The organism is Variovorax endophyticus (assembly GCF_025376855.1).
Lineage (GTDB): Bacteria > Pseudomonadota > Gammaproteobacteria > Burkholderiales > Burkholderiaceae_C > Variovorax.
The window spans coordinates 1-55,255 of the sequence record NZ_JAHUTH010000011.1 but is presented as its reverse complement, the minus strand read 5'-3'; the positions used below and the strand labels follow the sequence as shown (position 1 = coordinate 55,255).

The window sequence follows — 55,255 nt, the reverse complement described above, 5'->3', positions numbered from 1 at the left end:
CCACCGCGCGGCGATGCTGAGCCAGCTGCCGATGCTGGTGCTGATGGTGGCCTATACGAGCCTGAGCCTCTGGATCATGGCGCAGCCGATCGTGGGGTGAGCGGCATCAAGGCAAGCCTGCCTGGCGCTTCAGAAACCCCTCGACCACGCCCGCGAAGTACGACGGATGCTGCTGCATCGGGTAGTGCCCGCAATCGGGCACCACCTGCAGCTCCGCGTTCGGATGCCACGCGAGGAAGGTTCGCTTCATCGCCTCCGCATCGAGCCCCGGATCCCTGTCGCCGACGACGACCAGGAACGGGGTTTCTAGCCCTCGCACCTCGTCGGCGAAATCGGCCGTGACCAGCTTGTCGAGGTAGCGCCTGCGGCATGCGGGCGCCACCGCCTCGCGGTGGTGCCGCAGCTTCTCCTCGACCCATTCATCGGGCAAGCCCCCGCCGACGAACTTGAACAGCCGCCGAAGCGCGTCGTCGTCGTCGGCCGTGCTCGCGAAGAAGGCCAAGGCCTCCGGACTCAGTTTGTTGCCGGCGGCTGAAACGGGGCACACGGCGATCGCGCTCGCGATGCGCGAGGGCGCGTCCGCCGCGAGGCGTTGCGTGACCATCCCGGTCATCGAATGGCCGAGGACGTGGAAGCGCCGCCAGCCGAGGCGGTCGGCGAGCGCGAGACAGTCCGCGGCGATCTCCTTCACCGTGAACTCGCCCGGCAGCGCCATCGACAGCCCATAGCCGCGCAGGTCGGCGAAGACATGGGTGAACGCCTGGCCGTCGAGCCAGGGCAGGAGCGCGTCGTAGTTCGCGTGGTCGCCGAGCCAGTCGTGCAGGACCAGCACGGGGATCGGCCCGTGACCATGCCGGACGTATCCGAGGCCAGCGTGCGATGCGGGGCGAATCTCGAGGGGTGCTTTCATCTCTGGGTTCCATGGAAGTTGCGGAACAAAAAGAAAACGCCCTCCCGGCAAACCGGGAGGGCGTTTTGAAAGTGCCGCGATGTTATCGACCGCGCGAGCGAAGGTCAACAAGCATGCACGGTCCTTCGCATCTTCAGCTCTTGAGGTTCGCCACCGTCAGCTTCCCGCCGCTCTGCAGGTAGCCATTGGTCGTGAACGAGCAGCCCTCGGTGCAGCTCAGCGAGAAGAAGCCCTTGTTGCCGCCGTTGTCGGTCACCTGCAGGCGGAACTTCGCGGGCTGGCCGTCGAAGCTGCCGTCGGCGTCGATCTGCACCGAGTTGCTGGTCGCCGTGACCTGCGCGCCATCGGCGTCGATGGCCGAGCCCAGGCGCGTCACCGCGCCCAGCTGCACCTTGTTGCCCAGGCCTTCGATGCTCAGGCTGACACTCGGGCCCTTGCTGTCGCGGCCGGCCTTCAGCGCCACCGTGAGGTCGCCCTGCGCCGTCGCCACCTTGCCGCTGACGTTCGCGCTGCGGCTCATGCACGGGTTGTATTGCGGGTTGGTCAGCTCGAGCGATACCAGGCCGCCCTGGTTCCAGCCCGTGTAGTAGAGGCAGTTCTCGGCGTCGTAGCGCGGGTCGGGACGGGTGAAGTCCATCTTGCTGGGCGTGTTGCGCCGCGCGACGTAGTAGCCGATCTCCTTCGGGCTGGTGGGATCGGTCCAGTCGGCGAAGCGGATGCCGCCCGATGCGGCCGCGTAGACGGCCACGCGCATGTGGTTGCGGTCGTCGAAGTTCAGGTAGTGCACCATCGGGACGTTGCCGCCCTCGGCCACCAGCGTCGGGCAGACGCTGGCCTTGTTGGCATCCTGCTCGTAGGTGCCGACGATCTTCGGATGCTTCTCGTCCGAGATGTCGATCATGCGGCCGAAGCTCTGCTGCTTGCACTGGTTCGGCAGTCCGTTGGTGTCGCTGGTCGTCAGGGCGTACGACTCGTCGGTCGAGACGATGTACTCCTTGCCGTTGACGTGCCGCACCCATTCGGTCGCGTGCGTCGCGGCGGTCGAGGTCATGCGCGCATAGCCGCCCTGCTCGAACTCGGGGTTCGGCTGCTGGTCGCACCACGAGAGGAAGCTCACGTACTTGAGCTTCGGATCGGCCACGCGCTTGACGATGTCGCTCGAGTCCATGATCAACAGGCCGTTGGCGCAGGTCTGGTCGCGCCAGAAGGTGGTGGTGGGCGTCGGCAGGTTGCCGGCCACCTGGCCGCCGCCGCCGTACACCGCGAGATAGAGCCGCGTGCCGTCGGGGTTGGTGCTGACGTCATGGATGTTGGTCGCCGCCATGATGCGCCAGTTCTTGTTGTTCTTCACCTCGTCTGGCAGCTGCGAGCGGTTCCAGCTCAGCAGCAGCTTCGGGTTCTTCGGATCGTCGAGGTTGGTGATGTGCAGGTCGACGCGCTTGTTGTCGATGGTGTAGTTGGCGAAGTTGTCGTCCGTGGGCGAGGTGCCGCCGGTGATGAGCGTGGTGCCGCCGTCCTTGGCCGTGGTGCCGAAGGGCACGCCGTACCAGGTCTTGCCGTCGGGCGAGAGCCAGCCGTCGTGGTGGCCGCCCGAGGACTGGTAGCTCGCGTTCAGCGGCACCGGGTGCAGGCAGTCGCTGACGTCGTAGACGTCCACCATCTTGTTGTCCTTGTAGCCGGCCACCAGCAGGTCGCCCGAGAGCTCGAGGCCCGAGTACGCCTCGATCGCCGCCGGCGTGCGCAGGATCTTCCCGTTCGGGTTGACCGGCGTGGCGGCGGTGGTCTCCTCGCCCCACTTGTTGGTGCTCGTGGCCTTGACGGTGGCCGAGGGCGCGGTGCCGACGACCGTGGTGTCGCCGCTCGCGGGCACGACCTGCATCTTCGTCGGCGTCTTCATGTCGAACACGATGATGCCGGTGGTCAGCGCGGCATCGCCGCCGGCCGCGCCATCGCGGTTGGAGGCGTACGCGCAACGCGTCGAGCCCTTGGCCTTGATCTGCAGATCGCCGAAGGCGCCGCGGCCGAACAGCGTGTTCTGCGCGACCTTGCGCGCACCGCACCAGTAGCCCTGGAAGCCATCGGGATTGGCGGTGGCGTCGTACATCGCCGACTTGGGGATGTGGCCGTTGACGCCCGGCTCTGCCTGGTCCCCGGGGCCGGCTTCGCACAGCCGCGGCGGCGTCACGTACGGCTGGGCCACCGGGCCCGTGTCGGCCGGCGGCTGGTCGGTGGACCCCGCGGGGGGCGGCGCCGATCCGACGATGAGCGGCGCGCTGTCGTTGCTGCCGCCGCAGGCGGCGAGCAGCAAGGCGCTGGTCAGGGCGCCAACCAACAGCAGGTTGGCTCTGGGGGCTTGTCTTCTCTTCATGGTTCTTCTTTCTCTGTCAAAAAACACGGGGCCAGGGGAAAGTCTTCGCGTCAATGTCCGAAGGGGGCGGGGTCGCCCGCGAATGCCGGTTCCACGTCCGGCTCCGGCGGATGGGCCGGGCGGGAAGGCAGCGGCGATGCGACGGTGCGGTCGGTCTCGATCACGACCGACTGCCCCGCGCCCGCGAGCACGACGCTGTCGGGCTGGATCGCGCTGACGGTGAGCCCCTCGAGGTGGCCACCGACACGCAGTTGCAACAGCTGCGAGTCGTCGGTGCGGCGCATCAGCGCGAAGCTGTCCACGCCATCGGCCGCCACGACCGTGCCGACGAGCTTGAAGGCCGCGACCGACAGCGCGGCGTCGACCGGCTTCGCGGCCACCGGCACGGGCTTCGGCGCCGGCGCCACCACCGGCGCGGGAGCCACAGCGACCGGCGGCATCGGCACGACGGCCTCATCGGACGACGGCCACCACCACGTGGCCGACAGCGCAATGACGCACACCGCCGCAAGCCACCAGGGCCAGCGGATGCGATGCGTCACGGAAGCCTGCATAAGGTGTCGATGTGGTCGTGGAGTGGGCGCAGAGATTAGTTGTGAAAGCCCTGCGTCAGAAGACGACCAACGGTTAAAACGTTCGTCGCAGGTGAGCGCGTGAATCGCATCGCGGGCCCTGTCCGAGACCCTCGCCGACACTGGCGTCACGGCACGCAAGCCGCGTGTTTTCATCGCATGCGGACGTCGATCGCGATGCATCGTTATCCCTTGCGCGCGCGCGCCGCGTCGATAACATCGCCGGCTTCTTTCAATGGAGGCAAGGGACAGCGATGTTGCTGACGACATGGATCCTCGCCGGCGCGCGGGCCTCGGCCATGGCCGCGGCCCTGCTGCTCGCGCAGCACGCGGTGGCCGGCCACGACGCGGTCGATCCCGCGGTGCGGCGCTTCACGGCCAAGGTGACCGGCCTGGGCCAGGCCGGCAAGGCGGGCCGCATCGCCACCTTGCGCTTCGAACCGATCGGCCCGGGCATGGTGGCCCCCAAGCGCAACGAGATGCGCGGCTGGCGGCTCACCTTCATCCGCGGCAAGATGTTCGGCCGCACCCTGTGGCTCCAGAGCAATACGCCCGACGAACTCACGGTGCGCGCCACCGATCCCTCGATGGAAGGCGTGAACGCCGGCGACATCGTCGTCATCGAATTGATCGACCCCAAGCTGGTCGACCCCCATGCGTAGGCTGCTGCTCGCCGCAACGTTCTCTGTCCTGGCCACCGCGGCGGCAGCGCAGACCGTGAAGCTGCCGGCCGACGCGGTCGACGGCTTCCACGCCGCGCTCAAGCGCAAGGACACGGGCGGTGCGCTTTCCTACCTCGACCGTTCGCTGGTGGTGTTCGAGTTCGGCGTCACCGACCCGACGATCGAGGCCTATGCGCTGAGCCACCTGCCGGGCGACATCGACATGGCGGCCGTCTCCACCTGGACCCTGCAGGCGCGCCGCCTCGGCGGCAGCGGCAACGAGCGCTGGGTGCTCAGCACCTACCACGTGACCGGCAAGCTGCCCGACGGCAAGCCCATCGACCAGGTGATGCAGGAGACCGCGATCGTGCGCCGCGCGGGCGACAGCTTCCGCATCGTCCACCTGCACTGGTCGAGCGACAAGCTCTGGGCGCAACCGCCTCGGCCCGCCGCGCCCTGACTCAGAGGTCGAAGCGCAGTTCAGCCGTGTAGGTGCGTTGCGGGTACGGGTGGAAGTTCCAGTAGCGGTCGTTGTTCGCGTTGTCGATGCCGAAGGCGGCCGACCACTGCCTGTCGATCTGGTAGCGGACGCGCAGGTCCACCGTGAAGTAGCGACTCGCCCCGAAATAGGCGAAGGCGTTGACGTCGCTGTTGTCGAGGTTCGAGTACTGCCGGCCGCTGTAGCGCGCGGCCACCGTGAAGGCCCAGCGCGCATCGGGCTTGTAGGTGGCGTAGGCCGTGGCGCGCCAGCGCGGCACGCGCGGCTGCCACTTGCCCACCGCCGCCGGAAAGGCCGCGTCGGCCACCGTCTTCGAATCGGCATAGGTCAGGCTGCCGCCGAGATCGAGGCCCTGGATGCCGACGTCCTGCCCGGTGTAGGCGAGCTCCACGCCGGTGGTGCGCATCCGGTCGACGTTCTGCACGCGCGAGACGGTCGAGTTCGGAATCAGCTGGCTGTAGAGCGCATTCTTCGTGGTCTCGTGGAACAGCGTGGCACGCAGCAAGCCGTTGCCCAGGTCCTGCTCGGCCGTGAGTTCGCCGGTCCACGACTTCTCGGGCTTGAGGTTCGGGTCGTTGACGAACGAGAGCGCGCCGCCCGAGGTCGCGCCGTAGAGCTCGCCCACCGTCGGATAGCGCACCGCGCGGCCCACCGAGGCCTTGATCACCGTCGAAGGCGCGAGCTGGTAGGCCAGGGCGGCCTTGGGCGAGAGGTCGGACTCGCTGCGCGAGGCATAGGGCTGTGCGCTCGTGGCCGTGGCGGTGAAGCCGTCCGTGGCCTTCCACTTCTCGTAGCGCAGCCCGAGCACGGTCTTCCATCGCGGTGCGAAGGACCATGCGTCCTGCGCCCAGGCACTGAGCGTCCGGCTGCGCCCGCCGACCTGGCTCACGGGGGTGAACGCGGGGCCGTCCCGCCAGTCGCCGAGCACATTGGTCTTGGCGATGACGAGCTTGTAGGCATCGCGGCCGACACCGAAGTCGACCACGTGCGCGCCGCCCACGCCCTGCGGGCGCCAGGTGCCCTTGGCCGCGAGCGTGTTCCAGCCGGTGCCGCCCTGGTCCTGCAAGGTGCCGGCACCGCCGAGGGCCGCCAGCGGCAACGCGACCGTGGGCGAGCGCTGCGTGTCCTTGGCGTAGTCGTAGAGGCTGGCGGCCACCTCCCAGTCGAAGGCACCCTGGGTGTTGCTCTTGACGGACAGCCCGTGCATGAAGTGCGTGGCGCGGTCCTCGGTCCACGGAAAGGCCGTGGGCGCGAGCGTGAAGCTGCGCCCGCCGATGTTGACCGGCCCGCTGTAGACCGGCTGGCCGCGTGCATCGACGAGGTAGCTCTCGCTCTGCCCGCTGCCCGCGTTCTGCCACCAGCCGAGCGTGTAGCTCGCGCGCAGCGTGGGCGAGATGTCGTAGGCCAGCTTGAGCTTGGCGTGGTCCTGCACGGTGCGGTACTGCGTGCCCGCGCCGAGGATCAGCCACGGGGCGTTGGTGGTGCTGAGGCCCGGCACCGCGCCGAACACCGGCGTTCCCGCGCCGCCGGCCACGGTGGACGCCAGCGTCGCGGTGGTGAAGGTCAGCGGCTGCCCCTGACTGTCGGTGCGGTTGACGTCGATCCACCAGGACCAGTCGCCGCTGCGGGTGCCCAGCGAGGCGCTGGTCTGCCAGCCGTTGAAGCTCTTCTTCGTGCGGTAGAGCTCGTTGGGCTGCGAGGAGAAGCCCGCCTTCACATGGGCCTCGAGCTTGTCGGGCATGCGCGTCACGTAGTCGACCACCGCGCCCGCCGAGTTGCCCGGGTACGCGGCCGAGAACGGACCGTACATCACGTCGACCCGCTCGATCTCCTCGGCCGTGACCAGGCCCCAGCGCGGCGCGAAGTTGGTGCCGTTGGCGATGCCGTTGCCCAGGTAGTTCGACAGCAGGATGCCGTCGGCATAGACGGCCGAGCGCGCGCTGTTGCCGGTGCCCGAGGCGCGCGTGGAAAGGATCGCGTGGTTGTAGTCGCCGATGTAGCGCTTGCGCACCAGCAGGCTCGGCAGGTACTTGAGCGCGTCCTCGCTGTCGGTGGCGTTCACGCGCGTCTCGATCTCGGCGCGCGTCACGCCCTCGATGGTGGTGGGAATCTGCGTGGGCAGCGAACTCGGCCGGGCGCCGGTGACCGTGACGATGCCGAGCGACCTGGCGCGCTCGGGCGCGTCCTGGGCCATGGCATCGGTTGCAACGCAGGGAAAGGCCGCGACCAGCGCGAGCGACAGGAGGGACCTGTTCATGAAGGCCGGGCGCGATCTGTAGCGGGAAGTCGCATGTCTCTGTTCTTGTTCGGATGCGCCGGCGCCGCGGCGCGAAAGCGGCAGAGGTTAGTCGCGGCCCGTGGCGCCCCGGAAGGACATCGGCGGTTAACTCGTTCACCAAAGGTGGGCGCATGCGAGCGGCTTTCGGCGCACCGCGAACGCCGCAAACCCGCATGGATGCTGGTATTTCGCTCGTTGCAGCGCATGCCGCACACGTCCGCGGCGGCGCTGCACCCCGGCGGACGCTTGCCGGATAATTCGCGACCACAACGACAACGAGACACGAGACAAAGTGCGCGAGGCCCACCTCCGAGATCTGATAGCCGTCATCGAAACCGGCAGCGTGCGGTCCGCCGCGCGCAAGCTCGGCCTGGCGCAGGCGGCCGTCAGCAAGAACCTCACCGCGCTCGAGAAATCGCTGGGCGTGCCGCTGCTGGTGCGCTCCGCGCGCGGCGTCGAGCCCACCGAGTTCGGCCGCATCGTGCTGCGCCGCGCGCGCGTGATCGATGCCGAGCTGCGCCATCTGCAGGAGGAGCTCGAGAGCGCCGGCGGCGAGGGCCGCAAGCTGATCACGGTGGGCCTGTCGGCCACGGCCGAGGCCATGCTCCTGCCCACCGCCGTGGCGCGCTTTCGCGAGCACACGCCGAACGCGCTGATCAGCGTGCTCGGCGGCCGCTCGTCGTCGACCATCGCGGCGCTGCGCGAAGCCAGGATCGACTTCGCGGTCGGCCCGCTGCCCACCGACCAGAGCCTGTCCGACCTGCACACCGAGCAGCTGTGCAGTTCCGACATGGGCATCGTCGTGCGCGCGGGCCACCCGGCCGCCGATGCGCGCGACCTGGCCGCGCTGGTGCCCTATGGCTGGCTCTACAGCGTGCAGCAGTCGGGCGGGCCGATGATCGTCACGCTGATGACCCGGCAGGGCCTGCCGGCGCCGACGCTGGTGGCGCATTGCGATTCCTCGAGCGCGCTGGTGTCGATGCTGCTGCAGAGCGACCTCGTCACGCTCAACAGCCTGGGCGGGCTGGAGCCCTTGCGCGAACGCGGGCTGCTCAAGGTCCTGCCCATCAAGCTCGATCTGCCGCCGGCCGTGCAGCACCTCGTGACGCCGACGAAGCGGCCGCTGACCCCCTCGGCCGCGGCGCTGGCCGACGAGTTCCGGCGCGCCTCGCGCAGGCTGCGGCGGTGAACGGCGGCACGCTGGCGACGCGGCGCGCTCTGCTCGCCGCCATCGCGTGCGCCGGCCTGTCCGGCCGCTACGCGCGGGCCGCCAATGACACGGGCCGGCCCCTGCGCATGATCGTGCCGCAAGCCCCGGGCGGCGCCGCCGACTTCATGGCACGGCTGATCGCCAGGGAGCTGTCGAGCGTGCTCGATCGGCCGGTGGTGGTCGACAACCGCGCGGGCGGCGGCATGATCGTCGGCACGCAGGCCGTGGCCATGGCCGCGCCCGACGGCAACACCATCGGCATGGTGTTCTCGCCGCATGCCGCCAACGAGGCGATGCGCCAGCAGATGCCCTACGACGCGCTCGACGATTTCGAGCCCCTGTGCCTCGGCGGCCATTCGATCGTCGTGCTGGTCACGCAGCCGGGCTTCGCCGCGCGCGACGTGGCCCAGTTGATCGCGCTGGCAAGGCGCACCGATCCGCCGCTGCAGTACGCGTCGCTGGGCATCGGGTCGGTGTCGCACCTGGCCGGCGAACTGCTCGCCATCGAGGCCGACGTGACGCTCGAGCACGTGCCCTACAACGGCAGCGCGCAGATCTACCGCGCGCTGCTCAATGGCGATCTGCCGCTGGCCTTCGTCACCCTGGAGAGCGCGCTGCCGCACCTGCAGTCGCGGCGCCTGCGCGCGCTGGGCATCACCAGCGCCCGGCGGGCCGCGTCCTATCCGCAGCTGCCGGCGATCGCGGAGTCGCTGCCCGGCTTCGAGTTGATCGGCTTCTATGGTTTCGTGGCACCGGCGCACACGCCGCCGGTGCAGGTCGAGGCGCTGAGCAGCGCACTCGCACGGACCCTGCACACCCCGCAGGTGCATGACCGGCTGGCGGCCGGCGGGGTCGAGGTTTCGGTCGCGCCGCCGGCGGCCTTCGCCGCCTTCCTGCGTCAGCAGATCGACAAGTACGCGGCGCTGTCCAGGCGCACGGGGATCACGCTGGACTGAAGCGGCCCCCGGTCCGGCCCGCTTCCGCTTCGCTCAGCTGCCTTCGATGATCCGCAGATCGCGCTCGGCGCCATCGCCCAGCGCGACCAGTGCGGCCTGGTAGTCGGGGCTGTCGTGGGTGGCCGTGGCCTGCGCCACGCTGTCGAACTCGATCAGCACGGTGCGTTCGGCCAGGCCGTATTCATAGGTTTTCGCTGGCAGGCCGCGTGCCAGGAAACGCCCGCCGCCGGCGGCGATGGCCGGTCCGGCCAGCTTCGCGTAGGCCGCGAGTTTGTCGGCGTCCTTGACGGCGCGGTATGCACTGACCCAATAGGCTTTTGCCATGTCGATTTCTCTGTAGTTGCCAAAGGCTTTCAATATAGCGGGGCAAGGCGCCTCGCGCCTCGGTCCGGCCGCAAGCCACCTACACTGCACCGGCCAATCTCCTGGCTCGCATCGCACTCCGTCCACTCCACGTCGCGAGGTTCCATGGCTGGTGCAATTTTTCGATGGCGGCGCTGGCGATGGCTGCTGGTGCCTCTGCTGCTGTTCGGCCTCCTGCTGTCGATGAGCGACCCGCTCTATCGGTACGCGGCGGCCCGGACGCCGGCCTTTGCCTTTCCCGCATGCCAGAAGGCCTGGGCCCATCGCGGGTATGCGGCAGCCGGCGGCGAGAACAGCCTCGCGGGCATCGCGGAGGCCTTCAGGCGCGGCGCGGCCGGCGTGGAGATCGACGTTCTGTTCGACCCCGAGCTCGACGACTTCGTGGTCTCCCACGACCGGCCCTACACCCTGTTCGACGGCCAGCCGCTGCGCCTGGAATCGGTGCTGTCGCGTTTCCCGCGCAGCGGCCTCTTCTGGCTCGATGCGAAGGACCTGCGCAAGCTCTCGCCCTGGACCGCCCACCAGGCGACGCACCGGCTCAGCGCGCTGCTCGAGCGCTACGGCCTCACCGAGCGCGCGTTCGTGGAATCGAGCCAGCCGCTGTACCTGTCCTGGCTGGCCGACCAGGGCGTGCACACCAGCTACGCCATCAGCCCCAACGACCGCAAGTACGGCGCGCCGCTGTACCGGCTGCACGCGGCCTTCATGAAGCTGGCCTATGCCTTCGTGGGCGCCGACGCCATCTCGATGACCGCCGCGCGCTACACGCCGGTCACCGCGGCCACCTTCGACGAGGCCGCGATCCTGCTGTCGACCGTCAACGACGCCGGCATGCTGCGATACCTGTCGGCACGACCCGAAGTCAAGGTCGTTCTGACGGACGAAGACCACTACGCCGTCACGGCCTGCGCCGATCGCCCGCGCCGATGATCGTGGCCACGCGCTACGGGCTAGTGATCTCCCCGCGCTCGACCAGCAGTTGCCGGATGTCCTTCTTCGCGATCTTCCCGTAGCCCGACTTCGGCAAGGCCTCCCAGAAGAACACGTGGTGCGGCCAGCGGTAGCGCGCGCAGCGGCCGTCGAGGTGCGCGATCAGCGCATCGCCATCGACCTGCGCGCCCTCGCGCCGCACCACCACCGCCACGCCGACCTCGCCCCACTTGGGGTCGGGCACGCCGAGCACCGCCACCTCGGCCACCGCGGGATGCGTGAGCAGCACCTCCTCGACCTCGCGCGGATAGACGTTGGAGCCGCCCGAGATGTACATGTCGGACTCGCGACCGGTGATGTAGAGCAGGCCGCGCGCATCGAGCCGGCCGAGGTCGCCGGTGTGGAACCAGCCGCCGCGCAGCGCCTTGCGCGTGGCCTCCTCGTTGCCGTGGTAGCCCGCGAACACGGCGGGGCCGCGCACGCAGATCTCGCCGACCTCGCCCGTGGGCAGGCGCTGCAGCTCGGCATCGAGGATCGCCACCTCCATGCCGGTGCGCGCACGGCCGCACGAGCCGATGTTGGCGTTCGGGTCCGCGTCGTCGGCCGAATGCATGGAGGCCGGCAGCACCGTGATGTTGCCGGTGACCTCGCCAAGGCCGAAGTACTGCACCAGCACCTTGCCGAGCTTCTGCAGCGCGAGTTTCTGGTCGGCGCGGTACATCGGCGCGCCCGCGTAGATCACATGGCGCAGCGAGCTGTGGTCGTAGCGGTCGACCGCGGGGTGCTCGACCAGCATCTTCACGATGGTCGGCACGGTGAAGAGGTTGCTGACGCGGTGCGCCTGCACCGAGGCCCAGAAGGCCTCGGGGTCGAGCTTCTCGCTGGCCGGCAGCACGGTGGCCGCGCCGCGCGCCACGTTGAGCAGCGCATGGATGCCCGCGCCGTGCGACAGCGGCGCCACCGCGATCGAGCAGTCGTGCTCGGTCGTGCCCGGGATCAGGTCGGCCAGGTGGTTGGCGACCACGAAGGCCATCTGCCCGTGCGTGAGCACGCCGGCCTTGGGCCGGCCGGTGGTGCCCGAGGTGTAGAAGAACCACAGCGGGTCGTCGCGGTCGACGGTCTCGTGTTCGGACTGCGATGCGTCGTGCTGCTGGTGCGCGCGCAGCAGTTCCTCGTACGAGTGCTCGCCCTCGCGCGCGCGGCCGATCGCGAGCACATGCGCGAGCGCCGGCGAGGCCGCGCGCACCGCGTCGGTGTGGCCGGGGAAGATGTCCTCCACGATCATCGCGACCGCGCCGCTCGACGCGCCGAGGTAGGCCACCTCGGGGGGAGTGAGCCGGAAATTCGTCGGCACCCAGACGCAGCCGAGGCGGAACGCGACCCAGCAGCTCTCGAACATCTGCAGGTTGTTGCGCGACTGCACCAGGATGCGGTCGCCTTTCTTCAGCCCGAGCGCGCGCAGCGCCGCGGTCATCGCGGCCACGCGCGCCTCGATCTCGCCCCAGGTCCAGCTGCGGCCGCCCTCCTGGATGAGGCCCGGCCGCTCGGCAAAGAGCGCGGCCGTCTGCGTGAGCAGCCGGCCCAGGTTCATCGCCTGCGCCGCACTCACGAGGCCGGCTCCAGGATGCTGAGGTAGCTGGCCACCGCCGAGCCGCCCATGTTGAACACCGCGCCCATGCGCGCGCGCTCGACCTGCATGCCGCCGGCCGTGCCCGAGAGCTGCATCGCGGCCATCACGTGCTGCGACACGCCGGTGGCGCCGATCGGATGGCCCTTGGACTTGAGCCCGCCCGAGGGATTGACCGGCAGCCGGCCGTCCTTGCGCGTCACGCCGTCGAGGATCACGCGCGCGCCCTCGCCGTGCGGCGCCAGCCCCATGGCCTCGTACTCGAGCAGCTCGGCGATGGTGAAGCAGTCGTGCGTCTCGACGAAGCCCAGGTCGTCGAGCGAGGCGCCGGCCGAGGCCAGGCCCTTCTTCCACGCCATGGCCGCGCCCTCGAACTGCGTCGGGTCGCGCCGCGACATCGGCAGGAAGTCGTTGACGTGCGTGCGCGAGCGCCAGCGCACCGCGGGCACCTTCGCGCCCGCGAGCGGTTCGGTCGACAGCACCAGCGCGGCCGCGCCGTCGGACACCAGCGAGCAGTCGGAGCGCTTGAGCGGCCCCGACACGAAGGGGTTCTTGTCCGAGGGCGTGCGGCAGAAGTCGAAGCCAAAGTCGCGCCGCATGTGGGCATAGGGGTTGTGCACGCCGTTGGCGTGGTTCTTGGCCGCGATGGCCGCGAGCGCGTCCGACTGGTCGCCGAAGCGCTCGAAGTAGTTGCTCGCGATGCCGCCGAAGATGCCCGCGAAGCCGGCCGGGTCGGCGCCCTCCTCCTTCACGTACGAGCACTTGATCAGCGTGGCCGCCACCTCGGGCGTGCGCAGGCCGTTCATGCGCTCCATGCCGATCACCAGCGTGCGCTTCATGCGGCCCGCGGCCATGGCGTCGAGCGCGGCCCAGATCGCGGCCGAGCCGGTGGCGCAGGCGTTCTCGCAACGCATGGCCGGCGTGTGGCGGAACTCGGGCATGGCCACCGCGGGCAGCGAGGCCGTGAAGTCCTGGCCGACGAAGCCGGCGTTGAAGTGGCCCACGAAGATGCCGTCGATGTCCTCGGCCGCCACGCCCGCGCTGTCGAGCGCGGGTTGCACGGCGTCGCGGATGAGCTGCTCGAGCTCGGCGTTGTCGAGCTTGCCGAAGGGCGTGTGGCCCCAGCCGACGATGTAGGCGTTGTCGTTGCGCATGATGTCTCCTGGAAGGAATGGAAAGCGGGATTCAGGGCACGGCGGGCCGCGCGGGCACGGGCCGGCCATGACGTTGTACCAAGGTCAGCGCGATCGTGCCGGCCGCGGCCGCGAGCACGCCCGTGGTCAGCGACAGCACGGCGGCGCTGCCGCTGCGGTACATCAGGCCCATCCAGCCGCCGCAGAGGAAGGCCGCGCCCGCGAAGATGAAGCCGCCGAGCGCAGAGGCCGCGCCGGCCTGCAGCGGGAACGGCGTGGCCATGCCGACGTGGCCGCAGGGCTGGTGGATGCCGTAGGCCAGCAGCATCAGCCACAGGCCCGCCGTGAGCGTGCCGGCCGTGTGCGCGCCGGCGAGCTGCGGCACCACCAGCACCAGCGCGGCCAGCAGCGACAGAAAGCCCGCGCGCCGCACCGAGGTCACGATGCCGTGCGCCGCGATCCAGCGCCGGCACAGCATGGTGCCCGCGAGGTAGGTGACCGAGGCGCCGCCGATCACCAGCCCGAAGCCCACGCGCGAGACGCCGAAGGTTTCGATGAAGAGATAGGCCGAGCTCGAGAAGAAACCGAAGTTGGCCGCGTAGCCGAAGGCGTTGAGCAGGGTCCACGACTGGAAGGCCGGATCGCGCGCGATGCGCGCATAGCCCGCGAGCAACGGGCCGAGGCGCAGCGCATCGGGCTTGAGCGAGCGCGCGGTCTCGGGCACGCGCGCGAGCACCAGCAGCGCGCCGGCCAGGCCGCACAACGCCATCGACCACAGCGTGGCGCGCCAGCCCAGGGTCTGGGCCAGCAGCGCACCGGTCACGGGGATCAGCATCGTCAGGCAAGCCAGCACCGACATCGCCACCGTCATCACATGCGTGCCGTGCTGCTGCTCGAACAGGTCGCGCACGATCGCGCGGCCGCAGACCATGCAGGCCGCGATGCCCAGCCCCTGCGCCGCGCGCGCGGCAATCAGCACCTCGATGTTCGGCGCCATCGCGCCCACCGCGGCGCCCGCCGCGTACAGCAGGAAGCCCGCCACCAGCACCGGCCGGCGGCCGAAGCGGTCGGAGGCCGGGCCCCACAGCAGCTGGCTCAATCCGAAGCTGAACACCAGCACCGCCAGCGTGAGTTGCACCACGCCCACGCGCGCCGCGTACTCGTTGCGGATCGCGGGCAGCGCCGCGAGGTAGAGGTCGGTGCCCAGCGGTTGGACCGCGGTCGAGAGCGTGACCACGCCGACGACCAGCGCCGGCCCCATCGCCGCGACGGCGGCCGTGCCGGTCTTCACGGACTCAGCGCTCGAGCAGGTCGCGCTCCTGCAGCCAGCCGCGGATCAGCGCCGTGGCTTCCTGCAGCAGCTCGGGCTGGCCGGCGTAGTAGTGGGTCGCGCCCTTCACCACGCGAAAGAGCTTGTCGGGCGAGGCCGCGGCCTCGAACAGCATCTTGGGATGCGTGGTCGGCACCGCGTCGTCGGCGCTGTTCTCGATCACCAGCAGCGGCACCCGAATGCGGCGCGCGCCTTCGAGCCCGTTGCCGCAGGAGTCGTCGAGCGACCATTGCGACAGCCAGCTGCGCAAGGTGGTGAAGCGCGCGAGCCCGACCGGCCCGGAGTTCACCGTTTCGGGATTGCCCATATAGCACCAGCGCGGCCGGCGGTCGTTGGGATCGAGCGTGGAATCGAGGAAGCGCGGATCGGCCAGCGTGCGGTGCACGAGGAAGGGCCGCTCCATCTCGCCGGTGTTGCGCGCCTGGAGCTCGGCCAGCTTCGCCCGGGCCCAGGCCGTGATGCGGCGCATGCGGTCGAGCTGCGCCACGCGATAGCGCTGGATGTAGGCCGGCGAGTACGGCGGCTGGTTCGGGTTGCGCGGGTCGTAGATGTCGAGCTCGACGTCGCGGTCGTCGGGGTTCAGTTCGTCCTTCACCGAGGGATCGATCACTTCGGCCAGCAGGTGCGCGCGCGAGAGGTGCGCGGCCTGGTAGATCACCGCGTCGGCCGGGATCAGCCCCTTGCCCTTGAGATCGACCGCGTCGCCGGCCGGCGTGTGCGTGATGCGCGGATCCTCGGCCTCGGCCTGGTAGCTCACCGCCAGCGCCCCGCCGCCCGACCAGCCCACCAGCACCACGTGGCGATAGCCCCAGACCTGCTTCGCATGACGGATGTAGGCGCTCAGGTCGAGGAACACTTTTTCCATGATCAGCGCCGTGTCGTTGCGCTGGTAGCGGCTGCCCGCGCACAGCACGTGCGCGCCGGTGGCCGCCATCGCGCGCGGCACCGGCAGCAGCTGCAGCGTCGACGCGGGATGCATGAAGACCATCAGCGTGTCGGACGCCTGGCCCTCGGGCCGGAAGCGGATCGCCTCGAGGTTCACCGCGCCCTGGTTGCCGGAGAAGCCGTAGGTCTCGGTGAAGGCGGCGTGCTCGTCGTACTGGAGGTGCACCCACTCGGTCTGGACGGTGAAGGACTCGGTCATGAGGGGAATGTAGGACGGGGCGGGGGGGATGGCAGTCCCCCGGTGGAGGTACAGGGGGCCGGCCCCCCCTCGCCACCGGCAATCAGCCGATCCTCACTTCGTGCCCGCTCCTGTCCTGAGAAGCGCGGCCGCGCGTCGCCTGGAGAAGTGCACCTCGACATCGTTATGCGCGACCGCCGGACGTGGATCATCCAATGCCTCCTGCACCTTCGCGCGAAACCACGGGTCGTACGCCGCGTCGATGGTCGTTCCCACGGGCAATGCGCCGTCGTTGATGCCTGCATCGATGCAGGTTTTCACCCCTGCGTTTGCGGCCATGGCGATCTCCTCTCAGTGCGAAGCGAAAGCTCGACCGTACTTCATATGCACGACATTGGCGATATCCGCCGCGGTGTGCCTGCCGAACCGTTCGACCCTTCAGGCTCGCCAACCGCGGATTGGAGCATCTCGCGATCTTCGTCCCCTCCCTGCAGCCCTACCCGCGCGCCGCCCCGGTCGCGGCAATCACGATCCCCACCAGCACCGCCAGCAGCCCCGCGACGAGGTTCCACCGCAGCGGCTCCGCCAGCAGCCAGGCGCCCACCAGTCCGGCCGCCACCGGATTGACCGTCACCGAGATCGCCACGCGCGTGGGCGTGGTGCGGCCCAGCGCGAAAGCCCAGAGGAAAAAGACGATCGCACCGCCGAACACGCCGAGGTAGGCGATGGCCAGCCACTGGGCCGTGCCGAAGGAAGCCACGGGCGCGAAGCTTCCGCCCTGCCAGGCGATACCAGTGAGGCACAGCGCGCCGACCGCCATCGCCAAGGCGGTGAAGGTCAGCGGCCCCGAACGACGGATCAGCGGGCGCGAGCCCACGCTGTAGAACGCCATGCACAGCGCGGCCGCGAGCATCAGCAGGTCGCCGCGCCAGGCATCGGGCGGTGTGGTGCGCAATCCCGACAGCAGCGCCAGCCCCACGCCCGCCATCGCGACCAGCACGCCGACCGTCTTGCGCCGCGTGAAGGGCTCGACGCGCAGCAGGCCCGCCACGGCCATGGTGAGCAACGGCAGCGCTGACAGCGCCAGCGCGCCGCGCGCGGCGGTCGTGTGGTGCAGCGAGGCATTGAAGAGCAGCGGGAACAGACCGAAGAACAGCAGCCCCAGCCCGGCGGCCGCAGGCCAGTCGCGCGGCGCGGGCCACGACTCGCCGGAACGCAGCAGCGCCATCGGCAGCAAGAGGCAGAAGCCGATGCCGAAGCGGAAGGCGCCGAGCGCCACTGGATCGATGGCGCCCGCGACATAGCGCGTTGCGCCCACCGCGGCGCCGCCCAGCGCGCTGGACAGCATCGCGGCCGCGATGCCCAAGAGTTCTCCCACGCTCGTGCTCCCTTGTCGATGAAGTGACAGCAGCGTAGGCAGCCCTCTATCATCAATCAATGGAATTTATTTGGTCGCCCTGATCAACAAATCGAATGAGCATCCCGACGCTCGACCCCGAGCTGCTGAAGGCCTTCGTGGCCGTGGCCGACCATCGCTCCTTCACGCGCGCGGCAACCGCGCTGAACCGCACGCAGTCGGCCGTGAGCATGCAGATCAAGCGGCTCGAGGAGCGGCTGGGCACCGCGCTCTTTCACCGCACCAAGGTCAACGTCGAGCTGAGCCTCGCGGGCGAGGGCCTGCTCGGCTATGCGCGCCGCATCCTGCTGCTCAACGACGAGGCGGTGGGCCATCTGCAGCAGCACAAGGTCGAGGGCCGCGTGCGGCTCGGCGTCATGGACGACTACGGCAGCTTCGTCGTGCCGCCCGTGCTCGCCAGCTTCGTGGCCGCGTACCCGCGCATCCACATCGAGATGGAGACCGGCCTGACCGCGCGCATGCCCGAGCGGCTGGGCGAAGACTTCGACCTCGTGATCGCGATGCATCCCGAAGGCCAGGGCGGCGGCGAGTTGCTGCGACGCGAACAGGCGGTCTGGGCCACGGCCGTTTCTCAATCGGTGGAATCGCAGGACCCGCTGCCGGTTGCGCTCTATCCGCAGGGCTGCCTGTTCCGCCAATGGGCGACCGAGGCGCTCGATGCGTCGGGGCGACCATGGCGACTGGCCTTCGTGAGCCACAGCCTCGCAGCCGTGGAATCCATCGCGGCGCAGGGACTGGCGGTGACGGTGGTGAAGTCGGGCACCTTTCCGCCGAGGCTGCGGGCGCTGTCGGAACGCGATGGGATGCCGCGGTTGCCTGGGGCGGATATACGGCTGCATCGGGCGGCGGGTCTGTCGCGGGCGGCCGGGTTGTTGGGGGATCACATCGCTCAGGCCATTGCGCTCTGACTGCAACCGGAAACGTTCAACCAACGACCTGTCCCCCAAGCGGGCCGCGAAACCACAGCCCGCAGACCGGCCCTTAACCGCCAGTCTCAGGCGCTCCACATCGCGCCGTCTCGCTCAACTGAAACAGCTCCCCGGCCTTGCGAGCGAGGTCCGACGCGAGCCAGAGCAGGTTGTCCAGTTGGCGAGGCCCGTCATCGCTGCACCAATCGATGTCTCTTCCGTGGGAGGCCCACAGCAGCGCTTCGAGTTGGGAGAGTGTGTTTTCGAGGAGATCCGCCGGGCCCTGTGCGTTTTCTCCGGGAGATACCGGCGTGCGACGCCGGGCTATAGTCTTGGTAGCCATTTTTGTGCGTTCCTTTCTAGGGTGTTGCACGAACTTGGTTAGACGGCTGGGGTGCTCGCAACACCCTGGCCGTCGCCTTTTGATACCTCGCATCTGCATCGCTGCTTTTGCAACGACGACCTGCCGCGAGGCAAGCAGCCTTTCGAACATCTCGGTGTGGTTGGGTGTGTTGCGCCTTTCTTCTCCCCAAGGTGGGGTGGTGAGTGAGAGGGGCATTCACTCTAGGGAAGAAGTGGGCGGGTTGCCTTGCCGCTCGGCACGAAGTCGCGGCAACCGCCAACAAATGCAGCTTTCGAAGCGCACTGATCACGGGCCTCGAAGAGGCCGTGGCGGGCCGGTCCCGATCGGCGTGAGCGCCGGAAGAAAAGCTGGCCCCAGAAGCCGGGCCGATTCAGTTCACCCTGTGCTGTTAGCCTTGGATGGTCGGCAGGACCTCTGCCACGCCAACTCCGGCCATCGCGCCCAATTTCAGAACTGAACTCACTATGACCAGCCCGCTCTACAACGCTTCCATTCCCGTCATGCAGCAGATGCTGCGCGCCATGTCCGACGTGCTCAAGAAGGCCGAAGACCACGCGACGCAGAAAAATATCGATCCCAATGCGCTGCTGCAGGCGCGGCTGTTCCCTGACATGTTTCCGCTGGTACGTCAGGTACAGATCGCCGCGGACTTCTCCAAGGGCATTGCCTCCCGCCTGGCTGGTGCCGAGGTGCCGTCCTGGCCCGACACCGAAGTCAGCTTCGCCGACCTGCAAGCGTTGATCGCCAAGGCTTTGACCCATATCGGCTCCTTCAAGCCTGAACAATTCGATTCAAGCGAAAGCCGCGAGATCGTATTGCGCCCCGGTACCCCCAAGGAAAAGAAGCTGACCGCAAGTGCATATCTTCTGCATTACGGACTGCCGCAGTTCTTCTTCCACGTGACCACCACCTATGCCATCTTGCGCCACAACGGTGTTGAGGTCGGTAAGCGTGACTACATGGGTGCCTACTGACCCAAAACAGACAGGAGTTCAGCGACTCGGGCCACTGCGGCTCGAGAGCAACTAGAGCCTCCGTTGCTGCGCGATTTCGGGTGACAGTGGATGGAGGCTATATCTGCCTTGATTTGTTTGGCGCGTGGTCAAAGCTGACCGAATGTCTGCTGCATTCGGCAGTGAACTACGCAGCCGACCCGTTGCGAGCGTTTGACGTTGGTTTGATGATGGCGGCTATGCAGCGATTGCGGCCTTCCAGTTGTTCAGGCGGCCGGCGGGTGACGCTGCAAAGCGGACGCCAGCCGTCGAGGTCAAGCAATATCTCTGCTCGCGAAATCAACGGGCCGACATGCTCAAGCCGCCCTATGGCGTAGGCGTCTTGATGGTCTCTTGCGCCGGTACTACCGTCCGTTTTTGCATCTCCGTAGGCCTACCAAGCCATGTCCGCAGCCTGCTCGAACCGACGAGTCAGGCCGTCGACGAAACTGAGCATGTCCTCCTCGGACTGCATAGCGCGTGCGTAGGTACCATCAGTCGCGTGCGACAGAATGCTAGGAAGGACACTGAAGAGATAGTGCCTCGCGGGCGCCAGTGCTCCCGCCCATAGGTGGTCAAGAAACGAACCGATCTCCATCATCGCCGATGCCTCATCGAAGGCGACGCGACCTGTGAAGCTAACTTGATGGTCTCGGTCGTTGGTCAGCAGAACGGGGACGGAGCCCGCCCCCGAGTGGAAACGAAACGCTTGGCCCTCTTTGCCGAACGCCCCGTGAGCCACGAAGTTTCTTACCTGTGCACGAAGATCCAAGAGCTTGTCGTAGTGCGCTTTGGTGTCCTTATCCGAGATGTCGAGTGCGGCCTTGAATTTCGCGTTCCAGTTGTCCTCGGCAAGCTCCGCAACTTGCGTACCCACAGTTAGCTTTCCCTGAAGTATCGCGAGATGGATAAACGCGTGCTCAGTCCAACTGAAGAAAGCTTCGATGGCAGCCAGCGCATACCAGTTCACTTGCTTGTTAACTGACAACCACGATGAGATGAGCTCGAAGTTGAACGTCACAAAGGATTCGCTTCCTTTGTCCTTCGCCTTACTTTCCAGCTCTTTGCTTTCAACGACCTGTGCGTTGAACTGGTCGCGAAAATACTCGTAGCGTTCGAACAGATCCGAGTTTTTGTTGACGACGTTCAGATCAGATGTCGCAATTGCTTGCTGTGCACGCCACTGGAAGTATGGGGCCGCAACTGAGACGGCCTTCTTGATCGCTTCGACAATAGCGGTCGCGTCCTTCTCGCCTTGCTGACTTGGCCGACCGCTCATTCTCGCGTTGGGGTCGAGATTGGGTTCGAAGACGCCGAGCCCCATCTTTCGATGCTCTATGCCGTACAGGCGACCGCGAAACCTGACGGGTACCGTCCACGCGCTCTTTTCCCATTGACCAAGACTCGGGAACTTGAGTAGATCAACGAGAAGAAAATAGACAAGGTAGTAGGGCGGAAGGCCTCGACCGGCCTCTGTTCGCGCCGACAACATCAGCCCGTGTCCTTCCTCAGGCAAACGCGGAGGCCCGGCGGGCTCCAGCTCTTGGAGTGCCGCTCGTGCCATGTCGCTCATATTTGCAGGCAGTTCCGGTACAGCGATCGACTTTCTGACTTTCACACCTATTCCCTATTCTTGAGCCACGGTTCAGACCTGCGCGTCTACGAAGTCGCGGGACTGCGTCAAGAACGAGCGCAGGTTGCGCGAGATCACGCGCTGCAGGCTACCAGATATGCCGGGTATCGGAGACTCGAGAAGGTCAATCAGCCTCCCTCCGGTAGCGCTGAGTCAGAGGTGGGGGAAGCGGCTCCTGTTGCCGGTGCTGCCGCAGGTCCTTTGAAGCGGATATGGTTTGCCTGTCCGTTCGCCTCGGCCCAATCCTTGATCTTGATGCCCAACCAGGTCAGGTAGTCGCCGGTACCCAGCGCGCCGTCAGCGAATGGCTCGTGCTGGTCTGAGTCCTGCAAGTCCGCCATTAGGGTCTGGACTCGCAGCGCCATGGCATCGTCCTTGGCCACCGTCAGATAGGTGTTCAGCGGCTTGTCCTTGGACTCCTCCTCACCGCCGAGGAAGCGCTCGAAGTCGGGCACGCTGATCCTGTGCCGGGCGGCCAAGCCAGCCTTTCGGGCCTTGAGTACTGCCTCGCGGATTTTGCCGTTCTCGGTCCACATGCCGTTGCGATGCCCGTTCGATTTGTATGGCGGGTCTACATCGTGCACGATGCCGAAGTCAATCTTGAAGTGGGTCATGACCTTTATAAGCGGCACCAGGATGGCTTTGCCCCTAGCGCGGATGACTGTCACCTCGTCCATGAGTCCGTGCCCACGCTCAATGATGGACGACATGAAGGCGGCATGCTCCGTGTCACCCTCGACGAGCACGGGGTAGGAGCCGAAGAACACTTCGGAGAAGCTCGGGTCGATGTGCTGGAGGGCCTGCAGGCGCTGCTTGTCGTCGTCTTGGAACTCGAATTCAATCTCGTCCGAACGATAGGTCTTAGGCGCCATCGGCGCGTCGTCATCTTCACTCTCGCGTTCGAGGCGAACGATGGTCGTGTGATCCTCGAACGGGTTGACGAAGTGGGGCGAATGGGTGGTCATGATGACTTGCCAGTCGGGATGCTTCGCCAGTTCGTACAGGTGTCGTTGCGCAGCCCGTGCGGCCATTGGGTGCAACGCGTTCTCCGGCTCATCGATCAGCAGTAAGTAGCCCGGAAACGCCGGGTCGTCCTCGCTGTCGGGAATGTTGCCCTCTTCGTCGTGAGCTTTCAGGCGTGAGGTAGATTCCGCGATGATCTTGTCGTAGGCCTGCAGATCAGCTTCCTTGGCTTTCCCCGGTCCCTTGTCCGCCTCCTTCTTGCGCTTCACCCGGGCTGCTTCCAGTTCCTTCTCCAGCCGCTTCCTGTACTCCTGCCGGACCTCGTTGTCGCGTGACAACTCGTTGTGGACCTGGAGCATGGACCAGAAGAGCGCGCGCCGTGCGCCGGTTCCCTGCTGGTGGAGCGACGTCTGCGTCTTTCCATCCTGGACGATGAGACTTGAGCCCGTTTTGAGGAGGTCGGCGAGCCTGGGCACGATCGGACTCGCCGCGACGTTCAGCTTCACGTCCAGGCGCGGGAACACCCGCTTGAACCCTTGTGCCACTCGGCCTGATATGCCGTTGAAGTGCTTCTCGTGCATGCCACTGAGTGATTTGACTCGCGTCGTGACGCTTGCGAGAGCAAGGGAAAGCGCGGACGCCGGATCGATCCGCTCCTTCTCGAGGCCGGCCAAAAGCGGACCCAGCGCTAGGGTGAGCAGCATCTCCTCGGTCTTCGCTGCGTCATCCAGCGAACCGATGCGAAGCGGACGGGGCAACCTGGAATTGAAGACTGGATCCGCGCCTCCGGCCTTGCCGTCCTCAGCCCACGCCCCCTTTCCGTCGGCACCTCCAGACGGATCCCACGTTGTGCGGATCTTCTGAAACTTGTCTGGTGCCCATTGCCAGCGGCTCTTGACGATTAGCAACCCGTCCTTCGCCTCCTTCCACCCCGAGTCGACGTTACCAATGCCGTCTGGGATGTGAACCTCCAGAAGCACTTCGGAGGGCTTGTCCGACGGCGCATGCAGACAGCGGTCCTTGTTCTCATCAAACTGGACTGAACCTTTGGCCAGTTCGTAGGCGCGCAGAATGGTGGACTTGCCTGCGTTGTTCTTGCCGACCAGGCAAACAACATTGTCTAGTTCGATCTCTACGCCGTCGTCGCCGATGCATCCGATGTTGCGCACGGTGATGCGTACAAGCCTGGATCGATTTGCTCCTGCCATGTTTACCCCTTATTGCACAAATATGTTGTTGTTAAACAAGCGTAACAGCAGTGGCGGCAGGACGATAAATGCCGGACTTCCACCGGGCGCCTGTCCGCAAAGTCGCGGTACTAGATGACCGGTGTTGCCGAGAGCCGTCGGTCAGGCTCAGAACTGTGCATGACTTAGATCAGCAGCGGATTCAATCGGTCGACGTTGCAACCCGCGGCCTCACTAAGGTCAGTTCTATGGCATCGAGATCGGGCAGGCGCGGCATTGACAATGACAGCTTTCCCTTCACGCGAACAAGGTCTCCCTTGTGAAGAGAGAAGGCTTTGGTGCGCAAAGATTCTGGGAGCGACACATACACCGTTCTTTCCGGGCTAGTACCCTCCACAGTGAGAAGCAGAGAGAGGTAAGCGTTCTGCTGAGAGACACCATCAACAAGGCCCTCCCATTCGACTGCTTTTCCCGAGGTTCTCTCAATGAACTCCTGTTTCTCCAGAAATCTGTCGGCAAGACTATCGAGCGTTATGAAGTATTCCCGCGCGGTTGCTGCCTCTCCGACTGGGGCTGATAACGACGGTAAAGAAGCCGCTGATACCGGTACGGGCGCTGACGCCGGGCGCTCAACTGCAGATAGAGCGGCAGACCCAGACGCTTGAGGTGGGTGAGGCGCCGGCCTCAAGACGAGGAGCCCTCCCGCGAGCACAGCGCTGACGATAAGCCAGAGCACTACAACCGACCGGTACCAAGCAGGGTACTGGTGCAGAAAATCGATCAACTTTGCAAGATCCAAGCTACGCTCCTTTGCAAGCTAACGTAATGTATCCGGCAAAAACCTGCGGGAGAAACTGGATTGTGCAGGATTCTGGTGATCTTGCCCCCGCATACCCGGACACGGTCTATGCGCTAGGTGACGCGCACCTGGTTCGGGCGACGTGCTGTTGATGTGCGTCCGGCGGCGACCTTGATCAGCCCATATTCCCGTGCGGTCGATAGCAGGCTTACTCGCTGCTCGTATTACTCAAGTGTCGACGACCGCTCCAACCATTGGCTCGTTGTCGTATCTCTCACGCCGATCACATGATGGATGTACATCTTGGCATTCTGCAGGCCACCACGTCCGTCCAGTCGGTGCAGAAGGTAGCTAACGGTGATCACTCCACCGCTAGACCAAAGCCGGCGCAACTCGTTTAGATCGGCGTCAGCGATTTAGTCATAGCCAGATAAGTTGCCACGTTGCGTCGCGATTGAGTGGCCAAGAACCCGCTCAATCGAATTTCGAGTGACCTCGTCTATCTCGAATGCCATTTGCACCTCTGTGTGTGTCGCCGTCTTGGTTTTGTTCGGCCTAAGGAACGTCTGCTATCAGTCGATGTTCAGCAGACCGGGAACGACTGGTTCTGGCCGTACTCTGCCACAGAGTTAACTCTATCAAATCAATTAAATTCATACGACTTCCTATAAAGGACGTATCGGATTGGTTCAGTCCTCGTAGACCCGTCACGTGCTGATAGCGGTAGAGGACCGAGCTCTGGATGCGTGTGATGTCCATTTTGGAAGGCAGGTGTGAATGACAGGTTTTGGCCGACAGTACCCATTCGATCCGCCCGATCGGAGGACAGCAACCAGTCTAAAGCGGACATCGGTCACAGCAGCTTGAAAGCTGTCTGCGGCTGGTCAGGCCATCAAAGCAGGCGATTCCTTCGCATTGAAGTCCGCGTTATCGAAACGGAACCCGCACTTCGACCGGCCCTATGTGCAACGCGCTCGCTCCTCTAACGAGTTCCTGCCCTGGTCAGCAAGCACTTTGGCTACAGCACCTTCTTCATGTACGCCACGTAGAACCCCTGGATGTAGTCATCGATGCGCCCAAACTCTTCATAGCCCTGCTTGAGATAGAACTCACGCGCCTGCCATTCGAAGGTGTTCAACGTCGCATTGCGTGCACCCAGCTCGCGGGCTTTCTGTTCCGCCGTCGCGAGCAGCCTTCGACCCAGGCCTTGGTGCCGAGCCGCATCGTCCACGAACAGCAGCTCCACGTTCAGCCATTGCAGTAACACGAATCCGCGCAACCCACCCACGAGCCCGCCCGTGTCGTCCTTTGCGCTGACCCAGACCGGCTGTACCTGCCCGTACTGGCCGACAAACTGATAGTTGAACTGCCGCATGCGGCGACCCAACTCGCCCGAGTGCACTTCTTCAGCGGTTGGGGTGTAGATCTCGAAGTTGCTCATCATCCAAAAGCCGGCTTCCAGCCGGCAGCGGTAGTCAAAGCCAGCGAGACGCGGCGTCACCTGCATCCATCTCGACCGGCGCACGCGACGCGATGAGCGTCGCAGCAAGATAGGCCCCGGCAACAGCGACCAAGGGCCGGGCCACTTCCTCGCCTCCTGCCACCAGATGCCAGGGAAGATTGAACAGCGCGACAGTCCCCAGACCGGTGAGCAATCCGAGCTGCGAGCCCTGCCGATACAGCGTCAAGGTTCTGCCAAGGCAGGGCATCGCGAATCGGGGCTCTCCGCGCAAGCGTCGCAGCAAGGACATGGCCGTCTCCTCGTCTTCGGGTTTCTTTGCGCGCATCGTGCCATAGAGCCGAGTGCCCGTTCCGGACCGCCCCGCCGTCAGCACCGGGCCAGGGCCCGATCTCAGCGCGTCGACGCGCGACGCCGGTCCGAAGGGAACGCGCTGGCCCGAAAGCGCCACGCCACCCATGCTCCCGCGCATGCCAACATCGCCATGAGCCAGGGAAACACCGCGCTGCCCACGGTGCCGAGCAGCACGCCTCCCAACAGTCCGCTGGCCGCGAAAGACAGGTTGAAGACCGTGACCAGCATCGACTGCGCGATGTCGGACGCGTCTCCCGCCGCATCGGCCAGCGCGGTCTGCAGCAACGTGGGCGCGCCGCTGAAGCTCAATCCCCACAAGCACACGCCGATGAACACGAGCGCGAAGGATGAACCGGCCTCTCCCAGCGCCACGCCGACCGCCGCGAAGGTGCCGAGCGATCCCAGGAGCAACGCGCGCAGATGACGGTCGACGAGCCAACCCACGCCCCAGAGGCCGATGGCCGTGGCCAGCCCGAAGCTCAGCAACAGGGTATCGAGCCGGTCGAGCAGGCCGCGCTGCGCGAGGAATGGCGCGATGTACGTGTAGAGCAGGTAGTGCGCGAAGATCCAGAGCATGACGATCAGCAGCACCGGCCCGACACCGGGCGTGGCCAGCACCCGGCGATAGTCCGCCCGCTCGCCGCCGTCACGGCCCGGCAGGTCCGGAACGCTCGCGCGCACCCAGGCCACCAGCACCAGCCCGATCGCGGACATGCCGCCGAACATCCAGCGCCAGCCGATCTGACGACCGAGCCACGCGGCCAGCGGCACGCCGAACGACAAGGCCAGCGGGATGCCGACCATGACGATCGCCAACGCGCGACCTTGCAGATGGCTCGGCACCAGGCGCCGGGCACAGGTCGCCAGTTCGCTCCAGGCCAGGCCGGTCGCGAGGCCGACGACGAGGCGCGCAGCCAGCGAGAGCGCGAGGTGGGTGGAGAGCGCGGTCACGGCATTGCAGGCACAGAACCCGGCCAGCGCGAGCAACAGCACCTTGCGGCGCGACCACGCACGGGTGGCCGCCGTGAGCGGAATGGCGGCCAATCCGGCGCCGAGCGCGCACAGCGTGACGAACTGTCCGGCCCAGGCCTCGGACACCCCCAGGCCCCGCGCGATCTGCGGCAGCAGGCCCGCGGGCACCGCCTCGTTCGCCGTGGCCATGAAGCTGGTCAGGGTCAGCGCGAGCAGCGCGGCCCAGGGCAGCCGCGTGGCCGCATCCGGCTCGGAAGAAAGGTCGCTGGGGCGCACTGCGGCGCCGATGGCTCGTGTCATGTCGGATGCTTCCTGTGTGTGCGGGGTCCTGGCCAGCCAGGACGGAAGCCGGCAGTGTGTGACTGCGCTCCAACTTTGAGAATTGGGCGGAAAATTGAATGAACTTCAAATCCAAGTGAAAGATGGCAACCGATCGATGGGGCGACATGCGCCTGTTCGCGGAGACGGCCTCGACGGGCAGCCTCTCCGCCGCCGGGCGCAAGCTGGGCTTGTCGCCCGCGGCGGCGAGCGCCCGGCTGAAGAAGCTGGAGACGGCCTTGCGCGCCAAGCTGCTCGACCGCACGACCCGGCACCTGCGGCTGACCGAGGAAGGCCGGCTCTATCTGGCGCACTGCGAGGTCGCGCTGCAGAGCATCCATGAGGTGGAAGCCCTGCTGCGCGAGGGGCAGGGCATGGTGCAGGGCAAGGTCAGGATCTCGGCCTCCACCGACTTCGGGCGGCAGGTGCTCGATCGGTGGCTGGACATGTTCGCGAGCCTTCACCCCGGCGTACGGGTGGCATTGACCTTGACCGACTCGGTGTCGAACCTCCACCAGGACAACGTCGACCTCGCGATCCGTTTTGGGCAGCCCGAGAGCAGCGCCCTGGTCGCACGGCGGCTGGCACCCAATTGCCGGGTGCTCTGCGCCTCGCCCGACTACCTGGAACGCCACGGCACGCCACGCACGCCCGAGGCGCTCGCGGGCCATCGCTTCATCGTGCTGGTGACCGCGGCCGGACCGCTCAACGAATTCCACTTCGCGCGAGGCGGCGAGACCTGGCAGCACACGGTGCCGATGGCCGATGCATGGGAAACGAACGATGGGGGACTCGTGCGCGCCTGGACGCTGGCGGGACGAGGCATCGCGCGCAAGACGATCTGGGATGCGGCCGAGGATGTTCGGTGCGGCCGGCTTCGGATCCTGCTACCGGACTACGTGGCGAAGGAACCGGGTGTGTACGCGATACGGCATGCCACGCAGTACATGGTTCCGCGCGTGCGGGCGCTGCTGGACTTCCTGGCGGAGCAATTCGCGCAGGAAGCCGAGCGGATGCGGGATATCTGGCCCGGCGAACGCTAGGCCTGCAGCGGCTGCGGCCACTGCAAGGCGCCCGCTCGCGCGGGCACCTTCATGGGCTTTCTCAGCCCTTCATGGCCTTGATGTCGGCCTTGGCCTTGTCGTGATCGGCCTTGGCCTGGTTCACGCAAGCGCTCTTGGCATCGCCCGACTGATCGTCGCACTTTTCCTTGGCGACTTCGTAGGCGGCCGTGGCCTTCTCTTCCGCGACCTTCTTGGCGTGGCCGGCGGTCGGCTTGTATTGCTGTTCGAGTTCGGCCTTGGCCACGTTCTCCGTGCCCTTGGCCTGCTTCTCGCAGACGTCCTTGGCGTTGTCCTTCATCGTGTCGCACTGGGCCTTGGCGACCTTGTAGTCGGCCTCGATCTTTTCCTTGGCGACCTTGTACTGGTCCTTGGTCATGCCGTCGGCCGCGTTGGCTGCGCCCATGGCGAAGCAGCTCGATGCGATGGCGAGAACGAGAAGATGTTTTTTCATGAGAAGGCCCCTGTTTGGTTGAGTGTCTTTGTCACCGAGCCGCCCTGTGCGGCTGCAGTGAATGCACTCTAGGAAAACAGGGGGGACGAGCAGGTAGGACGACGGCGCTCGGGGGGCTAGGCAGAGGCCACGGCTGCGCGCAAGCGCAGAGAGGGCGCGCTCAGTTCTGCACCGTGACCCACACGGCCCGCGGGTCGCATTGCCGCGCGCATGCGAACACGTAGACCTCGTTGCCCAGAAACAGCACATAGCCTCGGGCCGAAGAACCGTCGGGCTGTTCGGGTGCGTCGGGGAGCTTGAGAAACTGGAAGCTGTCGCTGACCTGGCACACGAATTCCATCGGCGAGCCGCAGGAACAGGTGAAGCGTTCTTCGTCCTGCACCCACTCGGGCTCGCCGCCCACCGCTATGCGGTAGTACTCGTCGTCGGGCGCATCGGCCACCACGAGTTCGGCGGTCTGCAGAACGGGGGGACTGGGCACGCGATGCATGGCCCGCGGCTTCTCGAGCGATGCGAACCAGTGGCCTTCGCCCTGGTCCCAATAGGCCGGCGGCAACGCCTCGAAGGACTCGAAGCTCGGGATCTCGTTGTGCTCGGGGCACATCAGCACCGACAGCCGGCTTCCCTCGACAAATGGCAACTCGGCCGCGCGAGGGAGCGTGAACTGGAGGAAGGGAATCATCTGCCGATCGCACTGGGTGCAACACGGCAGCCCCTGGCCCTCGGGCGCCAGATAGGCACCGCCCACGGAGTCTTGAGGAGATTCGCTGTCGAAGCGCAGATTGAAGAATTTCTTCGGCACGTTTTCTTTCCTTGGGTGGGACCGTCAGGGCTGCTGCACGATCTGGATCTCGTTGCCCGCCGGGTCGCGCAGCGTCGCGAGAATCCCGCCCCACTGCTGCCGCTCGGGAAGCCCGCTGAACGCGACGCCAAGCGACGAGAGTTCCTTGTACTTCGCGTCGATGTCCGTCACGTTGAAGGACAGCCCCGTGAAGCGCCCCACGAGCACTTGGTCTTCCGTCGGCGCGTCCGCGTCGACACGCTCGACCACCAGGCTCAGCGGCCCCGAGCCGAACACGCAATAGCCATGCTCGCGTCCGTCGGCCTTCAGCGGCAGGCCCAGCGTCTGTTCGTAGAAACGGGCGGCATCGCCGAGGTCCTGGACGAAGATTCGCGCGGTGTGAAGTTCCATGGTGCCTCCCCGGGGCTGTGTGGTTGCGGACGAACGGCATGCTAGACGCGGGCCTCGACTGCGGCAAGCTATCATCGCCCGCATGACCTCGCCCTTCCACGCTCCCGTCGCGTATTACGCCGCCTATCGATAGGCGGCACGCTTGGTCATGAGCTGACGATGCCGCCGCAAGGCGGCATTCGTTTTTTCGGCGGTCCTCCTTGCGGCATTCAACCCAGGAGAGCCCCGATGACAACACTTTCGACTTCATCCGCTGCACAGGCGCAGCCTCGTTCACCCGCATTGGCGGCGCTCATGCAGCGCGGCTTCGTTCATCAGTGCACGGCCCTGACGCGCCTGGACGATCTGCTGGCCGGCGCCGCGGTGCCCATCTACGCGGGCTTCGATGCCACGGCCGACAGCCTCCATGTCGGCCACCTGCTGCCGATCATGGCGTTGCGCCGCCTGCAGCAGTGCGGCCACAAGCCGATCGTGCTCATGGGCGGCGGCACCACGCGCATCGGCGATCCGAGCTTCCGGTCGGCGGCGCGGCCCATGCTGTCCGACGAACAGATCGCCTCGAACATCGCCGGCATCCGCGCCGTGTTCGAGCGCTTCCTGCGTTTCGGCGACGGCCCTTCGGACGCCGTCATGGTCAACAACGCGGACTGGCTCGACGGCCTCGGCTACATCGACGTGCTGCGAGAAGTGGGCAGCCATTTCTCGGTGAACCGAATGCTCGCCTTCGACAGCGTGAAGTCGCGCCTGGAGAAGCAGGAGAACCTGAGCTTCCTCGAGTTCAACTACATGATTCTGCAGGCCTACGACTTCCTCGAGCTGTCGCGCCGCTTCGGCTGCAGGGTCCAGCTCGGCGGCTCGGACCAATGGGGCAACATCGTGAGCGGCGTCGACCTCGTGCGGCGCGCGATCGGGCAGGAGGTCTTCGGGCTCACGGCCCCGCTGCTGACCACCGCCTCCGGCGCCAAGATGGGCAAGACCGCGGCCGGCGCGGTATGGCTCAACGCGGCGCGGCTGCGGCCCTTCGACTACTGGCAGTTCTGGCGCAACACCGAGGACGGCGACGTCGTGCGCTTTCTTCGGTTGTTCACCGATCTGCCGATGAACGAGATCGCGCGGTGGGAAACGCTCGCCGGCGCGCCACTCAACGAGGCGAAGCATGTGCTGGCCACGCTGGCGACGGCGCTGGCCCATGGACCCGCGGCAGCAAGTCTGGCGGCGGAAGAAGCGCGCGGTTCCATCGGCTCGGGCGGGATGCCCAATGATGTGCCGACGCTCTTGCTCACCGCGGCGCAACTGCGCGAGGGCGTGGCCGTGGTCGAGCTGCTCGTGAGCGCGGGCATGGCCCGTTCCAAGGGAGACGCGAGACGATTGATCCAGGGCCGCGGCGTGAAGCTCGACGGCGTGGCGGTCGAGGACGTGGAGGCGACGGTGAGCGCGAAGGATTTCGAGACGGTTGCGGGCAGGCGGCTCTCGGTGGGGAAGAAGCGTCAGATGTTCATCGGCCCGCAGCCATAGCGCTCGCTCTCGCCTTTGCAACGGTCACGGCAGTGGAACTTCGTATTCCTCCACGCGCGATGGCCCCATGAAACTGAAGCTGCTGCGAATCCGCAACCAGACACGATCGGCCTTGGCCTCGACCTTGATGAGACACCCGGAGTGGTTCTCCCGCAAGGTGAGTTGCTCTCCGATTCGGATACGGATGCCGGGTTCAAGGGGCATTTCGTCGTACGTCCCGTCATCACGCTCGACATATCTGAGCACGCCATGGAGCCCGATGATTCCTGATCCTCCCTGCGAGTCCTGGAAATACCAGAACATGTTTCGCGAGAAACGAAACTCCACGGCGCCCGATGCCTCGCGGGCGTCGACGATCGAGCATGCGGACAAGGCCTGCGACAACCTGGCGTCCTCCGTCGCGCCCTGCGCATTCAGCGCCGCGAGCAACGAACAGGCGACCCACGCGCCAAATCGCCGGAGACTGCCCGTCCGGTTCGGTACGCGGATGACGAAACGGCTTTTCGTGCTCATGGGTTGTTTGCTCAATGGAGGGAGGGTGCGTCATGGGTCGAATGCGCCCCATGGACAAAGTCCGCTCCGTGCCTGCGGAAGCTCGTCGCGAAGAGGCGATGCAGCACCGGATGTACCTCGGCAATGTGACAGTTCCCTTCCTCGCGATGGAACTGCGACGGACCTTTGCGGCCCGCACGACGATGCACGCCGCCGCGATCAGTACCTGATCCGCACCGAGGCCGCGCTCCTTTCGGCCTCCCCATGAAACACCGCCTCGATGTTGTTGCCATCGGGATCGAGCACGAACGCCGCGTAGTAGCCCGGGTGGTAGGAGCGCTCGCCCGGCGCGCCGTTGTCGCGTCCACCCTGCGCCAATGCAGAGCGATAGAAGGCATTGACCATGGCGCGGTCCCGCGCCTGGAACGCGATGTGCTGGCGCCCGGTCAGTTCGCCGCGCACCTCCTCGCTGTCGGAGGTCGAGACGAACAGTTCATCGGCCAGAAGTTGCGCTCGTCGGAGCCGCCCATGGGGATCTCCAGGGCCTCGAAGACGGCAGCGTAGAAGGCCTTGCTGGCCGCAAGATCCCGGACGACCAGGCCGATGTGGTCGATGAGGCGGCCGCGATGCAACTCTGGTGTCATGGAAGCGTTCCTGGCGATGGCGGCTGGAACGCCGGAATCTACTTGCAATCGCGTCGCCGATCGACTGTCACGGTATCAACAACACCGACCCCACCGTCCTCCCCTGCTCCACGTCCGCATGCGCCAGCGCCGCATCGGCCAGCGCATAGGTCCGGCTCACCTCGACCTTCAGCGCGCCGCTGCGCACCAGGTCGAACAGCTCGCCGCAGGCCTGGGCCCGGGTTTCGGGCGTGATGGCGTGGAAGCCGAAGCCCGGCCGGTGCAGCGCGAGGCAGCCCTTCTGCGCGAGCAGCATCAGGTCGAAGGGCGGCACGGGGCCCGAGGCGTTGCCGTAGTTCACGACGGCGCCGAAAGGCCGCATGCAGTCGAAGGAAGGAATGAAGGTGTCCTTGCCGACGCCATCGAACACGGCCGCCAGTCCTTGCGGCGCGAGCTGCTTCGTGGCGGCCACGAAGTCCTCCTGGCGGTAGAGGATGGTGTGGTCGCAGCCGTGCGCGCGCGCGAACTCGGCCTTGGCCTGCGAACCGACGGTGCCGATCACGGTGGCGCCCAGGTGATGGCTCCATTGCGCGAGCAGGCTGCCCACGCCACTCGCGGCGGCATGCACGAGGATGGTGTCGCCGGGCTGCGGCCGGTGGCAGCGGTGGATGACCACCGAGGCGGTCAGTCCCTTGAGCAGCATGGCGGCGGCCTGGCGGTCGTCGATGTCGTCGGGCAGGCGCACCAGGCAGTCGGCCGGCAGGTTGCGCGCCTCGGCGTAGGCGCCGGTGTCCTGGAAGAACAGGCCGCCGGTGCCGGCATAGGCCACGCGGTCGCCCGCGCGCCATTCGCTGACCTCGGCGCCCACCGCCTCCACCACGCCGGCGGCCTCGTTGCCGAGGATGACGGGGAAGCGCGGACCGCGGCCGAGGTAGAAGCCGCCGTTGCGAACGTTGATGTCGGAGAAGTTGAGGCCGATGGCGGTGTGGCGCACGCGCACCTGGCGCGGCGCGGGCGACGGAAGTTCGAGGTCAAGGGCTTCGAGGACCTCGGGCCCGCCGTGGCGATGGATGGCGATGGATTGCATGCCGCCGAGTGTGCGCACGCGGCGCCCGTCGCGCCCGTCCCCTCCGAGGGGACTGACACCAGGGCGAGCGCGCCCGACAGTGGCGCCATGACCAAGGCCACCTTCATCTGCGCCGACGGCGCCCGCCGCGACGTCGACGTTCCCGTCGGCACCAACCTCATGCGCGCCGCCTGCGACCACGGCATCGACGAGATCGTCGGCGACTGCGGCGGCTCGCTCAGTTGCGCCACCTGCCATGTCTTCGTGGAAGACGGCCCCGCGGACGCACTGCCCGCCATGGCCTCGACCGAGGACCAGATGCTCGACTACACGGCCGCGCCGCGCCAGGCCACGAGCCGGCTCTCGTGCCAGCTCGTGATGAGCGCGGCGCTCGACGGCCTGGTGCTGCGCATCGCCAACCCGCAGGTCTGACGCCATGACCGCGAACTGGCTGCAACTGGAAGACAAGGTCTGCGTGGTCACCGGCGCGGCCGGCGGCATCGGCATCGAGATCGCGCGCGAGCTCGCGTCGGTGGGCGCCAGGGTGGCGCTGCTCGACCGCGACGAGGCGGGTGCGGCGCGCGCCGCGGCCGACATCGCGGAAAGCGGCGCGCGCGCGATCGCGCTGGGCTGCGACATCACCGACAAGGCCGACGTGGAACGCGCCGCTGCCGCGGTCGAGCGCGAGCTCGGGCGCTGCGACGTGCTGGTGAACAACGCGGCCACGATCTACGCCGCGGCGCTGATGGACATCGACATCGAGCGCTGGCACCGGCTGATGGCGGTGAACCTCGACGGCTTCCTGCTGTGCGCGCAGGCCTTCGGCCGCCAGATGATCGCCGCGGGCGGCGGCAGCATGGTGCACGTGGCCTCGATCTCGGGGCGCGTGCCGCAGCCCTACAGCGGCCCCTACAGCATCAGCAAGGCGGGCGTGAAGATGCTGTCGCAACTGCTGGCGGTGGAGCTCGGCGAGCATCGCATCCGCAGCAACGTGGTGAGCCCGGCGATGGTGCGCACGCCGCTCACCGAGGGCATCTACACCCAGCCCGAGGTGCTCGCGAAGCGCGAGGCCATCGTGCCGGCCGGACGCATCAGCGGACCGAAGGACATCGCCGAGGTGGTGGCCTTCCTGGCCAGCCCGCGCTCGGATTACGTGAACGGGCAGGACCTGCTGGTCGACGGCGGACTCAGCACCGCCTGGCTGTCGCTGATTCCCCGCCCCGGTTTCGAGAAGCAGGACGCGCAGGCGCGATGACCGGCGTGCGGCCCGGTGGCCTGGCGGCGTTGGCCACGGTGCATTGCTGCAGCAGCGCGATGATGCGCGTCTGCGACCCGATGCTGCCCGCGCTGGCGCAGAGCTTCGGCGTCACCACCGGCCGCGCGGCGCTCACGGTGTCGGTCTACGCGGTGGCCTATGGGCTGCTGCAGCTGCTGTTCGGCCCGCTTGGCGACCGCTTCGGCAAGCGCCGCACCATCGGCTTCGCGGCGCTGGGCTGTGTGGCCGGCAACCTGCTCGCGCTGGTGGCGATGAGCCTCGAGATGCTGGTGGTGGCGCGCTTTCTCGCCGGCGCCGCGGCGGCCGGCATCATCGCGCTGGTGCTGGCCTGGGTCGGCGACACCGTGCCCTACGCCGAGCGGCAGCCGGTGCTGGCGCGTTTCCTGATGCTGTCGCTGGGCGGGATGATCGCCGGGCAGTGGGTGTCGGGCGTGCTCACCGAATGGCTGGGCTGGCGCGCGGTGTTCGCGCTGCTGGCCGTGGTGTTCTGCGTCGGCGGGCTCGCGATCAGCCTGAACCGCGAGGTGCGCGCCGAGCCGGTGCGCGCGCCCTCCGGCCATGGCCATGGGCATCTGCGCGACATCCTGCGCGTGCTGGCCGAGCCCTGGGCGCGCTGGATGCTGCTGGTGGTGATGGCCGAGGGCGCCTTCGCCTTCTCGGGCCTGGCCTTCCTGCCGGCCTTCCTGGTGCGCGAATACGGCCTCGGGCTCTCGAGCGCGGCGGGCGTGGTGGCGCTCTATGGCGTGGGCGGCTTCTTCTATGCCTTCGCGGCGCGCCGGCTGCTGGCGGTGTTCGGCGAAGGCGGGCTGGTGCTGGGCGGCGGCATCGCGCTGGGCCTGGGCTGGCTGGTGCTCGCGCTCGGCCAGCACTGGGCGCTGGCGCTGCCGGCCTGCCTGGTGGCGGGCCTGGGTTTCTACGCGCTGCACGGCACCTTGCAGACTCATGCCACGCAGATGGTGCCCGCGCTGCGCGGCACCGCGGTGAGCCTGTTCGCCTCCACCATGTTCCTCGGCATCGCGCTCGGCGTGGCCGTGGCCTCGGCGGCGGTGGACCGCATCGGCACGCGGCCGGTGTTCCTGGCCTGCGCGGCGGCGCTGCTGGCGATCGGCGCGGGCTTCGCGCTGAGCCTGCGGCAGCGGGCGGCGGCGAATCCGCGCCCGGCCGGCTGAGCGCTCACGCGCTGTCCCGGCGCACCTCGCCGTTCTTGCGCACTGTGCGCTTGCGTGCCGCCGGCATCACCTCGAGGACCCGGTCCTTCAGGCGCAGGCCGCCGAGGGATTCACCGGGGACGATGTCGGCGTCAAGATCCATGGGCGGACAGCACCATGCGTTTCCCACCGTCGCGCCCGATCTCCTCGCGCACGCGCAGCCAGCCCACGCGCCAGTCCTCGAAGTCGATCTCAATTCCGCGCGCATCCTCGAACACGTAGTCGCGCCACAGCAGTCGCGCCGCGCCGCCCTCCAGGCGCACGAGGTAGGCCTCCTCGCCATCGAAGAGTTCGGATGCCTCGGGCAGCGCGGAATAGGGGCGCGAATCGGTGCCGGCGACGGCGAATGCGAGGCGCACTTCTCCACGGTGCCAGGCGGCGAGATCGGCGAACAGGTCTTCGGCTGGCGCTTGCGCCATGCCGGGCAGCAAGGCCTGCCGCGCCGTTCTCTCGAGCATGTCGTCGATCGCGGCCTGGACCAGCCCGACGACCGACCAGACATCGGGGTCGCCGATCTCGCCGGTTCCGGTGTCGAGGCGGACCTGGCAGAAGCGATGCGTGCCGTCGGACGAGGCGCGCACATCGACATGCCAGGCCAAGGGGGTGGTGTTTTTTTCGGTCATCACCCGCAGGGTACTTCCATGTGCGTCGTTCCCGTTGGCGAGCACCGCCACGTACCGTCTTTCGCGTTCGCCGCGTCCCTATGCAGAATGCGTTCCTCGCCCACGCGCGGCCATCGCGAAGGGCAACGACAAGAAAGAACCAGGAGCAACACGAATGACGAAGCCGGATTCGAAAACGGACCTCCCGATCTCGGAGCAGATCGACCGCAAGATCGCCGAGCTCGGCGACTGGCGCACGCAGACCCTGGGCCGCATGCGGCAGCTGATCAAGGAGGCCGATCCGGAGATCGTCGAGGAACTCAAGTGGATGGGCACGCCGACCTGGTCGCACGACGGCATCGTCTGCACCGGCGAGTCGTACAAGGGGAAGGTGAAGCTGACCTTCGCCAAGGGCGCCTCGCTCGCGGATGCGGCCGGCCTGTTCAACGCGAGCCTCGAGGGCAATGCGCGGCGCGCGATCGACATCGGCGAAGGCGAGACGGTCGATGCGCAGGCCTTCAAGGCGCTGTTCCAGGAAGCGGTGGCGCTCAACGTGACGAAGCGCCAGTCGAAGGCGAAGCGCTCCGCCTAGGCGATCGCGGGCGCGGGCTTCAGTCGCCGACGCCCACGAGCTGGCGCGAATACCGCCGCGCCTCGAGCTCGTCGACCAGCGCGCAGGCGAAGTCCGCATAAGAAATGGCGCTGCGGCCCTGCGCATCGCTGACCAGCGCGCCGACCGCGCAACGGTAGCGGCCGCTGCGCTCGCCCGGCGCAATGCGCGCGGCCGGCGCGAGGCAGGTCCAGTCGAGCCCCGAGGCCGCGAGCAGGGCGACCGCTTCCTCGTGTGCCCTGACCTTGGGCAGCAGTTCGGCCGGAAAGTCCGCCGTGTCGGCCAGCCGCCGCCCCGGCGCCACCGCGAGGCCGCCGGCACCGCCCACGGTGACGATGCGCATAACGCCCGCCGTGCGCATCGCCTGCAGCATCGAGGCCGTGGCGCGCACCAGCAAGGGCGCCACCTCGGCCGGCGCGCCATAGGCGCTGACCAGCACGTCCTGCCCTTGCAGCCCGCGCGCGAGCGCCTCCGCATCGAACACGTCGAACTCGGCGCGCGGCAAGGGCCGCAGCAGGTGGCCGCGGCGCGTGGCCTCGAGCGCCACATGCCGTCCCACGCGCCCGGTGCCGCCCACCAGCGCGATCTTCAGCGGCGCCATCAGGCGATGCGGCCCAGCCCGGCGCGGATGGTCGCGCCCGGCGCGGGCTCGAGCAGGTTGACCTCGGCGCGCTGGAACAGCGCCGTGCCATGGCGCGCGCGCTGCGCTCCGAACTCGGCCTGCAGCGCGGCATCGCGATCCAGCCGCTGGCGGCCCGCATGCCAGGCCGCGGCGTCGGGCCAGGCGTAGAGCAGCACGACCTTCTGCATGCCGGCGCCGGCCGCCATGTCCCACACGGCGAGCACGCGCGCGCCGGCCTCGCGCACGCGCGGCAGCCAGGTCTCGTGCAGGAACACATTGGCGTTGGCGTTCTGCCCGGGCGCGATCTGCTGCTGCACGAGCTCGTGCAGGCCGCCCACCGGCACGGCGGCCTCGGCTCCCGCAAGCGCCGGCCAGGCGGCGTTCGGCTTCAGGAAGAACAGGTCGTGGCGCTCCACCATCTCGTGGCCCGCGTTGGTCTCGGCGCGCACGCGCCACCACTCGGCGTCGGCATAGAAGCTGGCCCACACGGCCTCGCGGTGCGCGTAGTCGCGGTAGGCCATCAGGTAGACGAAGCGCGGCGCGTCGGGGCCGGCCACGGCCTGCCAGCGCGCGACGCAATCGACGCCGTGCTTCTCGAACAGGGCCGGGAAATGGTGGTTGAAGCGGTCGTGCACGTCGGCCATGCGGCCCGGTGCCACCGAGTAAAGACGCAGTTCGTGGATCATGGCCGCCACCATAGCCATGGCACGGCGGCTGTCTGTCCCGCCGCAGGGGGGCATACCGCGCGCGGGTCGCTGCCTATGCTGGCCGGCGGCGGGCACCGTGCCCGCAACTCCTACAACAACCCGACCCGCGCACCATGGCCAAGCTCACCATCGTCTACTACAGCAGCACCGGCCACACCTGGCGCATCGCCCAGGCCATCGAGGAAGGCGCGCGCGCCATGGGCGCCGAAACGCGCCTGCGCAAGGTGCGCGAACTCGCGGGCGCCGAGGCCATCGATGCCAAGCCGGCCTGGAAGGAACACCTGGAGGCCACGCGCGAGGTGCCCGAGGCCACGCCCGACGACCTCGCCTGGGCCGACGGCTTCGTGTTCGGCACGCCCACGCGCTTCGGCCTGCCGGCCGCGCAGCTCAAGCAGTTCATCGACACGCTGGGCCCGCTGTGGGCCGCGGGCGGGCTGCAGGACAAGGTGGCGGGCGCCTTCACGGGGGCCGGCAACCTGCATGGCGGGCAGGAATCGACGCTGCTCGCGCTGCACAACATCTTCTATCACTGGGGATCGGTCATCGTGCCGGTGGGCTACACCGACAAGCGGATCCCGGCGGCCGGCGGCAACCCCTACGGCAGCAGCTTCAGCGACGGCCGCGGCCAGGGCCTGCCCGCGGAGAAGCTCGACGCCGCGCGCTACCAGGGCGAGCGGCTCGCGCGCTTCGCGGGCGTGCTGGCGGCGGCCCGCGCACCGGCCGCCGGCTGAGGCAGGCGGTTCCGATGCCCGTGCTAGTCTCGTGCGGATGGTCCCGCCCTCCCCCATGAAAGATGCGAAGTCCGGCCATGTCGCCGACGAGACGAACGGCACGGGCCCTGGCGCCGGCGACGAGGACGCGGGCGGCGTGCAGGCGGTCGACACCGCGGTGCGCGTGCTGTCCGCGCTGATCGACACCGGCGCGCCACTGATGCTCAAGACCGTGGCCGAGCGCGCCGAGATGCAGCCGCCCAAGGCGCACCGCTACCTCGTGAGCTTCTGCCGCAGCGGGCTGGCCGAGCGCGACGCCGCCAGCGGCGGCTACCGGCTCGGGCCGCTGGCGGTGCGGCTGGGCCTCGCGGCACTGCGCCGGCTCAACGTGGTGCAGGTGGCCTCGCCCACGCTGGGCGAGCTGCGCGACGAGCTCGGCTTCACCGTCGGCCTCGCGGTCTGGGGCGCGGCCGGGCCGACCTTCGTGCGCTTCGAGGAGACCAACGACGCATTGATCATCAGCGGCCGCCCCGGCTCGGTGATGCCGATGCTGACCTCCTCCACCGGCCGCATCTTCGGTGCCTACCTGCCGGCCTCGGTGACGGCGCCGCTGATCGACCGCGAACTCTCGGGCGTGCCGCATCCGGGCGCGACGCCGAACCCGGCCGCCGGGAAGATGACGCGCGCCGATGTCGAGACGCTGTTCGAGTCGGTGCGCAAGCGCAAGCTCGCGCGCATCCAGGGCGACCTCAATCCGGGGCTGCACGGCGTGTCGGCACCGATCTTCGACCACGCGGGCGCGGTGGCCGGCGTGATGACAGTGATGGGCTCGGCCGGCCTGATCGACACCCGGCTCGACGGCCACGTGGCGACCGTGCTGTCGGCGCGCGCCGAGGACGTTTCGCGCCGCATGGGCTGGGGCTGAAGCCGCCTGCCGCAGCGCAGCGGAGGGTTTCTCCTCACACAGTCAGGATTTCGATGAGCGTAATCTGATTACGGAATTTGAAACCTGCCCGGAACACAGAAGTCCGTGCAGTTGGCGCCCCGAAGGCGCCTGGCGGTACCCCAGGAGACAACGATGATGACGGTGATGATCCAGGACCGGCCCGCGGCCGCCTCCTCCTCGGAAGCGCAGCTCGCGCGCCTGGTCGACGGCATGGGCAGCGAGCGTTTCGCGCCCGCGCTCGCGAACTACCTGCATGCGCTGTGCGGCGCCGATCACTTCGCGGCCTTCCGCCTCGGCCAGGACGAGCTGCGCGAAGTGGCGGCCTGCTGCGTGCAGCCCGAACGCACCGCGCGCGACCGCGTCGAGAGCTACGTCAAGCAGGGCCTGTGGAAGCACGACCCGGCCATGACGGAAGCCCAGCGCCGCGTCGACGGCGCGGCCGCCACCATCATCCACGTCGACTTCAGCGACCACGAATACGACGACCTGCGCCCGCGCGTCTACCCGCACGTGCGCGACCGCATCCTGCTGTGCGGCCGTGGCGCCAACGGCGCCTTCGGCCTCAGCGTGCTGCGCGCCGACCCGCACACGCCGTTCGCGCACGACGGCATCGAGCGCCTCGCGCAGGCGGCCGAGCTGCTGCTGGCGATGCTCTCGAAGCACGCCGACGTCTGCCAGAGCCGGCCCGACGTGTCGCAGGCGCTGACCACGCTCGAGGAGATCGAGAACTGCATCGTGGCGACCAGCCCGCTGCCGCGCCGCGAGGCCGAGGTCTGCGCGCGCATCCTCTACGGGCTGTCGTCGGTCGGTATCGCGCTCGACCTCGCCGTGAGCGAGGAGACCGTGAAGACCTACCGCAAGCGCGCCTACCAGCGGCTGGTGATCGGCAGCGAACGCGAGCTGCTGACCTGGTATCTCGCGCGCTGGGGCCGCTGGAGCGCGGAGCGCTTCCAGACCATGGCCTCGCGCGCGCTGCACTAGAGCGCGACGTCACGCGTCCCCTGCAGCGGGACTGACCCCGGCGCCCGGCTGTGCCCCAATGAGGCCATGCCCGAGTCGCACCGATGCCGCCCCTGCTCCAACCCTCCGCCGTCCAGCTGATCCTCGAGGATCACCAGGCCCTCGCGACGGTGCTGCGGGCACTGGGCGACAGCGTCGAGCAGGCGCGCCGCTCGGCCCGCCGGCCCGACTTCGACGAGCTGCGCGCCATGCTGTTCTACCTCGACGAGATGCCCGCGCGCATGCACCACGCGAGCGAGAGCGAGCTGCTGTTCCCGAAGATCCGCGAGCGCTGCCCGGCGCTGCGCCCGGTGCTGGCCCGGCTCGAGGCCGAGCACGAGCGCGGCGAATCCTCGGTGCGCGAGCTCGAGCATGCGCTGACCGCCTGGGAGCTGATGGGCGAGGTGCACCGTGAATCCTTCCAGCTGCTGCTGCACACGCACTCGACCGTCTACCTCGGCCACATGGAGGTCGAGGAAAGCTACGTGCTGCCGGTGGCCGCCGACTACCTCTCGCCCGCCGACTGGCGCGAACTCGCCGAGGCGCTGGCGCGCCAGCGCGGCGACACCGATGCCGCGATGACGCAGGGCCACCGCGCGCTGTTCGCGCGCATCACCGCCCGCACCTCCTGCCCCGATCCCACGCTCCAGAAATGACCATGCAAGACATCGACGTTCCCGTTCTCATCGTCGGCGGCGGAGGCTGCGGCCTCGCGGCCTCGCTGTTCCTCTCGCGGCAAGGCATCGCCAGCCTGCTGCTCGAACGCCATCCGGCGCCGGGCCGGCTGCCCAAGGCGCGCTACATCAGCCAGCGCACCATGGAGCTGCTGCGCCAGTTCGAGGTGGCCGAGCGCGTCTACGAACGCTCGATGCCGCTGGCCCACATCTCGCACATCCGCTGGTGCACCACGCTGGCCGGCGACGGCGAGCTCGACCGCCGCACCTTCTACCGCATCGAGTCCTTCGGCGGCGGTTCGCTCGCGCAGCACTACGCGAAGGACAGCCCCTGCGAATCCACGCTCTACCCGCAGGTGCGCATGGAGCCGCTGCTGCGCGAGCTGGCCTCGGCCGAGGCGAACGCGCAGGTGCGCTACCACCACCAGCTGCAGTCCTTCGAGCAGGACGAGAACGGCGTGACCGCGCGCGTGCTCGACCGCGACAGCGGCGAGGAATACTGCGTGCGCGCGAAGTACCTGATCGGCGCCGACGGCGGCAAGACCGTGGGCCCGACGCTGGGCGCGGTGATGAGCGGCGCGACCGACCTCGCGCACATGGTCACGGTCTACTTCCGCGCCGACCTCTCGAAGTACTGGGACGACGACCACTCGATGACCACCTGGTTCGTCAACCCCGAGGGCGGCTCCTGGGCCAGCGGCGTGCTGGGCCAGCTCGGGCCCACGCGCTTCGGCCGGCATTCCGAGGAATGGATGTTCCACTTCAGCTTCCGGCCCGACGACCCGTCCCGCTTCGAGGAGTCGTCGCTGCTGCCGCGCATGCGCGAGCTGCTCAAGATCCCCGACCTGCATCCCGACATCATCGGCATCGGCCACTGGACGGTCGAGGGCGTGCTGGTCGACCGCTACCGCTGGGGCCGCGCGCTGCTCGCGGGCGATGCCGCGCACCGCCATCCGCCGACCACCGGCCTGGGCCTGAACTCGGCGATCCAGGACGCGCACAACCTGGCCTGGAAGCTCGCGGCCGTGCTCAAGGGCGAGGCGCACGACAGCCTGCTCGACAGCTACGAGGCCGAGCGCCGCCCGGTGGCCGCGTTCAACATCCAGTGGGCGCTGATGACCTTCCAGAACCACCAGCTCACCGATGCCGGCATCGGCCTGGTGCGCGGCAATGCCGAGCTGAGCCAGGCGAACTTCCGCCGCTACTTCGCCGACGACGCCGAGGGCCGCACGCGGCGCGCGCGGCTGGCACAGATCATGGAAGTGCAGCGCATGGAATGGCAGGCGCACGACATCGAGCTGGGCTACCACTACGAGCTCGGCGCCGTCATGCCCGACGGCACGCCCACGCCCGAACGCGATCCGCTGGGCCAGACCTACGTGCCCACCACCCGGCCCGGCCATCGGTTGCCGCATGCCTGGCTCGAGCGCGACGGCAGGAAGATCTCCACGCTCGACCTGGTGCGCCCGGGCCGCTTCACGCTGCTGACCGGCCGCCAGGGCTCGGCCTGGGCCGATGCCGCGGCCACGCTGGCGCATGGCGCCGGCCTGCCGGTGGACATCGTCGAGATCCACGACACGGCCGCGGTGCGCGACATCGAGGGCACCTGGCGCTGCCTGCGCGGCGTCTCATCGGACGGCGCGATCCTGGTGCGGCCCGACCAGCACGTGGCCTGGCGCGCGATGGGTCGCGGCGACAGCGCGCGCGGCCAGCTCGCGGCGGCCTTCGCGAAGATCCTGCAACGCGATCTCGCGGCCTGATATTCCAACGAACGAGGAGACAGCCACCATGCAACGACGCACCCTGCTTTCGCTCCTGGCCACCGGCGCCCTGGCCCCCGCGGCCTTCGGCGCCGCCGCCCAAGGCAACTGGCCCAGCCAGCCGATCCGCCTGATCGTGCCCTACCCGGCCGGCGGCGGCACCGACTTCTTCGCGCGCCTGGTCGCGCCCGGCATGGGCGAGGTGCTGGGCCAGCCCGTGATCGTGGACAACCGCCCCGGCGCCTCCGGCATCATCGGCGCGACCGCCGTGGCCAAGCAGCTCGCGCCCGACGGCCACACCTTCCTGCTCGGCGACATGACCACCTACGCGGTCAACCCGGCGATGTTCGACAAGCTGTCGTACGACCCGCTCAAGGACCTGCGCACCGTGACCATGACCGCGAAGTTCGACTTCCTGCTGGTGGTCAACCCGAACACCCTGCCGGTGCGCAACCTGCAGGAGCTGATCGCGCTGGCCGCGCGCACCCCCGAGGGCCTGAACTACGCTTCGCCGAGCGTGGGCACCACGCACCACCTCGCCACCGAGTTGCTGGCGCGCGAGACCGGCATGAAGCTGGTCGCCATCACCTACAAGGGCGGCGGCCCCGCGGTGCAGGACCTGCTGGGCGGCCAGGTGGGGCTGATGTTCCTCGACCGCGCCACCGCGCGGCCGCACATCGAGTCGGGCCGGCTGCGGCCTATCGCCGCGGCCGGTGCCAAGCGCATCGCGGCCTATCCCGAGGTGCCGACCGTGGCCGAGCAGGGCGTGAAGGGTTTCGAGGTCGAGGGCTGGCAGGGTTTCACCGTGCGCACCGGCACGCCCGACGCCGTGGTGCAGGCGCTGCAGGCGGCCTATCTCAAGGCCATCGCGCCGGCCGAGATCCGGCGCAAGCTCGGCGAGGCGGGCATCGACCCGGTGGGCGGCACGCCCGAGCAGTTCACCCAGTACATCCAGTCGGAGACCGCCAAGTGGGGCCGCGTGGTGCGCGAGCGCGGCATCAAGGCCGAATGACGGCTGCTTGACGGCTACTTGAGGCAGGCCTTGGTGAAGACGCCGTCGTGCGCGGCCGTGGCCTCGCAGGCCGGCGCGGCGGTCTGGACGGCCGTGGCGCCGGCGGCATCGTCCTTCTCCACCGCCCATGCCATGGGCGCGAGGATCGCGAGAAAGAACGATCCCAGCAGGGCAGCACCGGCTGCCAGCGATCCTATTTTTTTCGTCATGTGCGGCTCCTGGTGCTTGCCGGGCAACAGGCCCGACGCATGGGGACCGATGGTGGGGGCCGGCCGGGCGGGCACCCGTCAGTGCCGGAGCCCGGCGCTTGTAGGCGGGCGCTGTATTCAGGACTGCAGGGCCGCCCCCGCCGCGGCGCGAATCCGCTCGGCCGACTGGCGTGCGCGGCGCATGATGGCCGGGACGTCATAGGCCACCAAGCGGCCGCCGCGCTTGACGATGCGGCCATCGACCATCACGGTCTCGACGTTGGCGGCGCTGCCGCTCTGCACGATCGCGGTCTCGGCGTTGCCCACCGGGCCGATGTTCAGGTCATCGGTGCGCACCAGGATGATGTCGGCGCGCTTGCCCTCGACGATCGAGCCCGTGACATCGCCGAGCCCCAGCGCCGTGGCGCCGTTGATCGTCGCCATCTCGATCACCTCGTGCACGCCCACCGGCTTCGCGCCCGCGCTCGGCGTGCCGGTCCAGGGCACGCCGAGGTTCCAGGTGAAGCGCATGGCCTCGAACATGTCTGGCGGCGCGATCGAGGTGGCGTCGCTCGACAGCGAGACCGCGAGGCCCGCCGCACGCATCGCGAACAGCGCGGCGCGCGCGTCGCCGGTGCCGCTCAGGCGCAGCTCGGAATGGGTGGCGAAGCTCAGCGGCGTCCTGGTGCGCGCGAGCGCCGCGAGGTCGGCCGGGCTCGCGGGCACGTAGTGGGCGATCATGAAATCGGGCCCGAGGTAGCCGCGCCGCTCGTAGTCGAGCGCGTCGACGTTGTTGGGCGCCTCCTGCGGCGCATGGATCGCGACCGGCAGCCCGCTGGCCTTGGCGAACTTCATCTCCTCGTGGAAGACGGCCTCGGTGCTCTGCTGCGGGCCGCGCAGGTTCAGCCCCAGGTGCACCAGGCCGGCCAGCGGCGAACGTTCGCCGAACCAGTCGCGCCGCACGCGCTCCAGGTCCTCGTAGCGGTTGAGTTCGTCGGCCGGCATCTGGTCGACGTGGCCGTAGGAATAGCGCGCACGCAGCAGCGACTGCCGGTGCGCGCGCAACTCGGCGTCGGCATGGGCCGGCGAGCGCGTGTTGTGCGACCAGTTGTGCACGGTCGTGGTCCCGCCATGGGCCAGCTCGGCGCAGCCCAGCAGCACGCTGTTGTAGAAGTCCTCGCTCGTGTAGAGCGTGGAGGTCGCGCCCTTGGCCGGGTAGTAGGAGAAGCCCTCGCGCGCCGTGAAGCTGCGGCCGATCGCGCTCCACAGGTGGTAGTGGGAATTGACGAAGCCCGGCATCACGATGCGGTCGGTGGCGTCGATCACCTCGACGCCCGGTGCGCGCAGGCCGCGGCCCACCTTCTCGATGGTGCCGTCGCGCACCAGCACGTCGGTGCGCGGCAGGGTGCCGGTGGCGCGGTCGACCGTGATCACCGCGCCGTTGCGGATCAGGTAGCTGCCGCGGCTGGCCCGGGCCGGAGTGGCGAGCGCTGGCGCGCCGGTGGCGGCCACCGCCAGGGCGCCGGCCAGGCGGATGAAGTCTCTCTTGCTGGTTTGCATGGGCTGTCCCGGTGAGGAAGTGAGGAAAAGGATCGCGCGCTCAGCGCGCGTTGAGAAAGAAGGCCCCCGTCATCGCGAGCCCCGTCAGCACCACGAACCCACGCACCAGCTCCGGCCGCAGCCGCCGCGCGGCCGTGCCGCCCGCATAGCCGCCGGCCGTGGCGCCGAGCGCCATCCACAGCGCATGGGTCCAGACGATCGCGCCGCTGGCCGCGTAGATCGCGACCGCCATCAGCGTGAGGATGGCCGAGACGAAGTTCTTGATGCCGTTCATGCGGCCCATGTCCGCATGCCCGAGCGCGCCGAGCACCGCGAGCAGCAGGATGCCGAGGCCGCCGTTGAAGTAGCCGCCGTAGACCGCGACCGCCACGATGCCCAGGTCGGCGAGCCAGGCGCGCCCCGGTGCGGCGACCTCGGCCCGGCGTCGCACCAGCGCGGGCCCGATCGCGAACAGCAGCGTCGCGGCCAGCAGCAGCCAGGGCACGATGCGGCCGAAGGCCTGGTTCGAGGTCGACAGCAGCAATGCCGCACCGGCCGCGCCGCCGAACACCGAGAGCACGCCCAGCCGAAGCAGCGAGGGCGACATCGGCCCCGCGAGCTCGCGCCGCAGCGCCCAGGCCCCGGCCAGGTAGCCCGGCAGCAGCGCCGCGGTGCCGGTGGCATTGGCCGACACCAGCGGCACGCCGACCAGCGCGAGCGCCGGCAAGGTGAGGAAGCTGCCGCCACCCGCCACCGCATTGAGCGCGCCGGCCAGCGCCGCGGCGCCGCCGAGCAGCGCCCATTCGAAGGCCGTGGTCACGGCTTGCGCGCCGGCAGCGACATGCGGTCGGTGCGCAGCAGCGCCGTCAGCACCACGCCCAGCGCCGCCAGCAGCGTGATCTGCAGCAACCCGGCCGAGCCCCAGCCGAGGCGCGCGGCGATGGCACCGATGATGTAGCCCGCGAAGGCGCCCGCGCCGTACAGCGTGGTCACGAACACGCCGGTGGCGCGGTTGGTGAGCGAGGCGCGCACCGCCTTGATGTGATAGCCGGCCAGGTTCACGTAGAGCACGCCGCTGACCACCAGGCCCCAGGCGAAGGACAACGCGGACTGCACCCAGATGCCGGCGGGACCCGAGAACAGCAGGAAGCCCAGCAGCCCGGTGCCGACGAAGCTCAGCGACAGCACCAGCTTGGGATGGAAGCGGTCGCCGAGCCAGCCGCCGAAGATGGAGGCGAACACGCCGAAGCCGAAGATGCTCATGACGCGGCCGGTATCGGCCGGCGTGTAGTGCAGGTGCTCGCGCAGGAAGGTCGGGTACATGCCGAGGTAGCCGTAGATGCACAGGCCGCCGATCACGCTCATCGCGGTCAGCAGCACGGTGTTGCGGTTCCACATGCGCTCGGCGCCGCGCTGGTCGGCGCGCGTGTCGGCCGCGGCCACGTTCTCGGTCATGCGCCGGCCCACCGTGAGCGCGATCAGCGCCATGGCCGCGAAGCCCGCCACGCCGAACACCACCAGCGGCAGCCGCCAGTCGCGTTCCGTACCGATCAGGTGGCCGCCGAGCAGCGGCCCGACGATCGCGCCGATGCCGAACGAGAAGTTGATCGCGCCCACGGCCGTGGCACGGTAGCGCGCGAAGTGGCTGGCCGCGATCGCGATCACCACCGTGAGCTGCATCGCCTCGCCGATACCGGTGGCGGCGCGGTAGGCGATCATGTCGGCGAAGCCGTGCGAGTAGGCCGTGAGCAGCGTGCCCAGCGAGAAGATGGCGATGCCGATCTGCAGCACGGTCTTGCGCGACAGCCGCGCCAGCAGGTAGCCGGTGGGCACGCCGGCCACCGCCATGCCGAGCGTGAAGATGGTCGACAGCAGGCCGGTGTCGGCCAGCCCGAAGCCGAACTCGCGGCGCACGTCGGCCGCGATCAGCGGAAAGATCTGCCGGTCCATCGCATTGAGCGCATAGGACGCGAGCAGCACCAGGAACATGGCGATCTCGAGGCCGCTGATGGGCGCCTCGCGGCGCGCGTCGCCGGCCAGCGGCAGGGCCGAGGTGGTGGAATGCACGATCTGTCTCCTTCTCGCCGGGGCGAGACTCTTGTTCTGGGGAAAAGGCAGCCCCGGCGGCGCGCGCCGGGGCGGGTCTCAAGCGGCGTCGCGCGTCGCGAGATGCCAGTCGAGGATCTGCTCGCCGGTGAAGAAGCCGACGTCCTCGCGCTCGCGGATGTGCGCCAGCGCCTCGCGGAAATAGCGCAGCCGGTGCGGCGCGCCCATGATGTACGGATGCACCACCAGCGCCATCACGCGCGCCGAGTCCCGGGCGTCGGCGTACAGCTGCTCGAACTGGTCGATGGCGCGGTCGCGGTACTCGCTGGCCTTGTGGTGCTGGATCAGCATCATCGCCACGTCGTTGCATTCCTGCGTGTAGGGCACGTTGACGATGTGGCCGCCGTTGCGCGTCTTCAGCTCCACCGGCTGGTCGTCGAGCACCCAGTCGCAGACGTACTCGTAGCCCTGCTCGGCCAGGATGTCGGGCGTGTGCCAGGTCTCGGTGAGGCCCGGGCCGAGCCAGCCGCGCGGGCGCTTGCCGGTGTAGGCGCGGATCGCCTCGGTGGTCCTGGCGATGTCCTCGGCCTCGTCGGGCACCTTCTGCATGTTGCGCTGGCCGAAGCCGTGGCCGATGAACTCCCAATCGCGCGCCTTCGCCGCCTTGGCGATCGGCTCGTAGGCCCCGATGGCCGAGCCGTTGATGGCGAGCGTGGCGGGAATGCCGAGCGCGTCGATCGCCTCGAGCATGCGCCAGAAGCCGACGCGGTTGCCGTACTCGTGCCAGGCCCAGTTCGGGATGTCGGGCATGGGCGAGCCGCCGGCCGGCGGCGTGAGCACGGTGCGCGGCATGGTCTCGTCGATGTTCCATTCCTCGACGTTGACGATGACCCAGACGGCGAGCCGCTTGCCACCGGGCAGCCGGCGGGCGGGACGGTCGGCGATGGCCGAGTAGGCGATGCGTTCGAGCGGTTTCATGCGGTGTCTCCTTGGCCTTGTGCGTTCAGACGATCTCGACCTGCAGCGGCTCGAGGCCCTCGATGCGGCCCGTGAGCCGGTCGCCGCGCTGCACCGGGCCCACGCCTTCGGGCGTGCCGGTGAAGATCAGGTCGCCGGGCAGCAGGCGGTACTGCTTCGACAGCTCGCTGACGATCTCGTGCACGTTCCAGATCATCTTCTCGAGCACCGAATCCTGCCGCACGCTGCCGTTGACCGCGAGGTTCAGCGCGCCCGAGCGGATGTGGCCGACGCGCGCCACCGGATGGATCGGGCCGCAGGGCGCCGAATGGTCGAAGGACTTGCCCTGCTCCCACGGCAGGCCGCGCTTGTTGCACTCGCGCTGGCGGTCGCGGCGCGTCATGTCGAGGCCGGCCGCGTAGCCGAACACATGGTCGAGCGCGGTGTCGGGCGAGACGTTCGAGGCCTCGCTGCCGATCGCCACCACCAGCTCGAACTCGAACTGGAAGTCCTCGGTCAGCGCCGGATAGGGCACGCGGCCGTCCGTCACCACGGCATCGGCCGGCTTCTGGAAGAAGAACGGCGGATCGCGCTCGTCGCCCTCCTTCATCTCGCGGATGTGGGCCAGGTAGTTGCGGCCCACGCAGTAGACGCGGCGCACGGGGAACTGCCGGTCGCTGCCGACGATGTCGATGGAGATGGGGGCGACCTGGAGGGCGTCGGCGGCGCCGGGCGCGGGGCTGGGGGACATTGCGTGTTGTCTCTCTGGAAGGGTTGTGAAGGAGTGGTTAGGGCCTGTTAACGCTATGCAAGGGGTCGCGTTGCCCCGCAAAGGGGCTGGATGCAAGGCGCCCGCGCGCAGCAAGGCGTCCGCCTTGCAAGCGCGGGCAACGCCGCAGACGGCCCCTTTGCGGGGCAACCCGGAGGGAAGCTCGCCAAAGCCCGCCCCTCGGCGTTGCGCTCCTAGCGTGTGCGGACGCACACGCGTCGTCGCGCGCCTTGATGGGCGGGCTTTGGCGAGCTTCGCGACCCCTTGCATAGCGTTAACAGGCCCTAAAGTCTAGGAACGAGGCCCTTCTGCCTCAACGCACAGGCTTGCGCAAAGATATGCAATCCTTGCGATTCCTCGTGCCAGGCCCGCCATGCAACCAGCGCCCTCCCTCATCGACCCGCTTCCGCCGCACCCTGGCTCCGCCCGCGCCGCACGCCCCGCCATCGGCAACTACACCATGGCCACGCGGGCGCAGCGCGCCTACTTCGGCATCCGCGACCAGACCAACATCCTGCCGAACCCGGTGCCGCACCGGCACGAGTACTTCCAGATCTACGTCAACACGCGCGGCGAGACCACGCACTACATCGGCGGCGGCCAGCGCCCGATCGGTCCGGGCACGGTGAGCTTCGTGCTGCCCTTCCTGGTCCACTACATCCCGAACGCGGCCGACGGCGTGTTCCACATCATCAACATCAGCAAGGACTACCTGCTGCCCTCCCTCGATCTCGACGTGTTCGAGCTGTCGGAGGTGCCGCTGGCGCGCGCGCCCGAGCTCGCGCCGTTCCGCTTCCAGCACTGCCTGGACTTCCGCTTCGACGCGGCCGAGACCGAACAGCTGCAGGCGCTGTGCGAGCGCATGACGCAGGAGGCGCAGCGGCCCTCGGGCGAGGACACGGCCAGCCACCTGCTGATCCGCGGCCACCTGCTGAACCTGATCGGCATGGTGTGGCGGCGCTACGGCGAGGACTTCCGCCACTGCGAGGCCCAGGGGATGGTGCTGCAGTCGTACAAGCAGGCGGTGCTGCGCTGCATCCGCTACATCACGCAGAACCTGGCGCAGGAACTGACCCTGGGCGACGCGGCGCAGGCCAGCCACGTGTCGGCCACCCACCTGGCGCACCTGCTCAAGAGCGAGACCGGCAAGACCTTCCTCGAGATCGTGACCGAGCGGCGCATCGACCGCGCCAAGACGCTGCTGGTCTTCACCTCGGCCTCGGCGGCCGAGATCGGCGAGAGCACGGGCTTCGCCGAGCCGGCCCACTTCGCGCGCCGGTTCCGGCAGGTGGTGGGCACCACGCCCTCGGCCTACCGGCGCCAGTACCAGGGCGTGGGCGCGCGGACCTGGATCGAATAGCGGCGCCGCTTCGATGGACTCCCTGATCGCCGCCGCCGCGCGCGCGCTGGCCGCGGGCGATGCGCTCGGCGCGCTCAAGCGGGTCGCGCTGCGCGACGATCCGCCGGCGCTGGCGCTGCGCGGCATCGCCATGGCCCAGCTCGGCGACCATGCACGCGCCCGCGAGCTGCTGCGGCGCGCCGCGCGCGGCTTCGGCGCGCACGAAGCGCTGGCACGCGCGCGCTGCGTGGTCGCCGAGGCCGAGGTGGCGCTGGCGATGCGCGACCTCGGCGGCTCGCCGCGCGCGCTGCTGGCGGCGGCCGCCACGCTCGAGGCGCATGCCGACCCCGCCAACGCGCTGCAGGCCTGGCTGATCGCGGCGCGGCGATCGCTGCTGCTCGGGCGGCTCGACGAGGCTCGCGACGCGCTGGCCCGTCTCGACGGCCAGGGCCTGCCGGCCTCGCTCGCGGCCGTGGCCGAGCTCGCCACCGCCGAACTGGCGCTGCGTTCCCTGCGCACCGCGCCGGCACGCGACGCCCTGGCCCGTGCGCGCATCGCCGCCGAGCATGCGGGCGTGCCGGCCCTGCTGGCCGAAGTGGTCGACACGCGCGCCGCGCTCGACCGGCCCGCCGCGCGGCAATGCTTTCCCGGCGGCGAACGGATGCTGCGGCTCGACGAGGTCGAGGCGCTGCTCGACTCGGGCACGCTGGTGGTCGATGCCTGCCGCCGCGCCGTGGGCGCGGGCACGACCTGGCGCGCGCTGGCACGCCGGCCGGTGCTGTTCGCGCTCGCCCTCGCGCTGGCCGAAGCCTGGCCCGGCGACGTCGATCGCGAGGCGCTGATCGCGCGGGTGTTCCGCACGCGCGACCCCGACGAGACCCACCGCGCGCGCCTGCGCGTCGAGATCGGCCGGCTGCGCGCGCTCGTCAAGCCGCTGGCGCGCATCGAGGCCAGCGCGCGCGGCTTCGTGCTGCGGCCGCACGACGAGCGGCCCGTCTCGGTGCTGGCGCCGCCGATCGCTGGCGAGCAGGCCGCGCTGCTCGCGCTGCTGTCCGACGGCGCCGCCTGGTCGACCTCGGCGCTGGCACTCGCGCTCGACGCCAGCCAGCGCACCGTGCAGCGCGCGCTGGCCGATCTCGAGGCCGAGGGCCGCGTGCGCGCCATCGGCCAGACCCGCGCGCGGCGCTGGCTGGCGCCGCCGCTGGCCGGTTTCACGACGATCTTGTTACTCCCCTCCACGCTCGCGATTGCATAGAGTTGTCTCCAAGGCGCCGATGTCCGGTGCCCTCCCAAGGAGCCAACCATGACAGCCAAGACCATCCACGACAGTTCCAGGGCCCGGGCGGCCGAGATCGTGCGCGAGTACGGGCCCTTCGCGGGCGCCACCCAGGTGCACGGCGTGACCCACGACGGCCAGCGCGTCTGGGCCGCCACCGGCGAGAAGCTGGTGGCCTTCGACCCCGACAGCGGCGAGACCACGAAGGCGCTGGACCGCGCCTGCGATGCCGGCACGGCCTTCGACGGCACCCATCTCTACCAGATCGCCGAGGCCCGCATCGACAAGATCGACCCCGCCACCGGCCGGGTGCTGGCCTCGATCCCCGCGCCCGGCCAGGGCAGCGACTCGGGCCTGACCTGGGCCGAGGGCAGCCTGTGGGTGGGCCAGTACCGCGACCGCAAGATCCACGAGATCGATCCCGCGACCGGTGCCGTGCGCCGCACCATCGAGTGCAACCGTTTCGTCACCGGCGTGACCTGGGTCGACGGCGAGCTGTGGCACGGCACCTGGGAGGCCGAGGAGAGCGACATCCGCCGCATCGACCCGCGCAGCGGCGAGGTGCTCGAGCGGCTCGAGATGCCGCGCGGCACCGGCGTCAGCGGGCTCGAGTCCGATGGTGCCGGTCTCTTCTACTGCGGCGGCGGCCCGAGCGGCAAGGTCCGCGCGGTGCGCCGGCCCGCGCACTGATTGACCGAGACTCACGCAAGGAGCATCCGATGAATGCAACGACCACCGAAGCAGGCACGGCGCACCACGCCGTCGTCTCCAGGGACCAATGGACCGAGGCGCGCCGCGCCCTGCTGGAACGCGAGAAGGAACTCACGCGGCTGGGCGACCAGATTGCGGCCGAACGCCGCGCCCTGCCCTGGGTGCGCGTCGAGAAAGACTATGTCTTCGACACGCCCGACGGCCCACGCGCGCTGGCCGACCTGTTCGAGGGCCGCAGCCAGCTGCTGGTGCAGCACTTCATGTTCGCGCCCGGCTGGGATCAGGGCTGCCCGAGCTGCTCGTACATGGCCGACCACAACGACGGCGCCGCCCCGCACCTGGCCGCGCGCGACGTCACGCTGCTCGTGGTCTCGCGCAATGCGCTGCCCGAGATCGAGCGCTTTCGCGAGCGCATGGGCTGGCGGTTCAAGTGGGTCTCATCGGCGCGCAACGACTTCAACCACGACTTCCATGTCAGCTTCACGCCCGAGGAATTCGCGAGCGGCTCGGTCTACTACAACTTCGCAATGCAGCCCTTTCCGCAGGCCGAGGCGCCGGGCATCAGCGTGTTCCACAAGGACGCGGCGGGCCAGGTGTTCCACACCTACTCGCGCTACGGCCGCGGCGTGGAAGTGATGATGGGCGCCTATCCGCTGATCGACCTCGTGCCCAAGGGGCGCGACGAGGAAGGGCTCGAGCACACGATGGCATGGGTGCGTCATCACGACCGCTACGAATCGCGGCCCGCGGCGCATGCGTGCTGCGGATCGCGCGGCTGAGATCCGGCGCGAGGCATGTTCCATGACCGCGCTCTGGCCCTGGCTGGCGATCGCGGGACTCGGCGCCTTCCATGGGCTGAGTCCGGCCAATGGCTGGATGTTTGCCGCGGCCTGGGGCGTGCAGGCGCGTGACGATGGCAGGGCACGGCGCGCGCTGCTGCCGATCGCCGTCGGGCATTTCGCATCGGTCGCGATCGTGGCCTTCGTCGTCGCGCAGGGGCTGTGGCTGGACCGTGCGCTGGTGCAGGTGCTGGCCGGTGCGCTGCTTCTCTTCGCGGCGGCCTACCGGCTGCTGCGCGGTGGCCGATCCACCACGGGATGGCGCGCCAGCCATGCGGGCCTCGCGGGCTGGTCCTTCGTGATGGCGACCGCGCACGGCGCCGGGCTCATGCTGGTGCCCGCGCTCGTGCCGCTGTGCCTCGGCGGCGATCCCGCGCGGGCCATCACCGCATCGGGCTCGATGGCGCTGGCGCTCGCCGCGGTCGCGGTGCACACGGCGGCGATGCTGCTGGCCACCGGGCTGATCGCCACCGGCGTGTGCCGCGGCATCGCGCGGCATCCGCGGCTGCTCGAGGGCCGGGTGTTGCGACTGGGCTGGACCGCGGCGCTGGCGGCGGCCGGTCTGCTGTTGATTGCGACGCGCTAGCCAGCGCGAGATGCGAGGTCCTTCGGAACGGAGCCGTGGTCCGCGCCATCGGATTTCACTCGAAGTAGTTGCCCGCCCGCACGATCACTCGTTGCGACTCGGGCCCGGTGCCCTCGGGGATGGCGCCTTCCTGGATCGCGCGGATCTGC

General features: G+C 68.6%; 57 protein-coding genes and 1 pseudogene (1 of these 58 cut by a window edge). 26 read left to right on the top strand and 32 right to left on the bottom strand.

The genetic code is table 11. The features are described 5' to 3' along the window. A protein-coding gene (locus tag KV106_RS16275) for a hypothetical protein (RefSeq protein ID WP_261211092.1) crosses the window boundary here: on the top strand, positions 1-100 show its 3' end. 1,223 nt of this gene lie to the left of the window's left edge; the window shows 100 of its 1,323 coding nt (coding positions 1,224-1,323); its start codon lies beyond the left edge, outside the window; the stop codon is at positions 98-100. A 6-nt stretch (positions 101-106) separates the two neighbouring features. Here KV106_RS16275 and KV106_RS16270 read toward each other — a convergent pair whose 3' ends face one another. The 3 genes from KV106_RS16270 to KV106_RS16260 all read right to left on the bottom strand — a co-directional run bounded on the left by KV106_RS16270 (position 107) and on the right by KV106_RS16260 (position 3,832). Continuing rightward, complete coding sequence (locus tag KV106_RS16270; protein WP_261211091.1) at positions 107-910, bottom strand: alpha/beta fold hydrolase; 804 nt, start codon at positions 908-910, stop codon at positions 107-109. 133 nt (positions 911-1,043) lie between these two features. Next, on the bottom strand, positions 1,044-3,278 hold the full coding sequence (locus tag KV106_RS16265) for an LVIVD repeat-containing protein (RefSeq protein ID WP_261211090.1): 2,235 nt from the start codon (positions 3,276-3,278) through the stop codon (positions 1,044-1,046). 50 nt (positions 3,279-3,328) lie between these two features. Beyond that, positions 3,329-3,832: a hypothetical protein gene (locus tag KV106_RS16260; RefSeq protein WP_261211088.1), complete on the bottom strand. Its 504-nt coding sequence runs from the start codon at positions 3,830-3,832 to the stop codon at positions 3,329-3,331. Positions 3,833-4,104: 272 nt separating this feature from the next. Between KV106_RS16260 and KV106_RS16255 the strand changes: the two genes are divergently transcribed. Together KV106_RS16255 and KV106_RS16250 are read left to right on the top strand one after the other, a co-directional pair. Next, on the top strand, positions 4,105-4,512 hold the full coding sequence (locus KV106_RS16255; protein ID WP_261211087.1) for a hypothetical protein: 408 nt from the start codon (positions 4,105-4,107) through the stop codon (positions 4,510-4,512). Next, positions 4,505-4,972, top strand: a complete 468-nt coding sequence (locus KV106_RS16250; protein WP_057594160.1) for a YybH family protein — start codon at positions 4,505-4,507, stop codon at positions 4,970-4,972. The genes KV106_RS16255 and KV106_RS16250 overlap by 8 nt, the downstream gene beginning before the upstream one ends. Position 4,973: 1 nt before the next feature. On the opposite strand, the gene KV106_RS16245 is transcribed toward KV106_RS16250, so the two are convergent. Beyond that, positions 4,974-7,268 carry a TonB-dependent receptor gene (locus tag KV106_RS16245; protein WP_261211086.1) on the bottom strand — a complete coding sequence of 765 codons (2,295 nt, stop codon included), beginning with the start codon at positions 7,266-7,268 and terminating at the stop codon, positions 4,974-4,976. Between the two features lie 313 nt (positions 7,269-7,581). On the opposite strand from KV106_RS16245, the gene KV106_RS16240 reads away from it, so the two are divergent. Both KV106_RS16240 and KV106_RS16235 read left to right on the top strand, forming a co-directional pair. After that, a complete protein-coding gene (locus KV106_RS16240; protein ID WP_057594162.1) occupies positions 7,582-8,478 on the top strand; it encodes a LysR family transcriptional regulator in 897 nt (298 codons plus the stop codon). Next, on the top strand, positions 8,475-9,455 hold the full coding sequence (locus KV106_RS16235) for a tripartite tricarboxylate transporter substrate-binding protein (protein ID WP_261211085.1): 981 nt from the start codon (positions 8,475-8,477) through the stop codon (positions 9,453-9,455). Before KV106_RS16240 ends, KV106_RS16235 begins: the two co-directional genes overlap by 4 nt. Positions 9,456-9,488: 33 nt before the next feature. Here KV106_RS16235 and KV106_RS16230 read toward each other — a convergent pair whose 3' ends face one another. After that, positions 9,489-9,779, bottom strand: a complete 291-nt coding sequence (locus KV106_RS16230; protein WP_057594164.1) for a DUF1330 domain-containing protein — start codon at positions 9,777-9,779, stop codon at positions 9,489-9,491. Between the two features lie 189 nt (positions 9,780-9,968). Here KV106_RS16230 and KV106_RS16225 point away from each other — a divergent pair, with 189 nt between their 5' ends. Continuing rightward, on the top strand, positions 9,969-10,748 hold the full coding sequence (locus KV106_RS16225; protein WP_261211083.1) for a glycerophosphodiester phosphodiesterase: 780 nt from the start codon (positions 9,969-9,971) through the stop codon (positions 10,746-10,748). Between the two features lie 13 nt (positions 10,749-10,761). On the opposite strand, the gene KV106_RS16220 is transcribed toward KV106_RS16225, so the two are convergent. From KV106_RS16220 to KV106_RS16195, 6 genes are all read right to left on the bottom strand, one after another. Beyond that, a complete protein-coding gene (locus KV106_RS16220; RefSeq protein ID WP_261211253.1) occupies positions 10,762-12,339 on the bottom strand; it encodes an acyl-CoA synthetase in 1,578 nt (525 codons plus the stop codon). A gap of 14 nt (positions 12,340-12,353) precedes the next feature. After that, on the bottom strand, positions 12,354-13,529 hold the full coding sequence (locus KV106_RS16215) for an acetyl-CoA acetyltransferase (protein WP_261211082.1): 1,176 nt from the start codon (positions 13,527-13,529) through the stop codon (positions 12,354-12,356). A 31-nt stretch (positions 13,530-13,560) separates the two neighbouring features. Then, positions 13,561-14,799 carry an MFS transporter gene (locus KV106_RS16210; protein WP_261211081.1) on the bottom strand — a complete coding sequence of 413 codons (1,239 nt, stop codon included), beginning with the start codon at positions 14,797-14,799 and terminating at the stop codon, positions 13,561-13,563. Between the two features lie 4 nt (positions 14,800-14,803). After that, positions 14,804-15,982 carry an alpha/beta hydrolase family protein gene (locus KV106_RS16205; RefSeq protein WP_261211080.1) on the bottom strand — a complete coding sequence of 393 codons (1,179 nt, stop codon included), beginning with the start codon at positions 15,980-15,982 and terminating at the stop codon, positions 14,804-14,806. A 93-nt stretch (positions 15,983-16,075) separates the two neighbouring features. Beyond that, positions 16,076-16,300, bottom strand: a complete 225-nt coding sequence (locus KV106_RS16200; protein ID WP_261211079.1) for an antitoxin PaaA2 family protein — start codon at positions 16,298-16,300, stop codon at positions 16,076-16,078. Positions 16,301-16,457: 157 nt separating this feature from the next. Continuing rightward, positions 16,458-17,339, bottom strand: coding sequence for a DMT family transporter (locus KV106_RS16195; RefSeq protein WP_261211078.1), 882 nt, complete (start codon positions 17,337-17,339; stop codon positions 16,458-16,460). A 95-nt stretch (positions 17,340-17,434) separates the two neighbouring features. On the opposite strand from KV106_RS16195, the gene KV106_RS16190 reads away from it, so the two are divergent. Together KV106_RS16190 and KV106_RS16185 are read left to right on the top strand one after the other, a co-directional pair. Beyond that, positions 17,435-18,286 (top strand): LysR family transcriptional regulator, encoded by an 852-nt coding sequence (locus KV106_RS16190; protein WP_261211077.1) that lies wholly within the window; start codon positions 17,435-17,437, stop codon positions 18,284-18,286. 828 nt (positions 18,287-19,114) lie between these two features. After that, complete coding sequence (locus tag KV106_RS16185; RefSeq protein WP_261211076.1) at positions 19,115-19,624, top strand: DUF1993 domain-containing protein; 510 nt, start codon at positions 19,115-19,117, stop codon at positions 19,622-19,624. 412 nt (positions 19,625-20,036) lie between these two features. Here the strand turns inward: KV106_RS16185 and KV106_RS16180 are convergent, their stop codons facing one another. The 5 genes from KV106_RS16180 to KV106_RS16160 all read right to left on the bottom strand — a co-directional run bounded on the left by KV106_RS16180 (position 20,037) and on the right by KV106_RS16160 (position 27,309). After that, positions 20,037-21,260, bottom strand: coding sequence for a hypothetical protein (locus KV106_RS16180; RefSeq protein WP_261211075.1), 1,224 nt, complete (start codon positions 21,258-21,260; stop codon positions 20,037-20,039). 143 nt (positions 21,261-21,403) lie between these two features. Further along, complete coding sequence (locus KV106_RS16175; protein WP_261211074.1) at positions 21,404-23,446, bottom strand: ATP-dependent nuclease; 2,043 nt, start codon at positions 23,444-23,446, stop codon at positions 21,404-21,406. Positions 23,447-25,242: 1,796 nt separating this feature from the next. Further along, complete coding sequence (locus KV106_RS16170; RefSeq protein WP_261211252.1) at positions 25,243-25,665, bottom strand: GNAT family N-acetyltransferase; 423 nt, start codon at positions 25,663-25,665, stop codon at positions 25,243-25,245. A 34-nt stretch (positions 25,666-25,699) separates the two neighbouring features. Next, positions 25,700-25,975: a hypothetical protein gene (locus tag KV106_RS16165; RefSeq protein ID WP_261211073.1), complete on the bottom strand. Its 276-nt coding sequence runs from the start codon at positions 25,973-25,975 to the stop codon at positions 25,700-25,702. A 101-nt stretch (positions 25,976-26,076) separates the two neighbouring features. Continuing rightward, entirely contained in the window at positions 26,077-27,309 is a 1,233-nt protein-coding gene (locus tag KV106_RS16160; RefSeq protein ID WP_261211072.1) for an MFS transporter, read from the bottom strand. Between the two features lie 122 nt (positions 27,310-27,431). Here KV106_RS16160 and KV106_RS16155 point away from each other — a divergent pair, with 122 nt between their 5' ends. Next, entirely contained in the window at positions 27,432-28,370 is a 939-nt protein-coding gene (locus KV106_RS16155; RefSeq protein WP_261211071.1) for a LysR family transcriptional regulator, read from the top strand. A gap of 61 nt (positions 28,371-28,431) precedes the next feature. On the opposite strand, the gene KV106_RS16150 is transcribed toward KV106_RS16155, so the two are convergent. The 3 genes from KV106_RS16150 to KV106_RS16140 all read right to left on the bottom strand — a co-directional run bounded on the left by KV106_RS16150 (position 28,432) and on the right by KV106_RS16140 (position 30,034). After that, complete coding sequence (locus KV106_RS16150; protein ID WP_261211070.1) at positions 28,432-28,842, bottom strand: hypothetical protein; 411 nt, start codon at positions 28,840-28,842, stop codon at positions 28,432-28,434. Between the two features lie 160 nt (positions 28,843-29,002). Continuing rightward, positions 29,003-29,644 carry a hypothetical protein gene (locus KV106_RS16145; protein ID WP_261211069.1) on the bottom strand — a complete coding sequence of 214 codons (642 nt, stop codon included), beginning with the start codon at positions 29,642-29,644 and terminating at the stop codon, positions 29,003-29,005. A 24-nt stretch (positions 29,645-29,668) separates the two neighbouring features. Then, a complete protein-coding gene (locus tag KV106_RS16140) occupies positions 29,669-30,034 on the bottom strand; it encodes a VOC family protein (protein WP_261211068.1) in 366 nt (121 codons plus the stop codon). 228 nt (positions 30,035-30,262) lie between these two features. Here KV106_RS16140 and tyrS point away from each other — a divergent pair, with 228 nt between their 5' ends. Next, complete coding sequence (gene tyrS / locus KV106_RS16135) at positions 30,263-31,549, top strand: tyrosine--tRNA ligase (protein ID WP_261211067.1); 1,287 nt, start codon at positions 30,263-30,265, stop codon at positions 31,547-31,549. A 24-nt stretch (positions 31,550-31,573) separates the two neighbouring features. On the opposite strand, the gene KV106_RS16130 is transcribed toward tyrS, so the two are convergent. Next, entirely contained in the window at positions 31,574-32,062 is a 489-nt protein-coding gene (locus KV106_RS16130; protein ID WP_261211066.1) for a hypothetical protein, read from the bottom strand. A gap of 50 nt (positions 32,063-32,112) precedes the next feature. On the opposite strand from KV106_RS16130, the gene KV106_RS16125 reads away from it, so the two are divergent. Further along, positions 32,113-32,271, top strand: coding sequence for a hypothetical protein (locus tag KV106_RS16125; RefSeq protein ID WP_208509598.1), 159 nt, complete (start codon positions 32,113-32,115; stop codon positions 32,269-32,271). Here the strand turns inward: KV106_RS16125 and KV106_RS16120 are convergent. Beyond that, positions 32,261-32,685 (bottom strand): annotated as a pseudogene (locus KV106_RS16120) (VOC family protein). The gene KV106_RS16125 and the pseudogene KV106_RS16120 sit on opposite strands and share 11 nt — an antisense overlap. Positions 32,686-32,752: 67 nt before the next feature. After that, positions 32,753-33,751, bottom strand: a complete 999-nt coding sequence (locus KV106_RS16115; RefSeq protein ID WP_261211065.1) for a quinone oxidoreductase family protein — start codon at positions 33,749-33,751, stop codon at positions 32,753-32,755. 87 nt (positions 33,752-33,838) lie between these two features. Here KV106_RS16115 and KV106_RS16110 point away from each other — a divergent pair, with 87 nt between their 5' ends. From KV106_RS16110 to KV106_RS16100, 3 genes are read left to right on the top strand one after another with little or no spacing between them, the layout of a single operon-like run. Then, positions 33,839-34,162 (top strand): 2Fe-2S iron-sulfur cluster-binding protein, encoded by a 324-nt coding sequence (locus tag KV106_RS16110; protein ID WP_057594183.1) that lies wholly within the window; start codon positions 33,839-33,841, stop codon positions 34,160-34,162. A gap of 4 nt (positions 34,163-34,166) precedes the next feature. Then, positions 34,167-34,985, top strand: a complete 819-nt coding sequence (locus KV106_RS16105) for an SDR family NAD(P)-dependent oxidoreductase (protein ID WP_261211064.1) — start codon at positions 34,167-34,169, stop codon at positions 34,983-34,985. After that, positions 34,982-36,175 carry an MFS transporter gene (locus tag KV106_RS16100; RefSeq protein WP_261211063.1) on the top strand — a complete coding sequence of 398 codons (1,194 nt, stop codon included), beginning with the start codon at positions 34,982-34,984 and terminating at the stop codon, positions 36,173-36,175. Before KV106_RS16105 ends, KV106_RS16100 begins: the two co-directional genes overlap by 4 nt. A 4-nt stretch (positions 36,176-36,179) precedes the next feature. Here KV106_RS16100 and KV106_RS16095 read toward each other — a convergent pair whose 3' ends face one another. Both KV106_RS16095 and KV106_RS16090 read right to left on the bottom strand, forming a co-directional pair. Continuing rightward, positions 36,180-36,317 carry a hypothetical protein gene (locus KV106_RS16095; RefSeq protein ID WP_261211062.1) on the bottom strand — a complete coding sequence of 46 codons (138 nt, stop codon included), beginning with the start codon at positions 36,315-36,317 and terminating at the stop codon, positions 36,180-36,182. After that, positions 36,307-36,888 carry a hypothetical protein gene (locus KV106_RS16090; protein ID WP_261211061.1) on the bottom strand — a complete coding sequence of 194 codons (582 nt, stop codon included), beginning with the start codon at positions 36,886-36,888 and terminating at the stop codon, positions 36,307-36,309. Before KV106_RS16090 ends, KV106_RS16095 begins: the two co-directional genes overlap by 11 nt. 103 nt (positions 36,889-36,991) lie before the next feature. Between KV106_RS16090 and KV106_RS16085 the strand changes: the two genes are divergently transcribed. Then, complete coding sequence (locus tag KV106_RS16085; protein ID WP_261211060.1) at positions 36,992-37,408, top strand: DUF1801 domain-containing protein; 417 nt, start codon at positions 36,992-36,994, stop codon at positions 37,406-37,408. A gap of 19 nt (positions 37,409-37,427) precedes the next feature. Here the strand turns inward: KV106_RS16085 and KV106_RS16080 are convergent, their stop codons facing one another. Both KV106_RS16080 and KV106_RS16075 read right to left on the bottom strand, forming a co-directional pair. Beyond that, positions 37,428-38,027, bottom strand: coding sequence for an NAD(P)-dependent oxidoreductase (locus KV106_RS16080; RefSeq protein WP_261211058.1), 600 nt, complete (start codon positions 38,025-38,027; stop codon positions 37,428-37,430). After that, positions 38,027-38,734, bottom strand: coding sequence for an NIPSNAP family protein (locus tag KV106_RS16075; RefSeq protein WP_172705340.1), 708 nt, complete (start codon positions 38,732-38,734; stop codon positions 38,027-38,029). The genes KV106_RS16080 and KV106_RS16075 overlap by 1 nt, the downstream gene beginning before the upstream one ends. A 134-nt stretch (positions 38,735-38,868) precedes the next feature. On the opposite strand from KV106_RS16075, the gene wrbA reads away from it, so the two are divergent. The 6 genes from wrbA to KV106_RS16045 all read left to right on the top strand — a co-directional run bounded on the left by wrbA (position 38,869) and on the right by KV106_RS16045 (position 44,856). Further along, on the top strand, positions 38,869-39,486 hold the full coding sequence (gene wrbA / locus KV106_RS16070) for an NAD(P)H:quinone oxidoreductase (RefSeq protein WP_261211057.1): 618 nt from the start codon (positions 38,869-38,871) through the stop codon (positions 39,484-39,486). A 55-nt stretch (positions 39,487-39,541) separates the two neighbouring features. After that, positions 39,542-40,390 carry an IclR family transcriptional regulator gene (locus KV106_RS16065; protein WP_261211056.1) on the top strand — a complete coding sequence of 283 codons (849 nt, stop codon included), beginning with the start codon at positions 39,542-39,544 and terminating at the stop codon, positions 40,388-40,390. Positions 40,391-40,543: 153 nt separating this feature from the next. Then, the gene (locus KV106_RS16060) at positions 40,544-41,392 is read left to right on the top strand and encodes a helix-turn-helix transcriptional regulator (protein ID WP_057598453.1); all 849 of its coding nucleotides are present in this window, start codon (positions 40,544-40,546) and stop codon (positions 41,390-41,392) included. Positions 41,393-41,475: 83 nt separating this feature from the next. Then, complete coding sequence (locus KV106_RS16055) at positions 41,476-42,066, top strand: hemerythrin domain-containing protein (RefSeq protein ID WP_057594193.1); 591 nt, start codon at positions 41,476-41,478, stop codon at positions 42,064-42,066. 2 nt (positions 42,067-42,068) lie between these two features. After that, on the top strand, positions 42,069-43,844 hold the full coding sequence (locus KV106_RS16050) for an FAD-dependent monooxygenase (protein ID WP_261211055.1): 1,776 nt from the start codon (positions 42,069-42,071) through the stop codon (positions 43,842-43,844). A gap of 28 nt (positions 43,845-43,872) precedes the next feature. Further along, positions 43,873-44,856, top strand: coding sequence for a Bug family tripartite tricarboxylate transporter substrate binding protein (locus tag KV106_RS16045; RefSeq protein WP_261211054.1), 984 nt, complete (start codon positions 43,873-43,875; stop codon positions 44,854-44,856). A gap of 14 nt (positions 44,857-44,870) precedes the next feature. Here the strand turns inward: KV106_RS16045 and KV106_RS16040 are convergent, their stop codons facing one another. The 6 genes from KV106_RS16040 to KV106_RS16015 form a co-directional block, all read right to left on the bottom strand. Next, on the bottom strand, positions 44,871-45,065 hold the full coding sequence (locus tag KV106_RS16040) for a hypothetical protein (protein WP_172705341.1): 195 nt from the start codon (positions 45,063-45,065) through the stop codon (positions 44,871-44,873). A gap of 117 nt (positions 45,066-45,182) precedes the next feature. Next, complete coding sequence (locus KV106_RS16035) at positions 45,183-46,604, bottom strand: amidohydrolase family protein (protein ID WP_261211053.1); 1,422 nt, start codon at positions 46,602-46,604, stop codon at positions 45,183-45,185. Positions 46,605-46,644: 40 nt separating this feature from the next. Next, positions 46,645-47,403, bottom strand: coding sequence for a sulfite exporter TauE/SafE family protein (locus KV106_RS16030; protein WP_261211052.1), 759 nt, complete (start codon positions 47,401-47,403; stop codon positions 46,645-46,647). Then, positions 47,400-48,650 (bottom strand): MFS transporter, encoded by a 1,251-nt coding sequence (locus KV106_RS16025; protein WP_261211051.1) that lies wholly within the window; start codon positions 48,648-48,650, stop codon positions 47,400-47,402. The genes KV106_RS16030 and KV106_RS16025 overlap by 4 nt, the downstream gene beginning before the upstream one ends. Positions 48,651-48,728: 78 nt before the next feature. Next, positions 48,729-49,607 (bottom strand): polysaccharide deacetylase family protein, encoded by an 879-nt coding sequence (locus KV106_RS16020; protein WP_261211049.1) that lies wholly within the window; start codon positions 49,605-49,607, stop codon positions 48,729-48,731. A gap of 25 nt (positions 49,608-49,632) precedes the next feature. After that, positions 49,633-50,337, bottom strand: coding sequence for a fumarylacetoacetate hydrolase family protein (locus KV106_RS16015; RefSeq protein WP_261211048.1), 705 nt, complete (start codon positions 50,335-50,337; stop codon positions 49,633-49,635). A 391-nt stretch (positions 50,338-50,728) separates the two neighbouring features. On the opposite strand from KV106_RS16015, the gene KV106_RS16010 reads away from it, so the two are divergent. Genes KV106_RS16010 through KV106_RS15990 form a run of 5 tightly spaced genes read left to right on the top strand, consistent with a single transcriptional unit; the run spans position 50,729 to position 55,106 of the window. Continuing rightward, positions 50,729-51,715: a helix-turn-helix transcriptional regulator gene (locus tag KV106_RS16010; RefSeq protein ID WP_261211047.1), complete on the top strand. Its 987-nt coding sequence runs from the start codon at positions 50,729-50,731 to the stop codon at positions 51,713-51,715. Positions 51,716-51,728: 13 nt separating this feature from the next. Further along, the gene (locus tag KV106_RS16005) at positions 51,729-52,949 is read left to right on the top strand and encodes a helix-turn-helix domain-containing protein (protein ID WP_261211046.1); all 1,221 of its coding nucleotides are present in this window, start codon (positions 51,729-51,731) and stop codon (positions 52,947-52,949) included. A gap of 48 nt (positions 52,950-52,997) precedes the next feature. Continuing rightward, a complete protein-coding gene (locus KV106_RS16000) occupies positions 52,998-53,660 on the top strand; it encodes a Vgb family protein (RefSeq protein WP_261211044.1) in 663 nt (220 codons plus the stop codon). Between the two features lie 29 nt (positions 53,661-53,689). After that, on the top strand, positions 53,690-54,460 hold the full coding sequence (locus KV106_RS15995) for a DUF899 domain-containing protein (protein ID WP_261211043.1): 771 nt from the start codon (positions 53,690-53,692) through the stop codon (positions 54,458-54,460). 22 nt (positions 54,461-54,482) lie between these two features. Continuing rightward, a complete protein-coding gene (locus KV106_RS15990) occupies positions 54,483-55,106 on the top strand; it encodes a hypothetical protein (RefSeq protein ID WP_261211042.1) in 624 nt (207 codons plus the stop codon). The last annotated feature ends 149 nt before the right edge of the window (positions 55,107-55,255 follow it).

Coding starts and splice junctions, on each gene's coding strand:
- KV106_RS16270 (WP_261211091.1), bottom strand. CDS start 910: ATGAAAGCACCCCTCGAGATTCGCCCCGCATCGCACGCTGGCCTCGGA.
- KV106_RS16265 (WP_261211090.1), bottom strand. CDS start 3,278: ATGAAGAGAAGACAAGCCCCCAGAGCCAACCTGCTGTTGGTTGGCGCC.
- KV106_RS16260 (WP_261211088.1), bottom strand. CDS start 3,832: ATGCAGGCTTCCGTGACGCATCGCATCCGCTGGCCCTGGTGGCTTGCG.
- KV106_RS16255 (WP_261211087.1), top strand. CDS start 4,105: ATGTTGCTGACGACATGGATCCTCGCCGGCGCGCGGGCCTCGGCCATG.
- KV106_RS16250 (WP_057594160.1), top strand. CDS start 4,505: ATGCGTAGGCTGCTGCTCGCCGCAACGTTCTCTGTCCTGGCCACCGCG.
- KV106_RS16245 (WP_261211086.1), bottom strand. CDS start 7,268: ATGAACAGGTCCCTCCTGTCGCTCGCGCTGGTCGCGGCCTTTCCCTGC.
- KV106_RS16230 (WP_057594164.1), bottom strand. CDS start 9,779: ATGGCAAAAGCCTATTGGGTCAGTGCATACCGCGCCGTCAAGGACGCC.
- KV106_RS16220 (WP_261211253.1), bottom strand. CDS start 12,339: ATGAACCTGGGCCGGCTGCTCACGCAGACGGCCGCGCTCTTTGCCGAG.
- KV106_RS16215 (WP_261211082.1), bottom strand. CDS start 13,529: ATGCGCAACGACAACGCCTACATCGTCGGCTGGGGCCACACGCCCTTC.
- KV106_RS16205 (WP_261211080.1), bottom strand. CDS start 15,982: ATGACCGAGTCCTTCACCGTCCAGACCGAGTGGGTGCACCTCCAGTAC.
- KV106_RS16200 (WP_261211079.1), bottom strand. CDS start 16,300: ATGGCCGCAAACGCAGGGGTGAAAACCTGCATCGATGCAGGCATCAAC.
- KV106_RS16190 (WP_261211077.1), top strand. CDS start 17,435: ATGAGCATCCCGACGCTCGACCCCGAGCTGCTGAAGGCCTTCGTGGCC.
- KV106_RS16185 (WP_261211076.1), top strand. CDS start 19,115: ATGACCAGCCCGCTCTACAACGCTTCCATTCCCGTCATGCAGCAGATG.
- KV106_RS16175 (WP_261211074.1), bottom strand. CDS start 23,446: ATGGCAGGAGCAAATCGATCCAGGCTTGTACGCATCACCGTGCGCAAC.
- KV106_RS16170 (WP_261211252.1), bottom strand. CDS start 25,665: ATGAGCAACTTCGAGATCTACACCCCAACCGCTGAAGAAGTGCACTCG.
- KV106_RS16165 (WP_261211073.1), bottom strand. CDS start 25,975: ATGTCCTTGCTGCGACGCTTGCGCGGAGAGCCCCGATTCGCGATGCCC.
- KV106_RS16160 (WP_261211072.1), bottom strand. CDS start 27,309: ATGACACGAGCCATCGGCGCCGCAGTGCGCCCCAGCGACCTTTCTTCC.
- KV106_RS16155 (WP_261211071.1), top strand. CDS start 27,432: ATGGCAACCGATCGATGGGGCGACATGCGCCTGTTCGCGGAGACGGCC.
- KV106_RS16150 (WP_261211070.1), bottom strand. CDS start 28,842: ATGAAAAAACATCTTCTCGTTCTCGCCATCGCATCGAGCTGCTTCGCC.
- KV106_RS16140 (WP_261211068.1), bottom strand. CDS start 30,034: ATGGAACTTCACACCGCGCGAATCTTCGTCCAGGACCTCGGCGATGCC.
- tyrS (WP_261211067.1), top strand. CDS start 30,263: ATGACAACACTTTCGACTTCATCCGCTGCACAGGCGCAGCCTCGTTCA.
- KV106_RS16130 (WP_261211066.1), bottom strand. CDS start 32,062: ATGAGCACGAAAAGCCGTTTCGTCATCCGCGTACCGAACCGGACGGGC.
- KV106_RS16125 (WP_208509598.1), top strand. CDS start 32,113: ATGGACAAAGTCCGCTCCGTGCCTGCGGAAGCTCGTCGCGAAGAGGCG.
- KV106_RS16115 (WP_261211065.1), bottom strand. CDS start 33,751: ATGCAATCCATCGCCATCCATCGCCACGGCGGGCCCGAGGTCCTCGAA.
- KV106_RS16110 (WP_057594183.1), top strand. CDS start 33,839: ATGACCAAGGCCACCTTCATCTGCGCCGACGGCGCCCGCCGCGACGTC.
- KV106_RS16105 (WP_261211064.1), top strand. CDS start 34,167: ATGACCGCGAACTGGCTGCAACTGGAAGACAAGGTCTGCGTGGTCACC.
- KV106_RS16100 (WP_261211063.1), top strand. CDS start 34,982: ATGACCGGCGTGCGGCCCGGTGGCCTGGCGGCGTTGGCCACGGTGCAT.
- KV106_RS16095 (WP_261211062.1), bottom strand. CDS start 36,317: ATGGATCTTGACGCCGACATCGTCCCCGGTGAATCCCTCGGCGGCCTG.
- KV106_RS16085 (WP_261211060.1), top strand. CDS start 36,992: ATGACGAAGCCGGATTCGAAAACGGACCTCCCGATCTCGGAGCAGATC.
- KV106_RS16080 (WP_261211058.1), bottom strand. CDS start 38,027: ATGGCGCCGCTGAAGATCGCGCTGGTGGGCGGCACCGGGCGCGTGGGA.
- KV106_RS16075 (WP_172705340.1), bottom strand. CDS start 38,734: ATGATCCACGAACTGCGTCTTTACTCGGTGGCACCGGGCCGCATGGCC.
- wrbA (WP_261211057.1), top strand. CDS start 38,869: ATGGCCAAGCTCACCATCGTCTACTACAGCAGCACCGGCCACACCTGG.
- KV106_RS16065 (WP_261211056.1), top strand. CDS start 39,542: ATGAAAGATGCGAAGTCCGGCCATGTCGCCGACGAGACGAACGGCACG.
- KV106_RS16060 (WP_057598453.1), top strand. CDS start 40,544: ATGATGACGGTGATGATCCAGGACCGGCCCGCGGCCGCCTCCTCCTCG.
- KV106_RS16055 (WP_057594193.1), top strand. CDS start 41,476: ATGCCGCCCCTGCTCCAACCCTCCGCCGTCCAGCTGATCCTCGAGGAT.
- KV106_RS16050 (WP_261211055.1), top strand. CDS start 42,069: ATGCAAGACATCGACGTTCCCGTTCTCATCGTCGGCGGCGGAGGCTGC.
- KV106_RS16045 (WP_261211054.1), top strand. CDS start 43,873: ATGCAACGACGCACCCTGCTTTCGCTCCTGGCCACCGGCGCCCTGGCC.
- KV106_RS16040 (WP_172705341.1), bottom strand. CDS start 45,065: ATGACGAAAAAAATAGGATCGCTGGCAGCCGGTGCTGCCCTGCTGGGA.
- KV106_RS16035 (WP_261211053.1), bottom strand. CDS start 46,604: ATGCAAACCAGCAAGAGAGACTTCATCCGCCTGGCCGGCGCCCTGGCG.
- KV106_RS16020 (WP_261211049.1), bottom strand. CDS start 49,607: ATGAAACCGCTCGAACGCATCGCCTACTCGGCCATCGCCGACCGTCCC.
- KV106_RS16015 (WP_261211048.1), bottom strand. CDS start 50,337: ATGTCCCCCAGCCCCGCGCCCGGCGCCGCCGACGCCCTCCAGGTCGCC.
- KV106_RS16010 (WP_261211047.1), top strand. CDS start 50,729: ATGCAACCAGCGCCCTCCCTCATCGACCCGCTTCCGCCGCACCCTGGC.
- KV106_RS16005 (WP_261211046.1), top strand. CDS start 51,729: ATGGACTCCCTGATCGCCGCCGCCGCGCGCGCGCTGGCCGCGGGCGAT.
- KV106_RS16000 (WP_261211044.1), top strand. CDS start 52,998: ATGACAGCCAAGACCATCCACGACAGTTCCAGGGCCCGGGCGGCCGAG.
- KV106_RS15995 (WP_261211043.1), top strand. CDS start 53,690: ATGAATGCAACGACCACCGAAGCAGGCACGGCGCACCACGCCGTCGTC.
- KV106_RS15990 (WP_261211042.1), top strand. CDS start 54,483: ATGACCGCGCTCTGGCCCTGGCTGGCGATCGCGGGACTCGGCGCCTTC.